A 53,107-nucleotide genomic window follows, 5' to 3' on the forward strand; every position below is an offset into this window, starting at 1 on the left:
TTGCTGCACGGTCCACCACGCACGGGCGGAAAAGGTCGTCACTGGCCTTGATCTTCAGGACGGTCGACAAGCCCGAGCGGTCGCCCTCCGGCGTTCCCGGCCCGGGGCCGCTGTCGGCGCGGGGCGGGGCGGGCCCGCTCCCCGCCGTCCGTGTGCTCGCGCACCTCCGTGCGCCCCCACACGACCTCGGTGGCGGCCCGACGTCGCCGGACGGAGCCGGGGAAGCGGACTCAGCCCCTCCGGTCCGGGGTGCCGGGAACCTCCAGGAACGGTCGGACCATCTCCGGGGTGACCCCGGCCGCGAAGGCCACCGACTCCTCGAGCGAGGCGTCCTGGGCGGTGTAGCCCCCCGCGCCCGCTCCCACCGTGACCTGGAGGTCGGCCAGGGAGGACCCCCGCTGGAAGAGGGTCTGCGTCCAGGTCCAGCCGATCACCGCCGAGCGCTCCACCGTCGCCTGGCTCCTGCTGAGCGAACCCGAGCGGACGCTCACCCGCTCACCGTCGTAGCCGTGGCCGAGGGAGCGGTAGCGGTCCACGCCCAGCGGGATGCCGAGCACGGCGAGCGCCAGGCACGCCACGGCGAGCCACTCCGCCCCCAGGGCGGCGGCGACCGCGGCGAGGAGGGCGAACGGCAGGACGGACCGTGTCAGGCGCCGGAACAGGGCGGCTACCGGGTGGCGCTTCAGGGCGCCCCCGAAGAGGGCCAGCGCCTGGTCGACGACGCCCTCGACCGCGGTGCGGGGCCCGATCGGCAACAGCACCGCACGGTTGGCCGCGTCTCCCAGGCCGGTGACGACGGCGCGCAGCCGCACCGCGCCCCGCGTGCGTTCGAGGGGGTTGTCCAGGAGTTCGTAGCCGCGGATACGGCGCCTCTCCAGTGTGACGCTGCGCCGGGTGAACAGCCCGCGCTCGGCGACCAGGGAGCCGTCGCGTCCGCGGAGTGAGAACCCCCAGTGCGTGAGGGCGTAGGAGACCACGGCGAACACCGGCATCAAGAGCACCAGCACACCCGCGAAGACCAGGGCGACCATCAGGAGAAAACCCCGGTCCGAGGTGGTCAGCCAGTCCACGACGACGTCGTTGGCCCGGTCCCCCGCCGTCTGCTGGACCGTTCCGAAGAGCGTGGCCAGGACCGCGAACGGGGTGAGCAGGTAGCCCAGGCTGAGCGCACCGTACAGGTACCAGGAGCGCGGCATGGCGAAGTAGGTGACGGTGTCGTCGTCCGGAACCGGCGGCGCCTGCCCCTCCGCCGGCCCCGCGGTCTCCGCCGGGCCGGCGCCCGCGCCGGGGGCGGCCCGGTGACCGGCCTCCTGGCCCGCGAGGACAGCCTTGCGGTGCAGCAGGACGCGGCGCAGGCGCTCGGCCTCGTCCGCCGCCACGGCGTCGAGCTTGCCGTCCTCGGTCGCGGTCGCCGATCCCGCTGCCGCCTCGATGTGCACCACCGCCACGCCCAGGAGGCGGTGCAGCAGCGTGCTGGTGACGTCGACGCCGCGGACCCGTTCGAGGGGGATCGTGCGCCGGGAGCGCCTGATCAACCCCTTGCGGATCTCCAGCCGGTCCTCGCCGACCTCGTACCGGGTGGTCCTCCAGGTGACGAACCCTCCCACGAGCAGCACCACGACGGTCGCGCCCGTGGCGCCGAGGACCCACGCGTTGAACCCGCCCAGGAGCAGTCCCGCCGCGATCGGCACCAGGAGGCCCTTGAGCTGGTTGATGGGGCCGACGACCATGCTCCGGGGGCTGGTCCTGCGGACCCGCTCCGGTGCGAGGAGGGACTCCGCCGAGGGCGCCTCCCAGGGCCCTGGCGCTCCGCTCCCGGCCAGGTCCGGCCCTCCGCGTTCCCGCGGGGGTCCCCACCAGTCACGGGAAGCCGCCTGGTGGGGTGCCTGCCCGTCCGTCGGCGCGGAGGGAGGCCCGGCGGGGGACGCCCCCTGCGCGTGGGGCGGCTCGGCGCCGCGGTCGGTCGGGGACCGCACGTCCCCGCTGCGCGTCGACGGCCCCGTTGCCTCCGCGGACGCGAAGCCGTGCTCCTCCGGGGCCGCGGGGCGGTCGGGGACGGTGCTCCCCGCCGCGTGTCCCGTCAGGTGGGGCGCGGAGGTGCTCCCCGGCGCCACCCAACCGCCGCTCGTGTCGGCCCGGTCCGACGGCGGCTCCGGGTCCGGCCTCTGCTCGTGTGCGCCCTCTCCGTGCTCCGTGCCCATCAGGTCGCGTCATCCCTCAGCGCGCCCGCGCGCACGGCCAGGTCCTCGCTCAGGCGGCGCGCCTGCCCGGCGTCCAGACCCTCGATCGTGGACGACCCCGCGTAGGAGGCGGTCTGCACCTCCAGGGTGGCCACGTCGAACACGCGCTCCAACCACCCCTGTGTGTGGTCGACCGTCTGCAACCGGTTGACCGGCACCAGCTGCCAGGTGCGGCTGATCCAGCCCACCCGGGTGTAGATGACGTCCCCGGCCACCTCCCAGCGGTGCACCCGGTACCGCCAGGACGGGACGATCGCCACCTTGAGCAGCGCGTACACGCCGTAGGCGACGGGCAGCAGCCACGCGTTGTCCACGGCCCAACCCGGGATCCAGACCCAGCCGAGCGAGGAGGCGCCCCACGCGACCGCGCTCAACAGCACCAGGGTGAACACCGACCCGAACAGGATCCTCAGGGTCCACACGCCGATCGCCCTGCTGCTCACCCGGCTCTGCGGGGGCCGCAGCCGGGCGGTTTCCCCGCCCCCCGGTTCGGGGCCCGACCGGGCCCGGTCGGGGTCGGGAATGGCGTCGTGCGGCGGGGTGTTCATCACCTGCACGAGTTTAGGCCCTCCGTGTTCGGAGCTCCTTCCCCGCAGGGGCTCCGGGCGGACTGCGGCGGAGCGCGGGAACTCTGTCAGCGTTCTGTCAGCCCAGCTCGTCACACTGGTGAACAGACGTTGAAACGGAGGAACGATGACTGACGCCATCCGCGCGGAGGGTCTGGTCAAGCAGTTCAAGGGCAAACGCGCCCTGGACGGCGTGGACCTGACTGCCAGGACGGGGGCCGTACTGGGTGTTCTGGGCCCCAACGGGTCGGGCAAGACCACGATGGTCCGCATTCTGGCGACCCTGCTCAGACCCGACGGCGGGCACGCCGAGGTGGGCGGCTACGACGTGGTCCGCCAGCCCCACGAGGTGCGTCGGCTGATCGGTCTCACCGGCCAGTACGCCGCTGTGGACGCCGACCTGACCGGTACTCAGAACATGATCCTCATCGCGCGCCTGCTGGGCTTCGACCGGGCCGGCGCCCGGGTCCGCGCCGCGGAGCTGCTCGATCGCTTCGGACTCGCCGACGCCGCCGACCGCCCCGCCAAGACCTACTCGGGCGGCATGCGCCGCCGGCTCGACCTGGCCGCGAGCCTGGTCGGCCGCCCGGCCCTGCTGTACCTGGACGAGCCCACGACCGGGCTGGACCCGCACAGCCGCAACGGCCTGTGGGACGTGGTGCGCGGGCTGGTGGACGACGGCGTGACCGTCCTGCTCACCACCCAGTACCTGGAGGAGGCCGACCAGCTGGCCGACGACCTCATGGTCCTCGACCACGGTCGGATGATCAGCCGGGGCACACCGGAGGAGCTCAAGAACCAGGCCGGCCACCAGGTGCTCGAAGTGCGCACGGTGGACCCCGGTCAGCTGGCCCTGGCGACGAGGATCATCGAGGCCGTCACCAGCACGCCCGCCGCCTCCGACGGGCTGCTCGCCAGCGTCCCGGTCACCAGTGCGGGGGTACTGCCCGAGGTGGTGCGCCGCCTGGACGAACAGGGCGTGGAGGTCGCAGAGCTGTCACTGCGCAAGCCGAGCCTGGACGAGGTCTTCCTCGCCCTGACCGGTCGCACCGCGGACGAGGAGACCACGGACGAGACCACGGACGAGACCGTGGACGAGGGGGCCAGGGCATGAACGCCGTCACAACCCGCACACGGTCCGCGGACCCCGGTGGCCCAGCGGTGGTCCCCGGGCGGATCACACCGCTGGGCACGGTCCAGAACGGTCTCCAGCTGGCCTGGCGCAGCGTCCTGAAGATCAAGGCCAACCCCGAAGAGGTCTTCGGGCTGATGCTGCAACCGGTCATGTTCGTGACCCTGTTCGTCTTCGTCTTCGGACAGGCGATGATGGGCGACTGGCAGGCCTACCGCGACTTCCTGATGCCCGGCATCATCGCCCAGTCGGTCGTCTTCGCCACGCTGGGTACGGGGTTCTCCCTGAGCCAGGACGTGGAGAAGGGCATCTTCGACCGGTTCCGGTCACTGCCCATCGCCCGCTCCGCTCCGCTCACCGGCGCGATCCTGGGCGACCTGGTCCGGTACACGATCACCGTGGTGATGGTGCTCCTGGTCGGCATGCTCATCGGTTTCCGCCCCGAGGGCGGCGTGGGCGGCGTGGTCGCGGCCGCGGCCCTGGTGCTGCTGTTCGCGTTCGCGCTGTGCTGGATGTCGGCGTTCATCGGCATGGTCGTGCGCACGCCGATGGCCGTGCAGGCGTTCGGGATGATCCTCATGTTCCCGCTGACCTTCAGCAGCTCGGCGTTCGTCAGCCCCGACGACATGCCCGGCTGGTTGCAGGTGGTCGCCGCGAACAACCCGGTCACCCACGTCGTGGACGCCATGCGCGCCCTGATGCTCGGCACCGGAGGCGCCGCGGGCCCGGTCCTGTGGACCGTGGTCTGGTCCGCGGTCTTCACCGCGGTCTTCTTCCCGCTGGCCGTGTGGGCGTACCGCCGCCGCACCTGACCGGCACCGGCCCCCTTGGCCACCGCGCCGCCCCGGCCCCCGGGGCGGCGCGGGCGCGTACGGGCCCGCCGTCGGGCGCGCCCGCAGTGAACCGTCACCCGCCGTGGCGCCGGCCGCCGGACCCGCGGTCGGACACGGCCGGTGGCAGCCACTCCCCCGCTCGCGCCAGGATCTCGTCCTTGGCGGTGCTCCGCGCCTCCGCGACCAGCCGCCCGTACTCCGCGCCGCCCAACTCCCGGCGCGTGTGCTCCCGCGCCCGCACCACATAGGGGGTCGTGTTGTCGGGAACGCCGCGCAGCGCCTCGGACCAGCCGAGCACGCGGGCCGCCCGGCGCGGCGACTCCGGGGCCAGCATCATCGCGAAGACGTCCAGGACCTCCGCGCAGACGGGTCCCAGGCCCTGGGAGGCGAGCCGCCACGCCCGCCCGAGGTCGCGCCACGCCTCCTCCGGCGCCCCGGTCCGCCAGTGCAGGACCGCGGACATCACCTCCAGTCCCCCCTCGATGTACACCGGCGAGAACCCGCCCAGGCCGTTCAGCTCCTCCCGCATCCGCTCGACGACCGCGCGGGCCCGCCCCAGTTCCCCGGCCTCCCTGAGCCACTGGGCCTCCGTCAGCCACAGCAGCACCATGTGTTCGTCCTGGACCGGCCCCTCGAAGTCGAACAGCGCCGTCAGGTCCAGGCGGGCCGCCTCCAGGTCTCCGAGGTCGGTCAGGGCCTGGACCCGGCGGACCCGGAACAGCGCCACCATCCCGGTCAGCCCCGACGCCTGCGCGTGCTGTATCCCCTCGGCCAGCAGCTCGCAGCAGCGTTCGAGGTCCTCGAAGCGGTACACGTCCACGACCTGGGCGAGCGCCTGGCAGACGCCCCAGGCGTCGCCGCACGCGCGGAACTCCTCCAGTGCGGCCTCCGCCTTGCCCAGGGACTCCCCTGTGTGGCCGGTGACGGCGTCGAGCAGGGACAGCAGGCAGCGCACCATGGCGCGCATCCACGGATCGGGCTGGTCCAGGGCCGTGACAAGGCGTTCGTAGGCCTCCCCCGGCCGCCCCTGGATCATCGCCCCGTACAGCAGGCAGTGCACGAGCACGGGGTGCCGCTCGATCCGCTCCCCCGCAGCGGTGACGATCTCCTCGATCTCCCGGACGCGCTCCAGTGCCACGTCGTGGTCCACCGCGCCCTCCCCGGCCCGGTGGAACAGGCAGCTGGCGTAGGCCACGGTCCTGCCCTCGGGAATCCGGTCCCCGAGCATGTCCAGGACGGCCTCCGACCACCGGCCGAGCTGGCGCCAGGACCCGCCCAGGGTCCAGTACCACTGGGTGTACTCGACCAGGTCCAGGGCGAGGTCGGCGTCGCGGCGCTCCACCGCCCACCGCACGGCGGCGCCGTGGTCCGCGGACTCCGGGGCCAGGCGCACGAGCAGTTCGGCCTGGCGACGGCCGCGCAGGAGCGGGTCCGCCCCACGCCACAGGTCCCGGATGTGGAGGGCGTGGGCGTCGCGGACACGCACCTCCTCCCCGCTGAGCGCGAGCCGTTCCGCGGCGTAGGCGCGGACGGTCTCCAACTGGCGGTAGCGGGGCGGCTCGTCGTCCCTGGCGGGGTTCTCGGCGATCACGAGGGACTTGTCCACCAGGGAGAAGAGGGCGGTCCACACGTCCCGGCCGTCCACGCGGCCCTCGGTACCGGGATCCGAGGGGTCGGCGCAGACCCGTTCGATCGCCTCCAGGCCGGCGCCGCCCGTGAAGATCGACAGGCGGCGCAGCAGGCGGCGCTCGGGTTCGTCGAGGAGTTCCCAGCTCCAGTCGACGACGGCTCTCAGCGTGCGGTGGCGGGGAAGTGCTCCCCGGCTGCCTCCGGTGAGGAGCCGGAACCGGTCGGTCAGCCGTTCGGCGAGCTGGGCGATGGTCATCGAGCGCAGGCGGGCAGCGGCCAGTTCGAGCGCCAGGGGCATCCCGTCCAGCTCCCTGGCGACACGGACGACATGGGCGACGTTGTCCGGTGTGACGGCGAATCCGGGCCGCGCCGCGGCGGCCCGCTCGGTGAACAGCGCGACCGCGGGGTAGGTGAGGGCCTTCTCGGCGTGGGCGCCCTCGGGCGGCAGCGCCAGGGACGGCACGGGCATCAGCTGTTCGCCGGGGACGCCCAGGGGTTCCCGGGAGGTGGCCAGGACACGCAGGCGGGGACAGCGGGCGAGCAGGGGCTCCACGGCCCTGGCGACGTCCTCGACGAGGTGTTCGCAGTTGTCCAGGACGATGAGCGCGGCGTGGTCGCCGATGTGGGAGACCACGCGTTCGAGCGGGGGGATCGGCACCGGCGCGGACCGCGTCCGGATCATGGCGTGGGCGCGCAGGTCCAGGGCCCCCACCAGGGCGTCGAGAACGTCGGCACCCGACCTGGAGGCGAGCTCGACGAACCAGCAGCCCCGGGCGAGCATCTGCGGCGCGCGTGCGGCCAGGGCGGCGGCGGTCTCGATCGACAGGCGGGTCTTTCCCGCCCCGCCCGGCCCGGTCAGGGTGACCAGGCGCTCCCGTGCGAGCAGGTCGACGGCGGCGCCCACCTCGGTGTCACGCGGCACGAAGCTGGTCAGCGTGACGGGCAGGTGCAGCTGCGGCCGGGCGGCGGGTGCCGGGGACGGGGCGTCGAACTCGCCGCGCAGCAGGCGCAGGTGGGTGTCGCGCAACTGGGGCGAGGGGTCCAGGCCCAGGCCGTCCGCGAGGCGGGCGCGGAAGCGGTCGTAGGCGGTCAGGGCGTCCGCGGTGCGCCCGGCCGCGGCGAGGACCCGCATGAGCAGCTCGACGGGGCGCTCCCGGCTCGGCTCCCTCCTGGCGAGCGCCTCGACCCGGGGCAGGATCTCCGCGTGGTGGCCCAGTTCGGCCCGGGCGGCCAGGTGGTCCTCGGTGGCGGACCGGTGGGTCTCGGCCAGGGCGAGCGCGATGTCCTCGGCGACGCCGTGGGCGGTCAGGTCGGACAGCGCGGGCCCCCGCCACAGGGCGAGCGCCTCGCCCAGGGCCCGCTCGGCGTCGGCGGCCCGCCCCGAGGCGAGGTGGGTCCTGCCCTCCCCCGCCAGGGCCTCGAACCGGTCCGCGTCGACCTGGCCGGGGTCGACGGCCAGCCGGTACCCGGTGCCGTCGCCATCGATGAGGGCGCCCTCGCCCAGGGCGCGGCGCAGCCGGGAGACCAGCGCCTGGAGGGCGTTCCCGGCCGCTGCCGGAGGCGCCCCCGCCCAGATGCCGTCGATGAGCCCCTCGACGGACACGCGCTGCCCCGGGCGGAGCAGGAGGAGGGAGAGCAGGACGCGCAGCCGCGCGCCGCCGATGGTGACGGGCCGTCCGGTCGTGTCGTGCACCAGGAGGGGCCCCAGGATGGAGAACCGCACCGACCCATGATTACCGATCCGCCGGGGGAACGCGCGGGGGCGACGCTCCGGCGGCCCGCTCCCCGGCCCCGTCGGACGGGCGCGGGGCCGTCGGGCCGGGACGGTCGCCCGAACGCCCGCGTGACCACAGTAGGGTTCGCTCAGGAACGTGTCGCCGGTGCCCTGTGGCGGCTCCCGCGCGTTCCCTCCCCGAGTCCGGCTCCGGGTGACCTCCCGACGCCGTACCGGTTCACAGCGAGTTCCGCCTCCACGGCCCGAAAGTCCAGCAGGAGTTCCCATTGTTCCCGGCCCTCCCCTCCCCCCGGCCCACCGGTGCGCGCACGGCACGCACGTCCCCCGCAGCGCTCGCCGGCGTGGTGACGGCGGGGGCCGCACTGGTCCTGACCACGGGTTGCGGCATCCTCGCCCCGGGGCAGAACGGTGACATGCCCGACGACATCAACGTCACCAGCCCGCTCATGCAGGAGGGGCAGCCGCTCCCGGCCGCCTACGCCTGCGAGGGTGCCGCCGACGGCGAGGAGGGCGAGGAGCAGGGAGAGCCGGAGGCGTACTCCCCACCGCTGAGCTGGTCGGGGCTGCCCGACGAAGCGGGCTCGATCGCGCTGGTGGTGGACGATCCGCAGGTCGCCCAGGTGTTCTGGGTGGTCTACGACCTGGACCCGCAACTGGTGGAGCTTCGGCAGAACATCGTTCCGGCCGACGCCAAGCAGGGGCAGAACTCCGACGGCGTCGCCGCGTACGGCGCCCCGTGCCCCGAACCCGAATCGTCGTACGAGTACCGGTTCACCGTGTACGCGCTGGAGAACCCGTTGGACCTGCCGGAGGGCGCGTCGCTGGACGCGGCCCTGGACGCGATCGCCAACCAGGCGGTCGCCCGCGGGTCGCTGGTCACGACCAGCGAGTGAAATAGGTCATAACGGCCGTGTCCTGACGCTCCGAAACCGGGTGGCTCCGCCCCACCGGACCCCCGGGGGATTCGCTCAGGAACCATCCATCGCCCTCTGCACACGGGGCGCGACAGCGCATACAGTGGAACTGTGCCCCTCGCCCCATTTCAGATGACCGATTCCCGTCCACTCGCCGCGCGGCGCACCGACCTGAAACCGCACCGGACCACCTGCACCCCTCGTAGCACGCAGGTCGGACAGACCGGGACGGCAGAGCACCAGGCGGGCGCCGCACATCCCCGGCCGGTTCCAGACACCCCGGTCCCCGGTGCGATCCGGGCGCGGCCGACCTCCCCAAGGTAGTGCGTACACCATGACCGTCACCGTCATCATCATCATCGCCGTCATCGTCGTACTCGCCGTGCTCGTCCTCCTCCTGCTGGGCATGCGCGCGCTGAGCTCCAGCTCCCGCGAGGACGACTACGACGACGAATACGAGTACGACGACACCGAGGACACCGGTCGCGCCCCCGACCGCGCACAGGACCGGGACCTCGACCGCGACGAGGAGGAGCCCGCGCCGCGCGGGCGGTCCCGCCGCTCGCACCAGGACGGTGGCGGCCGGTCCGAACGGCGGCCCAAGGGCCGGCGCAAGCGCGAGGCCGACTGGGACGACGATGACGACGCGGACGGCCTGTCCGACAACGACTTCTGGTCCAGTCTGAGCGAGGACGGCCCGGCCCAGCGCGCCTCGGAGCCACGGGGCCGCCGCGGCGACCGCGAGGACCGGGGCGCCAACGTCACCGCGTACGAGTACGAGGACGACGACTACGACGACGGGTACCAGGACTTCGAGGAGCAGTCGGGGCCGCCCGGGGCGACCACGGTCCTGCCCGCGGCGACGGGGTCCGGTACCGGTCCCTCCGCGGACCTGGCGATGCTGGCGAGCCTGGGGCAGGAGAACATGCCCGAGGCGGACGACCGGTCGGGGCGGTCCGGCAGGCACGGACAGCCCCCCGTCGCCGCCCCGGACCCCCTCAGCCAGGACGAGCGCGCGCTGCCGCCGCGTCCGGAACAGGCCGCGCTGCCCCCGACACAGGGGATCCCACCCACGCAGGGCCTGCCGCTGACGCAGCCCGCCGCGCCCGCAGCCTCCGCCACCCGTGGCGACGACCCGCTCGGTTCCGGCTCCTGGTCGCCCGGCTCCTCCTACTCCCAGCCCCGGACCGACCCCCTGGCCCCCTCCTCGGACACGCACGATCCGCTCGGCGTGTCCGACCCGGCGGGAACCGGTTCCCCGCTCGGCGGCCGTTCCTCCTACGACAGCGGCTCGCTGAACCGGTCGGACTACCCGGGCCCGGCCGTCCCCCCGGCCGTGAGCGACCCGCTCGCACCGGGTTTCCGGCCCCCGGCCCCCCCACAGGGTTCGGACGCGGATTCGCCGATATGGTCCAGCATGGACACCGGCGCGCACCAGCGCTCCGACTTCGGCTACGGCGGCGGCCAGGGCAGCACACCCGCGCCCGGCCCCGGCGGCACGCCCCCGCTCGGAGGCGGCGGCCCCGCGGACCCGTTGGGCGGGGGCTACCCGTCCGCGCCCCGGTCCGAGGGCGGCTACGACACGGGCACGCACACGCGATCCTCGTACGACACCGGCGCCCACTCCCGGGGGGACTACGCGGGCACCGGACGACCGGAGTTCGACACGGGCAACCACACCCGCCCCGCCTACGACACCGACTCCTTCAACCGCTCCGACTACGACACCGGAACCCACACCCGGCCCCAGTACGACACCAGCACCCACCAGCGCCCCTCGTACCCCGACGGCAACACACCCCTGTGGGGTGAGAGCGGTGGCACGTTCGGCTCCCCGAGCACGCCCACCGTTCCCGGCGGGCCGGGAGGCGGACTCGGGTTCCCGGGCGGCCCCGGCTCCCACAGCGGACCGGTGGTACCCGGTCTCCCGGGAGGTTCCGACCGGGAGGCGCCGGTGCCGGGTATGCCGTCCCCGTTCAACAGCGGACCGGTCGGCCGGCCCGGATACCCGGGCGGACACGGCGTCCCGTCCTACCAGGACGGCCCGGACGGCCAGCCGTACCCGGGCGACCGGCAGGGCTACCCCCCCTTGCCGCCCACGGGGGGCTACCCGGCCGACCAGGTGCGCGGCGACGTCCCCCCGGGCTACGGCGGCTACCCGGGCCAGGACGACCGGTTCGGACGCCCGTCGGACCCGAACGGCCCCGGCAGCGGCTACTCCGACATGCTGGGGGGCTCCTACCCGCCACGGCAGCCGCAGCAGCCCGACCACGGTGGCTACCCGCCCCTGGACGGCTGGCAGCAGCAGGACGACGAGGGACGGCCGGGCGGTCCGCAGGCTCCGGGCCCGTACCCTCCCGAGCAGCCCTACGACCAGAGGGGATACGGCAAGGAGCGGTACGAGGGCGGCTACGAGGACGGCCGCTTCCACTGATCTGACGCCGGCCGCACGGCTCTGACCCACGGTGACGGGCACGCGCTGCCCGGCCTCCACCCGCGGCCCACAGCTTCACACCACCGAGGTGACGGGGAACTCCCGCCACCTCGGTGTTTTTTGTGCCCAGGTTTGTCCCGACGCCATGTGAAGTCGCAAAGATGGTCACCCTCAGCACAACAGCACGTCACACTGCGCCACGGAAGTTGACTACAGTTAGTGATTACAGAGGGACCCTTCGGGGTTTCGCCCTGTATACGCGTTCACCCGCGCACCCCCCAACCGGACGCCCTCGTCCTCGTGCGCCTACGCATCACTTGCCTGGTCCAACCCGAACGGAGCAACCATGCGCAACGACGCCCCGGGAGTACAGCCCCACGCCCCGCCCGACGCGGCGCCACCGGGCAGCCACAAGGACCGCAAGGGGGTCGTCGCCGACGTCGGCGCCTCCCTCGTGGTCTTCCTGGTCGCCGTCCCCCTGTCACTCGGGATCGCCGTCGCCTCCGGCGCCCCGCTCATCGCCGGAATCATCGCCGCCGTCGTCGGCGGCATCGTCGCCGGGCTGGTCGGCGGCTCCATGGTGCAGGTCAGCGGCCCGGCCGCCGGGCTGACCATCATCGTCGCGGACCTCGTCGCGACCTACGGGTGGCGGGTGACCTGCCTGATCACCCTGCTCGCCGGGCTGGTCCAGATCGCGCTGGGGGCCGTCCGCATCGCCCGCGCGGCCCTGGCCGTCTCCCCCGCCGTCGTGCACGGCATGCTCGCCGGTGTCGGCGTCACCATCGCCCTCGCCCAGCTGCACGTGGTCCTGGGAGGCGCGCCGCAGAGCTCAGCGCTGGCCAACCTCGCCGACCTGCCCGACCAGGTCGCGCACAACCACTCCGCCGCCGTCGCCGTCGGAGTCATCACCATCGCGATCATGTTCACCTGGAACAAACTGCCGTCCCTGGGGAGGTTGCGCCCGGCCATGGTTCCCGCCGCGCTGGTCGCGGTCGGCACCGCGACCGTCATCGCGACCGTGGGCGGTTGGAAGGTGGAGACCGTCGTGCTCCCCAGTTCCCTCGCCGACGCCTGGAACGGGCCGATGCTCCCCGCGGCCGGACAGTGGCACGGCGTCGCGGTGGCCGTGGCCACGGTCGCCCTGGTCGCCAGCGTCGAGTCGCTCCTCGCCGGAATCGCCGTGGACCGCCTGCACAACGGGCGCCGGATCATGCTCAACCGGGAGCTGTTCGGCCAGGGCGCGGCCAACACCGTGAGCGGCGCCCTGGGCGGGCTGCCCGTGGCGGGCGTGATCGTGCGCAGCACCGCCAACGTCCGGGCCGGTGGGCACACGCCCCGGTCGACCATCCTGCACGGTGTGTGGGTGCTGTTGTTCGTCGCCCTCTTCGCGCACGTGGTCGAGCTGATCCCGATGGCCGCGCTGGCGGCTCTGCTGGTGTTCATCGGCGTGCAGATGGTCTCGGTCGCCCGCCTGCGCGACCTGCGACGCCACCACGAGGCCAGCGTCTACCTGGTGACACTGTTCGGCGTGGTGTTCCTGGGGCTTCTGGAAGGGGTCTTCCTCGGATTCGCTCTGGCCATGATCGTGTCCCTGCGCAGGCTCACCAAACTGACCGTGACCACCGAGGAACGCGACGACCGCGTCCACGTCACCGTGCGCGGCTCCCTCACCTTCCTCGGGGTGCCCCGGCTCGCGCACGTGCTGCGCACCATCCCCGAGGGTGCCCTGGTCGACCTGGACCTGCACGTGGACTTCATGGACCACGCCGCGTTCGAGGCCATCCACGCCTGGCGCGTGGACCACGAGCGCACCGGGGGCGCCGTAGACATCGACGAGGTCCACGAGAACTGGTACGAACGCAGTTCCACCCGGTCCGCCCCCGCGGCCAAGACCGTTCCCAGCGGCCTGGCGCGCTGGTGGGCGCCGTGGGGCATGCGGGGGGACTCCGAGGAGGCCCACCGCGAGGTGAACGCGCTGGGCCTGCTCACGGCCGGTGCCCGCGAGTACCACTCCAGCGCCGCCGACCGGATGCGGTCGCTCATGGGTCGGCTGTCGCACGGGCAGCACCCGACAGCGCTGTTCATCACCTGCGCCGACTCACGGGTGGTGCCGAACCTGATCACGGCGAGCGGCCCCGGCGACCTGTTCACCGTCCGCAACGTCGGCAACTTCGTGCCTTCCCGGGGGACCCCCGGGGACATGTCGGTCAGCGCGGCGGTGGAGTACGCGGTGAACGTCCTTCGGGTGCCCTCGATCGTGGTGTGCGGCCACTCGCACTGCGGCGCCATGAAGGCACTTCTGGAGAAGGCCCACCTGGAGCCGGGGGACGCGGAGACCTCGCACATGTGCCGTTGGCTGGCGAACGGGCAGGGGAGCCTGGTGCGGGCGGGTGAGGGCGCCGGGGCCCTGGCGGGGCTGCCCGCCGCCGAGGCGCTGCGGCGGCTGGCCCAGGCCAACGTGGAGGAGCAGCTCGGCAACCTCATGGGCTACCCGGTGGTGCGCGAACGGGTGGAGTCGGGCGACCTGGAGCTGTCGGGGATGTACTACGACCTGGAGACGGCGAGGGTGCACCTGCTGGACGCCGTGACGGGGGACTTCGCCCCCGTCGAGGGCGTCCAGGACGTGAGCGGCCCCGTCCCGCACCCGGGGGCGGACGCGGGTCAGCTGCTGGATTCGTCTCCGGGCGCGTCGTCACGCTCGTCCTGTTGAACGCCCGAGGCCTGGTAGGAGGCGAGCATGACGATCGCCACGATGGCCAGGACCGGTAGTCCGAAGAGGACCACCCAGAAGACGGTGGAGTCGAACAAGAGTCACCCATTCCCGTGAACGCGGATGCCCGTTGGGCCGTCGACCCCGGTCGTCGGCCCACGGGCGCACACGCTCCGGCACTCGGCCCGGGGTATGGAGCGCAAGGGCCAATCTATCGGTGCGCGTGGGCGATGGGCCATCACCGGCAGGCTGTATGCCTGTACCCATAGGACTTCCCGCGCCCCACCGCTCCCACACACCGCGTGCGCCGCGTACCGACCGGCAGGGCGATCGGGGCGGTGCGCCGCACGAGGCCCGGCACGGGCCCGGAGAAGGGTGCACGAACAGGTCGGTGCGGGGAAACGGGTCTGCTGCTGCGGTCCGGCTGATCCACCGTCCGGAACAGAACCGGAACACGGCCGGCTCCCCCGCGCTGCGGCGCAGTTCAGGAAGCTGTGGAGGGGGGAGTCGGCCGGTAAGCCGGATTCTGTCGGCCCCCGAGGGGGCCTGACGGTCATCCATCTGGGACCGCCGTTGCCGGCGACCTCGGTGCGGTCTACCCGCGGACTCGGGCGGGCCGCCCTCGAACATCCGCGCGGGAGCCCGGAGGCTCCCTTTTTGACCTTGCTCCGGGTGGGGTTTACCAAGCCGTCCGGATCGCTCCGGCCGCTGGTGGTCTCTTACACCACCGTTTCACCCTTACCACCGCGAGCGGTGGCGGTCTGTTTTCTGTGGCACTGTCCCGCGGGTCACCCCGGGTCGGTGTTACCGACCACCCTGCCCTGTGGAGTCCGGACTTTCCTCGAACCCGCGCACCTGGCGCGGTCCGCGACCGTCTGGCCGACTCCCCTCGCCCCGCATTCTACGCCCGTTCCGGGCGTCCCCGGCCCTCCCCGGACTCCGGCTCAGACCAGGTGGGCGGTGTCGTTGAGGGAGCGCACGACCATCGGCCCGTCGGAGAAGACGTCCACCTCGGTCAGGCAGGCCGTGTCCAGGTGCATCCGGTACAGCGCGGCCAGCGGGGCGAGCATGGCCTGCTGCACCGTCAGTTTGATGGGGGTCACGTGCGTGACCAGCAGGACGGTACGCCCCCGGTGGCGTTCGACGAGCGCGTCCCGGGCCGCCCCGACCCGGCGGGCGACCGCGGCGAAGCTCTCCCCGCCCGGCGGCCCCACCTCGGGGTCGGCCAGCCAGAGGTCCACGGCCTCGGGCCCGCGCTCGCGGGCCTCCGCGAACGTCAACCCCTCCCAGTCGCCGAAGTCGGTCTCCACGAACCCCCCGTCGACCTCGACCGGCAGCCCGAGGGCCTCCGCCGCGCGGGCCGCCGTGTCCCTGGCCCGCAGCAGCGGCGAGGACACCACCGCGTCGATCGGCCGCGCGGCCAGGCGCCGTGCGGCCGCCCTGGCCTGCGCGTGGCCGTCCCGCGTGAGGGGGATGTCGCCCCGGCCCGCGAAACGCCGCTCCACCGACAGGGGCGTCTGCCCGTGGCGGAGGAGGACGAGACGGGTCGGAGCGGTGTCGGGGGCACCCCAGCCGGTGCTCACTGCCCGGCCTGGCCGCCCAGCCCGGACTCCTCGGTGCGCACCAGGATGCGGCGGCAGTCGTCGCAGCGCACGACCTCGTCGGCGGCGTGCGCGCGGATGTCGTTGAGTTCGACGGTGCTCAGGGCGAGCTTGCAGCCACCGCAGCGGCCGTAGCGCAGCGGTGCCGCGCCCACACCGTCGTACTGACCGCGCAGCTTGTCGTAGAGCGCCAGCAGGTCGGCGGGGATCTCCCCGGCCACACGCTCGCGGTCCTGGGTGACGCGGGTGCGGTCCCACTGGATCTCGGCCGCCGCGGTGTCGCGGCGGGCGACCACCTCGGTGTGCTTGGCGATGGCCTCCTCGCGCTCGGCAGCCAGACGGGTCACTGTGGCGTCGAGTGCCTCCGCGCGCTCCATCACCTCCAGGACGACCTCCTCCAGCTCCGCCTGACGGCGGCCCAGCGAGGCGATCTCGGACTGGAGGTTCTGCAGCTCCTTGCCGTTGGTGATCTGCCCCGACTCCAGGCGCTTGGAGTCCCTGTCGGCGCGGCTCCGTACCTGGTCCACGTCGCTCTCGGCCTTGCGCTGCTGGCGCTGGACGTCGGAGACCTTCGTCTGTGCGGCGGCCAGGTCGGTCTCGAGCTGGTCGGCGCGTTCCTTGAGCTCTACGGCCTCGGCGATCTCCGGCAGGGTGCGGGCCCGGTGGGCCAGGAGCTGGAGTTCGGAGTCCAGGTCCTGGAGGTTGAGCAGTCTGGCCTGTTCGGCGGGTTCGGCTTTCACTTGTACACGTCTCCTGGGATGGCTGGGGAAGGCGAGAACGCCGCCCGCGCCCTACTCTGTGCGGCTCTGTGCAATTGGTGTCGGGGCCGCCCCTGCGGGGCGGTGTGCTCTCAGACGCGCGGAAAGGCCTGTGACCAGGCGTCCGTCACCGTCGTCGAGACGCGTGTCTCCACGTTAGTCCCCTCGGGGCGTCCGGCGCGCCCGAGTGCGTCCACGAGGTGGGCCGCCCCGTCCGCGAGCCAGGGCCACTCACTGGCGAAGTGGGCGGTGTCGACGAGGGCGGGGCCGCCCGGGTCCCCGACGAACTCCGAGGCGGGGTGGTGGCGCAGGTCCGAGGTGACGAACACGTCGACCCCGGCGGCGCGGGCTGCGCCGAGCAGGGAGTCCCCCGCTCCCCCGGACACGGCGACGGTGGTCACGATGCGGTCCAGGTCACCTGCGACGCGGATCCCGGCGGCGGTGGCGGGCAGCGCCCCGGCCACCTGGGCTGCGAAGTCGCGCAGGATCGCCGGGTGTTCGAGGACGCCGATCCGGCCGATACCGCGGCGGCCCTCCGGGTCGGTGGTGTCGGGGTCCAGGGGGCGCAGCGGCCCGGTGAGTCCGACGGCGCGGGCGAGCGCGTCGGAGACCCCCGGCGCGGCGGTGTCGGCGTTGGTGTGCGCCGTGTACAGGGCGGTGCCGGAGCGGATCAGCCGGTGGACGATCCGCCCCTTGGGGGTGTCGGCGGCCACGCTGGTGACCCCGCGCAGCATCAGCGGATGGTGGGTGATGATCAGGTCGGCGCCCCAGGTGAGGGCCTCGTCGACGACCGCGTCGACCGGGTCGACGGCGAACAGCACCTTCGCGACCTCCTGCGCGGGGTCGCCGGCCACCAGTCCGACCGCGTCCCAGGAGGCCGCCCAGCGGGGCGGATAGACCTCCTCGAAGGCGGCGGTCACGTCGGAGAGGCTGGGGTACGGGGTCGAGGAGCTCACGGCCATGAGACTAGCGCTCTCCGGGAACCCCGGCGAAGCGGTCGCCGCAATGACCGAGACGGACGCCGAGGGCGCGCAGGCGGTCGGCCACCGGGGGAGGTGCGTCGAGGTCGAACTCCGCCCCCGGGGCCAGCACGGCCAGCGCGTACTGACAGGCCAGGTCGAGGGAGTCGGTACTGATCCTGACCAGGCACGTGTCCGGTCCGAGGGGTTCGATCCAGCCGGGGAACGGACCGTACAGGCGGGCACGGAGCTCCTCGGCGGGCAGCCGGACGGTGATCCGCGTGGTGTGCAGGTAGGTCGCCGAGGCGAAGGTCCGGACGAGGTGGGCCGCCGGGTCGGGCGCGGGCAGTCGCCGGGGGGTGAACCTCCCGTGGGTGGCCCGGGGCCCGCTGATGCGGTCGGTCCGGAAGGTGCGCCAGTCGTCGCGGTCGGTGTCGTGCGCGATCAGGTACCAGTACCCGCCGTGGGAGACCAGGTGGTGGGGCTCGACCCGGCGCGCGCGAAGGGTTCCCGACCGGTCCCGGTAGTCGAAGTCGGTGACCACGCGGTCGCGGCGGTGGGCGGCGAGCATGCCGAGCACGGAGGGGTCCGCGCCGGCGGGGGCTGCCGGGTGGGCCACCGTCGAGGTGGTGTCCCGGACGGCGGCCAGGCGCGGGCGCAGCCGTGCGGGCAGCACGCGTTCGAGCTTGGCCAGGGCCCGCAGCGCGCTCTCCTGGACGCCGGTGACGGTGACCAGGCCCAGGGCGATGGCGACGGCCTCGTCGTCGTCCAGGAGCAGGGGTGGAAGGTCGCGCCCGGAGGCGAGGCGGTAGCCGCCCGCGACACCGGGGGTGCCCTCTACCTGGTAGTCGAGGTCGCGGAGGCGTTCGACGTCGCGGCGCAGGGTGCGGGCGCTGACGCCGAGGCGTTCGGTGAGTTCGGCCCCGCTCCACTCCCGCCTGGCCTGCAGCAGGGACAGCAGGCGCAGCAGCCGTTGGGGCATCCCCTTGCGCACCGATTCGCTCATGGATCCATGGTGCCGGACATCGCGGTCACGTTGTGGCCGCATGGGTTCCTACGGTGGCCCTGTGAACGAGACGAGGAGTACGGACATGTCGCAGATCCCGAACGCGGGAAATGACGGAAACCGGGCGGCGCCCGGGGACGGGGGCGGCCCCGACCGCCCGCCGAACCCGGACCCCACCGGTGCGGCGGAGGCCTTGGCGGCCCTCGTGGCCGGGCCGGTGCACGCCCCCGGAACGGAGGGGTACGAGGCGGCCCGCACGGGGATGCAGCTGCTGGACCGCCACCTCCCCGCCGCCGTGGTGGAGGCGGCGGACGCGCAGGACGTGCGCACGGCGGTGGCCTGGGCTGCCGGACGCGGGCTGCGGGTCGCGGCCCAGCTGACCGGGCACGGGCTCGGCTCCGGGGTGGGCGGTGGGGAGGCGGGGGCCGGCTCCGGAGGTGGTCCCGGGCGGCGGGGCCAGGACGCCGGGCGAAGGGGCGGGGCCCCGGCCCCCGCGGGGATCCTGGTCGTCACCGGCCGCCTGGGCGGTGTGCGGGTCGACCCCGACCGGGGCACCGCCTGGGTCGGCGCGGGTTCCACCTGGCAGGACGTCATCGACGCCGCCGCCCCGCACGGGCTGGCCCCGCTGTCGGGCAGCGCCCCGGGCGTGGGCGCTGTGTCGTACACGATGGGCGGAGGGGTGGGGCTCCTCGCCCGCCGGTACGGGTTCGCCGCCGACCACGTGCTGCGGTTCGACCTGGTGACGGCCGACGGGCTGCTTCGCGAAGTGACGGAGGCCGCCGAACCCGAGCTGTTCTGGGCCGTGCGCGGCGGTGGCGGTGCGTTCGGCGTGGTCACGGGGATGGAGATCGGCCTGTTCCCGGTCTCGCGGCTCTACGGGGGCAGCCTGTACTTCGACGCGACCGCCGAACCGGGCGTCCTGGACGCGTGGCGGCGGTGGGCGCAGACGACCCCGGAGGAGCTGACGTCGGGGGCGTCGATGCTGGTGTACCCGGACTTCCCCAGCGTCCCGGAGGCGATGCGGGGACGCCTGGTGGTCCAGGTGTCGGTGGCCTGGTCGGGCTCACCCGACGAGGGGCCCTCCCTGGTGGAGCCCCTGCGCTCGGCCGGCCCGGTACTGGCCGACACCCTGGGGGAGCTTCCGTACACCGAGTCGGGCGCCGTCTTCGACGAGCACGACGACCCGGCCGGGTACCGGGGGCGCAGCGTCCTGGTGGACGGACTGGACGCGGAAGCCCTGGCCGGGCTCACCCGGCTGGCGGCGGAGGCCCCGTTCATGTGCGTGGTCGGGTTGCGGCACCTGGGCGGCGCCCTGGGGCGGGAGCCCGTCAGGGCGAACGCGGTCGGGCACCGGGACGCCGCCTTCGCCCTGACGGTGCTGACGTTCACCGACGGGGAGGATGCCGGGGAGAGGGAGCGCCTGCGCGAGGAGGCGGCGGGGTTGGTCTCCGGCAGGGCGTTGGGGCGCTCGTTCACCCTGGGCTTCGGACCGATGGACGCGGCCGGGGTGCGCGAGGTGTTCGACCCCGGGGACCACGCGAGGCTGATCCGGGTGAAGGCCGAGTTCGACCCCGGCGAGGTGTTCCACTCCAACCGTCCGATCCCGCCGCGCGGGTAAACTTGTCCGTCGATGAGCAACAGTGAGCAGCGGCGCCCCGTGTCCCCGGTCGGAGCCCACGTCCCGGTGGCGGGCGGCATGGCCGACAAGGGGCTGGCCTACGCCGAGGAGATCGGCGCCGAGACGGTCCAGGTGTTCGTGTCCAACCCGCGCGGGTGGGCGACCAACGGCGGCGACCCCGGGCAGGACGCACGGATGCGCGAGCGCGCCGACCTGCCGGTGTTCGTGCACGCCCCGTACCTGATCAACCTGGGCACCCCCGGCGACGAGACCGCCGAGAAGTCGGTGGTATCGCTGGAACACGCGCTGCGCCGCGCCGCGCAGATCGGCGCCCTGGGCGTGGTGGTGCACACCGGCTCGGCGGTCTCCGGCGGACGCGAGGCGGGCCTGGCCCGCACCCGCGAGCGGCTGATGCCGCTGCTGGAGAGGGTCGGCGGGGACCTCCCCCCTGTCCTGCTGGAGCCGATGGCGGGCCAGGGCCAGGTGCTGTGCGCCACCGTCGACGACCTGGCGGCCTACTTCGAGGCGCTGGAGTGGCACCCGCACGTGGGCGTGTGCCTGGACACGGCCCACCTCTTCGCGGCCGGACACGACATCTCGACGGTGGAGGGCATGCGTGCGGCCCTGGACCGCTTCGGTGAGGTGGTCGGCGCCGAGCGGTTGAAGGTGGTGCACGGCAACGACTCCAAGGCGCCCTGCGGGAGCAACAAGGACAGGCACGAGAACATCGGCGCCGGGTTCATCGGGGCGGAGCCGTTCGGTGAACTGTTCCGGCACCCGGTGAGCGCGGGCGTCCCGATCATCCTGGAGACGCCGGGCCCCGCCGGGCCGCACGCCGACGACGTGGCCGCGCTGAAGAAGCTGCGCGACCAGGGCTGACCCTCCTGCTGCCGTCAGCCGCCCCCGGGGCTGTCCGGGGCGGGCTCCTCGGGCCCGGTGTCCCCGGGAGGGGCATGCTCCCCGGCCCCGGGGAGGTTGGGGAACAGGTTCGTCTGGAGTTCGACGTTCTCGGTGTCCGGGTGGCTCTCGGGGGTGCGCCCCTGGTACCGCGTCGCGAACGTCCTGAGGAAGTCCGTGAGGGCCCCGCCGAACTCGCGGCTCTCCTGCGGGGTCATCCGCATGGTGGTGATCGAGTCGAAGGCCGCGTCCTTCCAGCGCCGCACGTCCGCCGTCTGCACGGGGTCCCAGACCATGGCGCTCCAGTCCCGGAACCGGGCCTCCCGCTGCTGGTAGTAGCGGCCGAGGACCGTCTCCGCGACCGTTCGGGTCTCGGGGTCGCCGAGGAACTCGTGGCCGCGCATGCTCCAGCCCCCGGGCCGGATCCGCCACCAGCGCTCGCGTCCGCCGGACTGTCCGGGATCCGCCTCGATGAACTCGTACCGGGAGAGCTGGCGCAGGTGGTAGCTGGTCGATCCGCTGCTCTCCCCCAGCCGCCTGCCGAGGATGGTGGCGGTGGCCGGGCCGTGGAACGTGAGCTCGTCGAGGAGGCGTGCCCGCAGCGGGTGGGCCAGTCCTCGCAGGGCCTGCGCATCGATCTGCATCGACGGCGGGGGGCCGGAGGGGGCCTGGGGGCTCGCGTCCCTGTCGCTTTCCGTCATGGCTCCACCGTACGACAGACGTTCCTTTGCAAACAGGTCTTTGCAGAGTTGGCCCGGCGTCACGGGAGCGGCCCCGGTGCTCCGTCGGCCGTACGAGGGCCGGGAGTCCCGTGGCCGGTGGGTCACCGGCCGCCTGCCGCCTCGGTGCCCAGCCTCGCGAGGGCTTCGTCGGACAGTCGGGCGCCCTCCGCGATCGCCTTCCAAAAGACGACGACCGCGCCCACCATGACCAGGCCTCCGACCAGACAGGGCAGCACCAGGTCGATCCGGCCGAGGAGCCCGCCCAGGAGCGCGCCGAGCGGGGCCAGGCCCCAGCCGACGGTGCGAAAGACCGCCGAGACCCGACCCCTCAGGTGGTCGGGGACCACGGTCTGGAAGAACAGCGAACCGGCGATGTTCGAGGTCGTCATGCAAAACCCCAGCAGCGCCCAGGCCGCCCCGGCGATCCAGACCTGGGGGAACAGGCCCATCAGGACCAGGCACACGCCCATCCCCGCGTATCCGCCCGCCATGACGGCCCTGCGGCCGACCGCGGCGACGAGCCGCGCGACGACCAGCGAACCGGCCACGCCGCCGATCGCGACGGTGGCCAGGAAGACCCCGTAGAGCACCGCGCCGACCCCCAGTTCCCGCTGGACGTACAGCACCATCACGGAGGTGGCCGTCTGCATGCCCGCCATCGTCGCGGCGTTGTTGAACATCAGACCGCGCATCGGGCGATGCCCGAGGACGTAGCCGAACCCCTCCCGGAGGGGGCGCAGGAGGCCCTGGGCGGGGTCGGCACCCCCGCCGGGCCCCGCCGCGTCCGCGTCCGCGACGGGGGTGCGGCGCAGCAGGACGACCACCGTCGCGGCGAGGACGCCGCACAGGGCGTAGGAGAGGGCGACGCCCGCCACCGGCAGCACTGCGGCGACCGCGAAGAGCACGCCCGCCACCGGTGTGGCCACGCAGTCCTGCGCGATCAGCCGCGAGCCCTCCAGTCGGCTGTTGGCCCGGTCGAGGAGCCGACCGGGCACGACCCTGCTCACCGTGATCCGGGTGGCCGGGTCGGTGACGGTCTCGCAGCAGACGACCAGGAACAGAGCCGCGTACAGGAGCCCCGTCGTGGCGTTGCCCGAGGCGATCACCGCCGCGAGCAGAGCGACCACGGCGGCGGCGATCCCGTTGGACACGACCATGGCCCGGACCCGGTCCACCCGGTCCAGCAGCACTCCCGCGAGGGGCGCGACCAGCAGCCAGGGCAGGAAGCGGGCGGCCGCCAGGGCCGAGACCGCCAGCGGGTCGTGGGTGAGGGTCGCGGCGACCAGGGGCAGGGCGGTGGTGAGCATGCCGTCACCGAGGTTGGTGAGGGTGCCGGCGGCCCAGAGCCGGTGGAAGGCCCCTCCGAGCGGTACGGGTCGGGCGACGGGGGACGCGGGGGGCGGAGTGGCCATGTCGGGCTCCTGTGCTTCGGGGTGCCTCCACCGTAAGACAAAGATTTCTTTGCAAAGAGATTCATGCAAAGAAATCTTTGTGGCTACGGTGCGCACACGTCCGCCCCGCCCGGCACGCCCCCGCACCGTCGGCGACGCCCAGGTCGAGGCCGTGGCGCGCGCCACCTCGGAGGACGAGCCCGCCAACGCCACGCACTGGTCGGGTCGGGCCATGGCCACCCGCACCGGACGCGTACCGGTCGGGTGCGGCGAGTGGGGCCAGGCACTCGGGGCGGCGGCACTGGCCAGGAGCGCCGCCGCCCAACGCGGCGGTCAGGCAGAGCCGCGGCGTCCAGGCTTACTGGGCACGGCAGGTCCTGAGGTAGCTGAGGAACGATGCCTGCAGCCCAGTCACGTGCGTTTCGTGCATGAGTGCGCTGGTGACGGATCCGCCGCGTGAGGTGAGGCGGTGAAGGAACGTGGCCGTGTTCTTCGCGAGAGTCTGGTAGACCGCCATGTCTCCGAGGATCTCTCGCTCGTTGAAGGTCACGTGAAGCTTGGTGGCGGGCAGGGTGTCACCCATTGCTTGAAGACGAGCGAAGACCTGACTGTCTTCATCGACAATGCCGGGGCTGCCCGCGCCGATGCTCTCGAAGAAGGTGCTGTTGGTGAGCCAGGCGTAGAGACTGAAGAGTCCGCCGTAGGAATAGCCGAAGAGGCCGTGACCGCTCGGGGCTGTGCCGTAGTCGCGTTCGATCCGCGGGTGGAGGTCGTCGGTAAGGAAGTTCAGGAACATGTCCCCGCGGCTGTCGCCCAATTCAGCGAGGTAGGCGTCGGCTTGCTCGCGAGTCATCGTGCCCGTTTCGACCCCCATCTCCACCGCATCGACGTACTCCTTCGCGATGGGTTCGCCGGGGGGCACGAGGTCGCGGTTGCGCAACCGCTCCCAGTGCTCTGCTTCCTCGCCTGCGTAACCCACGCTGACTTGGACGTAGGGCTGAATCGACTGCATGGGGTCCAGTTGCGTGATGATGAGTGGTGCGGTCATGCCCACGGCCCAGTTGCCGTCGAGCACGTACACGACAGGCGCTTGCGCCGCGGCAGGGTCGTAGCTCGGTGGCGTGGTGACCCAGACGCCGTAGTCGTGCCCGCCGCTGGAGCGCGTCTCGAAGTAGTCGGTGTGGGCGAGGCAGCCCTGCCACATGGTGCTCATCTGAGGTCCTTGACGATCTGGCCGGCCTGGATTACGAGGACGGCGTTGGTGGGGTCGGAGAACAGTTCTGGGTCTTCGAGCGGGTTGCCGTTCCAGAGAACGAGGTCTGCCTGCGCGCCGGGAGCGATGACACCCACCTGGCCGGACAGACCGAGGATGTCGGCGTTGGTCCGGGTCGCCGCCACGAGCGCTTCCATCGGCGTCTCCAGGGCTGCGCGCAGGCTGAGTTCTTTGCCGCGACGGTCCTGGGCCGGACCGATGAGATCGGAACCCAGCCCGATCCGTACCCCTGCGTGCTTGGCGACAGCGAGCGCCTTCGTCATCTGCTCGCGCGCGCCCTTGACTCGGTCGCGGGTCGACTCGGCCAGACCGGCTCCGGCGGTGTCGTGCAGCAGTTGCTCGACGACGGCGAACGTGGGCACGAGGGCAACCCCGCGAGCGGCCATCAGGGTCGCTGTGGGTTCGTCGAGGCCAGTGCCGTGCTCGACACAGCGCACCCCGGCCTCGACCGCGTTTCGTATGCCCTCGTTGTTGTGGGCGTGAACTGTCACATAGGTGTTCCGTGCCGCAGCCTCTTGAACCGCCACAGCGATCTCTTCGACGGTGAACTGGGTGTCGGTCAGCCGATCATGTGCGCCCACCACTCCGCCGGTCACGCAGAGCTTCAGGAAGGAGGCTCCGCGACGGAAGGCTTCGCGGACGTTGTGTCGCAGCTCGTCCGCGTTGCCCGCCATCATGGAGAGGGCGCACAGGCCCGCGATGTGGTGGCTGCTCCACAGCTCGGTGGGTTCCCATTCGGCTCCGTAGTAGCCGTGCCCGCCGATCTGGCACTGAACAGGTCCGCACGACACAACGCGCGGCCCTCTGACCTTGCCCTTCGCGATCGCGGTGACGACACCGCCGTCGATCCCGCCGGTGTCGCGAACGGTGGTGAAGCCGGCGTCGAGCGTCGCGCCGGCCGTGGCGAAGATGTCCGCCGCGATCTCGGCGGCGCTTATCTGGAACGAGAAGTGCGGCTGGATCGGGCTCGACAGGCCCAGGTGGACGTGAGCGTCGATCAGGCCGGGCGTCATCGTCAACCCCTCGGCGTCGAGACGCTCGCCGTGCGCGCTGGAGGCACCGAGTCGGGTGATGCGGCCGTTCTCGATAGTGATGTCGAGGTTGCCGGGATCGCGCCCCGATCCGTCGATGACCGCCGCGCCGACCACATGAGCAGGTCCCATAGCCGATCCTCCACCGTTGCGAGCTGACTGCGACCATGTTCGAAGCGACACGGAACCGCCGATCCTTCTTTTCCAATGGATAAACTGTGGGAGTGATCCTGTCAACTTCGGAACGCAAGGGCAGCGCGCGCGAGCGACTCCTGGCACGGCTTCTCGACGCCTTCGGCGAGGCCCTTCCCCCGCCGGAGATGTCGCTCCGTGAGATCGCCGCCCGGATCCAGACCAGCCACGCCCTGTTGCGATACCACTTCGGGTCACTCTCGGGCGTCTTGGCCACCATGCTCAAGGCGCAGCGGTCCCGTGACAACGAGGCACTCCTGGAGGCCGCCCAGCAGAGCACCTTCGACGATTTCGTCGTGGCGATCTGGCGTACCTACACCCGGCCGGAGCAGCTGTCGCGTGCCCGCGGCTTCTTCTACGTCGTCGGACTGGCCGCGTACGGCCCCGAGGACTTCCATGAGTTCGTGGAGTCGATCGGCGACCTGACCGTGATGCTGTCCGCACTCGCGGAACGCGAAGGGCTCGACCCGAAGGAAGCGCGGGATGTGGCCACCGTCACCGTTGCCGCGATTCGCGGCCTCCTCCTGCAGGAGGTCCTGGCTCCCGGAACCCGCTCGGAGGACGCGGTCACCTTGATCCTGCGCATGAGGGAGGGCCGATCCGTTCCGCGATCACGTCCGAAGCGTTGAGCAGGCCCGTGACCCTGCCTGTGACGGGGATGTCCTCACGGCGACCGCCGAGGAGCGCGCGACTTGAGCTCTCGAACCTGTCTCGTGCCGGGTTCACTGGAGGCTCTGGCATGTACTGAGTCTGGTGGAGCTGAGTTTCTGGATCCTCAGGCCACGGTGCCCGGTCTCCTCCTCTCGCACTCCACGGGTGTCAGCCAGCCGGTCGCCGAGTGCCGACGCTGCCGGTTGTGGGAGATCTCCAGGTACTCGAAGATCGCGTTCGCCAGCTCCAGCCGGGTCCGCCACCTGCGCCGATCCAGTGGTTCGACCTGCGTACGCGACCAGGACGACTCGATCACCGCGTTGTCGCAGCAGTCTCCGATCGAGCCCGTGGAGGGCACCAGCCCGGACTCCTCGGCCCGGCGGGTGAAGGCCCAGGACCCGAATCACACCGCTCCTCGTCCACGAGGTCGTCATGGGCGACAATGGACGCGTGCCCGGACGCGGGCGGGTCGAGGAGAGGGGATGTCACCGGATGGAACCGGTCTCCATGGTCATCGGAGCGACGATCGCGCTCGGCGGTTTCCTCTTCGGCCGCCTGACGGCCCAGCGGCAGTCGAGGAGCACACTCGAACAGCAGCGCAGACAGGAGCAGGCGCGCGTCCTGAACAGCCCCCAGAACCCCCAGCCCCTCTGCGGCTGCGGACACCACCTGGTCTTCCACGACCAGGAGACCAAGAGGTGCCAGACCCAGGTGGTCATCCCCGGCCGCTGGACGGGGCAGGCCAGCTCCACCTACCGGCAGTGCATGTGCCAGGGATACCGGGGCCCGCTCCCCCTCGACGAGTACTACGCCCCCGACTACCTCAACGGAACCGACGGCTGACCCGCGGACCGTCCCGAACCCGAACGGGACCGTTCACGGCCACCCCGGACCGGCCCTTCCTCCAACAGTCGGCCCTCCCCCGCCGCCGCAACATGACCTTCCGTGAGCTCCCACGGCCCCGACCGCAAAGGCACCGGCTCACAGCGGCAGCTGCGTCCCCGGGATCTTGGCGAACCCTCCCCTTCCCACTGCCGGGCACCGGACCCACGGCGCCCCCGGCCCGGCCCCGACCGTTCCCGCGGCAGCGGGGCGCGACCATCGCCGCGGTGCGGGAACCTGGGACAGGGATGCTCCGGGATGACAATGTCCTCCCCCGGCACGAGAATGTCCCCGCACCGAACAGCCAGAGAGTGGACGTTAATACAGTGACGACCCCTGCACCCACGATCGACCAGCGCATCGCCGACGAACTCGGCGTGGGCGCGCACCAGGTCACCGCCACCGTCGAACTCCTCGACGGCGGATCGACGGTGCCCTTCATCGCGCGCTACCGCAAGGAGGCCACCGGAGCGCTGGACGACGTCCAGCTGCGCGCCCTTGAGGAACGCCTGCGCTACCTGCGGGAGCTGGCCGAGCGCCGGTCCGCGATCCTGGAGTCGATCCGCAGCCAGGGCAAACTGGACGACGAGCTGGAGGCCCGCGTCAACGCGGCCGACTCCAAGGCCCGTCTGGAGGACATCTACCTCCCCTACAAGCCCAAACGCCGGACCAAGGCGCAGATCGCGCGCGAGGCCGGGCTCGAACCCCTGGCCGAGGGGCTGCTGAACGACCCCCGCCAGGACCCCCAGGAGGCCGCCGCCGCCTTCGTCGACCCGGACCGGGAGGTGGCCGACGTCAAGGCCGCGCTGGACGGCGCCCGCGCCATCCTGGTCGAGCGCTTCGCCGAGGACGCCGACCTCACCGGGGTCCTGCGCGAACGGCTGTGGGAGAAGGGCCGCCTGGGGTCGGCCGTGCGCGAGGGCAAGGAGGAGGCAGGGGCCAAGTTCGCCGACTACTTCGACTTCGCCGAGCCCCTCACCAGACTGCCCTCCCACCGCGTCCTGGCCATGTACCGGGGCGAGAAGGAGGAGGTCCTCACCCTCACCCTGGAGCCGGAGGACGCCCCCGCCCCGAACGCCGACGGCACCACGCCCCGGAGCACCTACGAGAACGCCATCGCCCACCACTTCGAGATCGTGGACCGCGGCCGACCCGGCGACCGGTGGCTCCAGGAGACGGTCCGCTGGGCGTGGCGCACCCGCATCCTGGTACGCCTGGACATCGACGTGCGGATGCGGCTGTGGCAGCAGGCCGAGGACGACGGCGTCAACGTGTTCGCCGCCAACCTGCGCGACCTCCTCCTGGCCGCCCCGGCGGGAAGCCGGGCCACACTGGGTCTGGACCCCGGTCTGCGCACCGGTGTGAAGGTCGCGGTCACCGACGCCACCGGCAAGGTCGTCGCCACCGACACCATCTTCCCGCACGCACCGCGCCACAACTGGGACGCCTCCATCGCCAGCCTGGCCACACTGTGCGCCGCCCACGGCGTCGAGCTCGTCGCCATCGGCAACGGCACCGCCTCCCGCGAGACCGACAAGCTCGCCGCCGACCTGCTCCGGCTCCACCCGGAGCTGAAGCTCACCAAGGTGATGGTGTCGGAGGCCGGCGCTTCGGTGTACTCGGCCTCCGCCTACGCCTCCGAGGAGCTGCCGGACCTGGACGTGTCGCTGCGCGGCGCCGCCTCCATCGCCCGCCGCCTCCAGGACCCGCTGGCGGAGCTGGTCAAGATCGACCCCAAGTCGATCGGGGTGGGCCAGTACCAGCACGACCTGGCCGAGGCCAAACTGTCGCGCTCGCTGGACGCCGTGGTCGAGGACTGCGTCAACGGCGTGGGCGTGGACGTCAACACCGCGTCGGTGCCGTTGCTCACCCGGGTGTCGGGTGTGACCTCCACCCTGGCGCGCAACATCGTCTCCCACCGGGACGCCAACGGCCCGTTCCGGAGCAGGAACGCACTGCGCTCGGTGCCGCGGCTGGGCCCCAAGGCGTTCGAGCAGTGCGCGGGCTTCCTGCGGGTGCCCGGTGGCGACGACCCGCTGGACACCTCGGCCGTGCACCCGGAGGCCTACCCGGTGGTGCGGCGCATCCTGGACCGCGTGGGCACGGACCTGCCGACGCTGGTCGGCAACAAGGGTGTGCTGTCCACGGTGCGTCCCGAGGAGTTCGTGGACGACACGTTCGGCCTGCCGACCGTCACCGACATCCTCGCCGAGCTGGAGAAGCCGGGCCGCGACCCGCGTCCGGCCTTCACCACCGCCACCTTCAAGGAGGGCGTGGAGAAGCTGTCTGACCTGGAGCAGGGCATGGTCCTGGAGGGTGTGGTCACCAACGTCGCCGCGTTCGGCGCGTTCGTGGACGTGGGCGTGCACCAGGACGGACTGGTCCACGTGTCCGCGCTGTCGAACAAGTTCGTCGAGGACCCGCGCGAGGTGGTCAAGCCGGGCGACATCGTGAAGGTGAAGGTGCAGGACGTCGACATCCCGCGCAAGCGCATCTCGCTGACCATGCGTCTGGACGACGAGGCACCGGCCCCCGGGGGCCGCGAGGAACGGGGTGGCCGCGGTGGCGGCGACCGCCGTCGCGGTGGCGGCGGGAACGGCAACCGCGGAGGCGGCCCGAAGGCGGCCGACGGCGGCCGGCAGGGCGGCGGCAACGGAGGCGGGCGCGGCCAGAACAACCGCAACGCCCCCGCCTCCCAGGGGGCGATGGCCGAGGCGCTGCGGCGCGCAGGCCTGGGCAAGTGACCACGGGGGCGCCGCGGGCCTGAGAGCGCCGTCTCCCGGCGCGACCCCGCCCGCGCCGGGAGACGGTCGGCGGGGGCGGGGCGGCCCCGGCCGTGAGAGGGCGGGGACCGCGGAGTCCCCCCGCGTGTCCCCGTGTCCGCGACGGCCCCGTGCTCCGACGCGGCGGGACCGGCCCTCCCGAGCCTGGTCCGGTGCGCCGCAGGATATTCCGGATCATGGCATCCCGGAACTCTCTCGCGAGGGATGGGATAATTTACCGCCTTATCCTGACTCTTTACTCCGCCTCCGACGTGGCGATGGCCGTGACTTAAGTGTTTTCCGGCTCCAGGAGAAGGAGAACAACCGTGCGGACGACCCGGCGGGCTCCGGCGTCGTCGGAGCTGCGGATTCGATCATGTGGACCGGGGCGTCGGCCCGGGCGCTGCGAGCAGGCCGCCGACGGAGAACCGCAGGGCCCCGGCCAGGCACTCAGGGTGAGAAGGCCGTCTGGTCGGAGTCCTCGACGGCGTCCGCCAGGGGGCGAAATCTGACCCGGTCCGGATCCACCCCGTCGATCACCGCCGCGTGGGCGGTCAACGGCCGCAGGGCCTGGTACAGGCACAACAGGGCCCACAACTCCTGGCGTGCGCCCTGGGCCGTACGGGAGCGCAGCACCCCGCCGGGTACACGCAGGTCCGCCCTCACCAGACGGAAGAGGGTCTCCACCCGCCAGCGGTCCACGTGGAGACGGACCAGCTCCATGGCGGGTGCGGCCCGGGGATCGTGCAAAGTCGTCACCAGGGCGAAGACCTCGCTGGTGCCGTCGTCGTCGGTGACGCTGTACTCGACCACCCGTACCGTGACGCGCTCTCCGCGGCCCTCACCGCACAGCTGGGACAGGTAGGTGCCGTCCTCCAGGCGCCTGAGCACCGGCAGGGCGAAGGAGCCCGGGACCCGCCAGGCGAGCTGGGCGCCGGTGCCCGCGGCGGCGGTGTAGAGCTCGTAGGAGGCCAGGCCCCGGCCGGCCAGGACGACCATGTCCGGTCCGAGCCTGTCCAGCAGCCCGGCGAACAGGGTGTCCTCGTCCGCGTCGGTGGAGTCGAAGGCGGCACCGAGCAGGGCGAGGCTGCCGCACTCGGCCAGGGCCACCAGGCGCGCCCGGGGCGGGACGCCGCCGCCGGGGGTGGCGAAGGCGGCCGTGTTGCCCTCGCTGGCGGGCAGGTCGAAGACGGTGCAGTCCACGGCGACCCTGCGCAGGCCCCGCCACAGCGCCTCGGGGCGGTCGTCGGCCGCGGTCGGCTCCACGGTGCGCTCGAACAGCAGGCGGAGCGGTTCGGGGCCCAACCGCTCACGGGCGCGTGAGATGGCGCCGCCGGTCGGGATGGTGTGGTCCCGCCACCCACCCCGCGCCCAGCACAGCCCGGCCAGGAGGAAGCGCAGGACCTGTTCGTAGCCCTTGCCGAACTCCAGCCACATGGCCATCGTCAGATAGACCATCAGATGCGCGGGCAGGGCGCGGTCCCGCACCTGCCTACGACCGGTCGCGTCCAGGACCTCGTGGACCGCCGCCTCGGGAAAGGCCGTGGCCAGCAGGCCGATCGCCACATGGTCTGTCAGCCGGTCGCTGGTGACCGGGTCTTGCTGCGTCACCCGACGATGGTCCCACAGCCGACGGCCGTCAGTCCTTAAGTCACGGCCACCGCCCGATGTGGTGTCCCCTCCGAAGCGAGTACGACTGGTAGGCGGGGAATTTCCCGTTCTCCGCGCGGAGGGAGGAAGCGGTCCCGTGGCGGAGGAGGACTCCCGCGAGGGCAGCCCGCAGCGCCAGGCGGCAACTCCACGAGGAATTCGACGCGGCCGAGGACGAGCTCCTCCAGCGAAGGGCGGAACCGGATCGGCACCGCGCTGTCGAACAGCAGGAAGGGGAACCCTATGGGCAACACAGCGAAAATCATTGTGGCTGCCATAGCCGGTTACATCCTGGGCAGACGTAGGAAATTCAAGCTCGCGCTGACAGTGGCTGCCTACCTCGGCGCGAAGAAGTTGAAGCTCTCCCCCCAGAAGGTGTTCGGCGACCTCCGCAAGGAGGTGGCGGAACTTCCGATCGTGGGTGAGCTGACCGAGCAGTCCAGGGACCAGCTGCTCACCGCTGCCAAGTCGGCGGTCACCACGCTCGTGACGAAGTGGGCCGGAGACCTGGCCGAGAACCTCACCGACCGGACCGAGCAGCTCCGGGCCCGGGCCGAGGACAGCGCACCCGAGGGCTCGGAGGAGCCCGAGGAGGAAGAGTCGGAGGACTCCGACGAGGTCGCCGAAGCGGACGAGGCCGAGGAGCCCGAAGAGCCCGAAGAGGCCGAGGAAGCCGAGGAGCCCGCGAAGCCGGCCCGCCAGAGCACCGGCCGCTCACGCGCCACCACCAAGCGCAAGCGCTCCTCCGGGGTGAAGCGGGGTGAGGAGAGTGAGTGACCAGGACAAGGGTCCCCTCGCCAAACTGCGTGAGCTCGCAGACCGCAACGAGGGCACCGCCCGGCTCATGGACGCCGCACAGGACTACCTCTCGACCAAGGCGAGCAACGTGGTGAGCGGAGCCACGAGCGGCATCGGCAACACGGTGGAGCGTCTGACCGGGGAAGGCCCCGTGAGCGACGCGGTCGCCGGGGGCGCCAAGGGGGCGCTCCAGGGCGACGGCGTCCTCAAGGGCGCCATCTCGTCCGGGGCCAAGGGCCTGAAGGACAAGGCGAGCAAGGCTCTGGGCGGTGGAGGAGGGGGTTCCAGCTCGGGTGGCAAGGCCACCACGATCGTCGAGGACCTCGACGTCGGTGTTCCCCTCAGGGTCGCCTACAACCAGTGGACCCGGTTCCCCGACTTCGGCGACTTCGCCAAGGGCGTGCAGAACGTCGAGGAGGAGGACGAGACCACCACCAAGTGGCGGGCGAAGATCCTCTGGTCCAGCAGGAGTTGGAAGGGGACCGTCACCGAACAGATCCAGGACTACCGGATCGCCTGGACGTCGGAGGGCTCCAAGGGCACCACCAAGGGCGCGGTCACGTTCCATCCGCTCGGCGAGAACCTCACCCGGGTCCTCCTCGTCACGGAGTACTACCCGCAGGGCTTCTTCGAGAAGACCGCCAACCTGTGGCGGGCCCAGGGCCGGCGGCTGCGGCTCGACTTCAAGCTGTACCGGCGCCGGCTGATGATGCTGGCCCAGGAAGAGGGTGAGGAGCTGGAGGGCTGGCGGGGCGAGATCCGCGACAGCGAGGTCGTCGTGTCCCACGAGGACGCGGTGGCCGAGGAGGAACGCGACGAGGAGGAGTCGGAGGAGTACGACGAGAACGGGGACGGGGACGAAGCCGAGGAGTACGACGAGGGCGAAGGTGAGGAAGAGGGCGAGGACGAGGCGGAGGAGTACGACGAGGAAGAGGAAGAGGGCGGGGACGAGCGGTGACCGTCCCCGTGCGCGTTCCCGCCGGGGAAACCCGCGGCGGCAGGGGCGGTGACCGCCGCCGCGGCGACGGGAACAGTCGCCGGCGCGGCGGCCGTGGCAACGGCAGCGGTAACGCCCCCGCCCAGAGAGCGAGGGCCGACGTGCTGCGCCGCGCCGGTCCGGGCATGTAGGGGCCGAAGGCCGGCGTCCCGCCGCACGGTGTCCGTCGGAGTCCGAGCCGTTGCGGCCGCCCGGCCGGCTCGGACACACCGGGGCGGGCGTACCCGCCCGGGGGTCGCCGACGTTGTGCACCGGACGACACGCGCGGGCGTCGGGCGCGGTCACCAGACAGGACGCAACGGGGGCAGGTCCCCGCCGGCAAGGCCCCGGATGAGGCCGGCGAGTTCTGCACGCAGGACGGAGAGCCCACCCGGCCCCATCCGCTCCCCGACCCGCGCCTCCAGCTCATGAAGGACGCGTCCCGCCACGGCGAGGTGTTCGTCGGCCCGGTCGGTGAGGACCACCAGGCGGCGGCGTCCGCCTTCCGTGTGCTCGACGCGCCGCACGTAGCCGTGCTCCTCCAGGTAGGCGACGATCTGCCCGGCGGCCTGCTTCGTCACGCCCAGGCGTTCGGCCAGTTCGGAACTGGTCGCCCCTCCGTGCCGCAGCACCTGGAAGGCGAGCCCGTGGATCGGCCGGAGCTCGTCGTAGCCTTCCGAGTCGACCTCGCGTACGAACTCGGCGAGCACCAGTTGGAAGGCCATTCCCAGAAGGAAGGTCAGTTCTGCGCGCTCCAGCGGGTCGTCCATGCACCCATCTTGACACACACGAGTAAAGTTACTTTACTGAGGCGAGTAAAGCCACTTTACACAGGAGGACCGATGGTCATCATCACCGAGACCGGTGCCCGTACCACCTCAACCCCAGCCGGCGTCATGGCCGCCCTGGCCGGCCCCAGCCAGGGCAGCCACCACCTGAGCACGTGGCGCGTGCGGATGGCGGCGGACGCCGCCTCGCCCGAGCACGTGATCGACCGGGACCAGGTGTGGATGCCCGTCTCCGGAAAATTCGGCGTCAGCGTCGACGGCGAGGAGTCCGAGATGGCGCCCGGCCAGGCGGCCCTCATCCCCGCCGGAGCGGTACGCCGGGTACACACCGGCGAGGAGCACGGCGAGGCGCTCGTGTGCATGGTCCCCGGAGGTCGGGCCACGGTGGTGGGCCGAAAGGGGTCTGTTCCCCTGCCCTGGGCCGAGTGACTCCGGGACCGCTCAGCCGTTCGGGCGCCGCGCCCGGTCCGTCAGGGCGCGCAGCAGGTCCTCGGCCACCGGCAGCGTCCGCAGTTCCTCCGGGCCCGGAAGGCGGTCGTCGGTCGGACCCCCGAGTTCGAGGACCTCGTTGTGCAGGCGCTCCATGGTGACGTCGAGCCGGTTGGCGGTCTCCGCCGCCTCCCTGAGCTCGTCGAGCAGGTCCCGGGGCACGTCCCTGGCGTACTTGTAGTAGATCTTGTGCTCCAGGCTGGCCCAGAAGTCCATGGCGATCGTGCGGATCTGGATCTCCACGGGGACCTGCTCGGTGCGGTCGGACATCCGCACCGGCGTCTCGACCAGCAGGTGCAGGCTCCGGTACCCGTTCGGTTTGGGCGCCCCGACGTAGTCCTTGACCTCCGTCACACGAATGTCCTCGTGCCCGGACAGCATGTCCCGGATCGTGTACACGTCCGACACGAAGCTGCAGGTGATGCGGATCCCGGCGATGTCGAGGATGGTGGCCCGGATGTCCCCCAGATCCAGGGAGCAGCCCCTGCGGCGCGCCTTCTCCATGATGCTGGTGGGCGACTTCAGCCGCGAGCTGACGTGCTCGATCGGGTTGTGGTCGTGGACGTAGCGGAACTCCTCGTTGAGGATGTTCACCTTCGCCATCGTGGTGTCGATGGCGAACTTGTACGACATCAGGAAGCGGGCGACGTCGTCGCGTGCCTCCGACAACGCCTTGGACGCGTCGTCGTCCCCCATCAGCCACCCCCGTGTCCCCGTCGACTCATGCTAGCGCCCGCAACAGGGCGACGCGGGGGCGGCCGGGCCCGCTACCTGGGCGCGAAGGAGACCTCCGACCAGAGCGCACGCACGGGGGCGTCCGCGGTGCGCAGCGCGTCCTCGACGTCCCACACCCGGACCGCGGTGGCGTCGGCGGTCACCGCGGGCCACCCCGGGTCCCCCGTGGCGGCGAAGTCGCGCCAGGCCGCCACCATGCGCGCGGACAGGGCCTCGTGGGCCCCGGTCGGTTTGCCGCCGAGGAGGAACAGCGCGAAGTCCGTGTCCAGGTTGCCGAACGCGAACGGCAGGTCCAGGGCGTGGCACGCCCCCAGACGGCCCTCCATGGCGGGGCTCTCGAAGGCCAGCCGGAAGAGGTGGGAGCGCCCCCCGCCGAAGGCGTGCGCCCGGGCGAAGCGCACCGTGTACTCGTTGAACAGGGCGTCGCCCTGGATGGCGGCGTACAACTGGCGCAGGGAGGCACCGGGGTGGGCGGAGCGGTAGGCGGCGACCGCGCCCTCTCCGAGCCCGAGACCGGCCGCGGTCACGGCGAGGGCCGCCTCGTCGTCGATCTCCACGGACTGGCCCAGCTCGGTGAACAGGCGGTACTCGTGGGCGTTGTGCCCGGTGAGCAGGTCCACCCCGGCGGCCTCACCGCTCGCGACGGCCTCCAACGGGGGCCGGGGCAGCTCTGGGCCCCCGACGACGGGGGCGAAGCAGGTGAAGGCCTTGGCGCGCACACCGCCGGAGGACCGTGACGAAGAGGAGGCCAGGACCGTGTCGACGGCCTCCAGCACCGCCTCCGGCGGTAGCTCGGCGAGGGCGTCGGCGGTCAGGGGGACCCCCGCCGCGGCGGCCACGCGTTCGGAGACGGACCGGGCGGTGTCCACGGTGACCATGTCTGCGGGAACACTGTGCGCGACCGCCCGGCGGAAGAGCCCCTGGGCCACGGGGGACGCCATCAGGCACACCACGGATCCGGCACCGGCCGACTCCCCCGCGACCGTGACGTTGTCCGGGTCGCCGCCGAAGGCCGCGATGTTGTCCCGCACCCAGCGCAGTGCCGCCGCCTGGTCGAGCAGCCCCCGGTTGTCGGGGCGGCCCGGCACGTGTCCGAAGCCCTCGAAACCGACCCGGTAGTTGACACCGACGACCACGAGCCCGCTCTCGGCCAGGCGGGTGCCGTCGTAGGTGGCCTCGGAGGAGGCGCCGACGATGTACGCGCCGCCGTGGATCCACACGAGGACCGGCGCGCGGTCGCCCTCACGCGCGGCCGACCACACACTGAGCGAGAGGCAGTCCAGGGGCGTGTCCGCGTCCCAGGGCGCGGCACCGAGGAGTTGGGCGCCCTGCGGGGGCGGCGGGCCGAAGGCGGTGCAGTCGCGGACGCCGTCCCAGGAGGGTGCGGGCGCGGGGGCCGAGAAGCGGAGGTCGCCGAACGGGGCCGCGGCGTAGGGGATGCTGCGGTGGACGGTGACCCCGCCGCTCTCGGATCGTTGGGACGTGGCGCCCCGGACCCGTCCGGCCGTCGTCTTCGCTGTGTGTTCGGCGTCCACGTGCGTCCTTCCCTCGGTTCACGACACCCCCACCTAACAACGTTAGGTAGGGGTGCGCAAGACCCCGGGGCGGCCCTCCGCCGCCGGACCTCGCTCCGCCGCACCCGGCCCGCGCGTCCAGCGACACCCGGCGGGCCGAACATCCCGCGCGAACGGCAGCCGGTAACATACCACCCGGTCGGTATGAACACGCGAACGAAGGGTACCCATGCGCGCCATCCAGATCACCGAGTTCGGCGGACCCGAGGTCCTCAGGGCCACCGAACTGCCCGACCCCGTACCGAACCCCGGCGAGGTGCTCGTCGACGTCACCCGCTCGGGCATCAACTACGCCGACACGCACCAGGCGGAGAACAGCTACCTGTCGCCCGCGACCCTCCCGCTGGTTCCCGGCATGGAGATCGCCGGGCTCACCCCGGACGGCCACCGGGTCGTCGCCCTGACCAACAGCGGCGGTTACGCCGAGCGGGCCACCGCCGCCCCCGGCATGAGCTTCGAGATCCCCGACGAGGTGTCCGACGACGACGCCCTCGCCCTGGTCGTCCAGGGCGCCACCGCGTGGGTGCTGCTCAGCAAGACCGCGCGGATGGACCCCGGCGAGTCGGTCGTCGTACACGCGGCCGCCGGAGGCGTGGGCACGCTCGCCGTCCAGCTCGCCAAGCGGTTCGGCGCGGGGCGCGTCATCGCGGTGGCGGGCAGCGAGAGGAAGCGCGACCTGGCGCGGGAGCTGGGCGCGGACGCCGTCGTGGACTCCGCGGCGCCCGACATGACCGAGGCCCTGATCGAGGCCAACGGCGGCCGCCGGGTGGACATCGTGCTGGACATGGTCGGCGGCCGGGTGACCGACGAGAGTGTGCGGGCCCTCGCGCCGTTCGGCCGCCTGGCGTTCTACGGGATGGCCTCGCGCGAACTGCCCAGCCCGGTCCAGCCGGCCAACCTGATGCGGTTCTCCACCACGGTGGGCGGCATGTGGCTGCCCCACACGTGGCTGCTGCCGGGCGAGGTGATGGGGACGGCGATGGCGGAGCTCTTCTCGCTGGTGGCCGGGGGACACCTGAGGCCGGTACTCGGCGAGACCTACCCGCTCGCGGAGGCGTACCGCGCGCACGAGGCACTGCGGTCCAGGGGCACGATCGGCAAGCTCACCCTCGATCCCCGCGCCTGAGCATCCGGCGCCGGCCGCCGGCCTCCGATGGAAGCGAAACGCCACCTTTATGACGTAGATTCCGACGATGCGCCGGGGCGGGCACGGACGGCCCGCACCGGAGGCCGGGTCGGCCCGTGCCCGGGTGGCGGCGCCGGGGACGCCCCCGGGGCCCACCCCGCGTCCGCGGCCGGCGCACGGCGGTCGCCTCCCCCGGCCGGCCTACGCGGACGGGGACCGGTAGACGAGGTCGGCGTACTCGCGGTGGCGCTGGATCCACCCCTTGACGTAGGGGCACAGCGGCAGGACGGACAGTCCGCGCGAGCGGACGTCGTCCAGCGCGGCGCGGGTCAGGGCCCCGGCCAGCCCCCGCCCCTCGAAGGCGGGGTCGATCTCCGTGTGGGTGAAGGTGATCATGTCGTCGGTGAGGATGTACTCGGCGTGCCCGGCGACCTCGCCGTCGGCGGTGATCTCGTAACGGCGCTGGTCCCGCCGGTCGACGACGTCGGCTGTCATGGGGAGTCCTCATCCTGTCGGTCGGAGGCGGGGGGCGTGGCCCGCGCCGCCATTGTCCCGCTTCGGCGACGCGCGCGCCTCTTGCGGCACGCACCTTCGGGGACGTAGAGTCTCCGTTGCATACCGACCAGTCGGTTTAAGGAGAACGTGATGACTTCCCGGTTCAGCGGCCGGACCGCCATCGTCACCGGCGCGAGCCGCGGCATCGGCCTGGCCATCGCCCGGCGGCTCGTCGACGAGGGCGCGCGCGTGTGCGTCACCGCCCGCAAGCCCGAACCCCTCCGGGAGGCCGTCGAGGAGCTGGGCGGCCCCGGACACGCCATCGGCGTACCGGGGCGGGCGGACGACCCGCAGCACCAGGACGAGGCGATCGCCGCGACGCTGGAGGCCTTCGGCAGCGTCGACCTGTTCGTCAACAACACCGGCATCAACCCGGTGTACGGGCGGATGGTGGACCTGGACCTGGACGCGGCCCGCAAGATCGTCGAGGTCAACGCCCTGTCCGCGATCTCGTGGGTGCAGAAGGCGTACAAGGCCTGGATGTCCGAGCACGGGGGGGCGATCGTCAACGTCTCCTCCGTCGCCGGACTCAAACCGGCCCCCGGTATCGGCTTCTACGGGGCCACAAAGGCGATGCTCATCCACATCACCGAGGAGCTCGCCGTCGAACTGGGCCCGGGTATCCGCGTGAACGGGGTCGCCCCGGCCGTGGTCAAGACCAGGTTCGCCGCCGCCCTGTACGAGGGCCGCGAGGAGAAGGTCGCCGCCGAGTACCCGCTCGGCCGTCTGGGCGTACCCGAGGACGTGGCGGGCGCGGTCGCGTTCCTGCTCTCCGAGGACGCCGCGTGGATCACCGGCCGCACGCTCGTCCTCGACGGCGGCGTCACCCTGACCGGAGGCGTCTGACATGGATCTGACCGACAGCGGGGTGGTCGTCACCGGCGCCGGCAACGGCATCGGCGCGGCGATCGCCCGTCGACTGGCCGGGGCCGGTGCCCGCGTGGTGGTCAACGACCTCGACGCGGGGGCCGCCGAGGCCGTGGCCGCCGAGATCGGCGGGCTCGCGGTTCCGGGCGACGCCGCGAGCGAGGCGGGTGTCACCGCGCTCATCGCCGAGGCCGGCGCCCACCTGGGCGCCATCGACCTGTACGCGGCCAACGCGGGGGTGGGCGTGGGCGGCGGCCCGGAGGCCTCCGAGCAGGACTGGGACCTCGCCTGGCAGGTCAACGTGATGGCGCACGTCCGCGCCGCACGGGAGCTGGTGCCCGGTTGGCTGGAACGGGGCAGCGGCCGTTTCCTGTCCACCGTGTCCGCGGCCGGCCTGCTCACGATGCTGGGCAGCGCGCCGTACTCGGTGACCAAGCACGCCGCCCTGTCCTTCGGCGAGTGGCTGTCCGCCACCTACGGGGACCGCGGGATCACCGTCCAGTGCATCTGCCCGCTCGGGGTGCGCACGAACCTGCTGGAGTCCAGCGGGGACACCGGCAGGGCCATCCTGGCGGCCGACGCGATCACCCCGGAGGAGGTCGCGGACGCGGTGATGGCCGGTCTGGCCGACGGACGGTTCCTGATCCTGCCGCACCCCCAGGTCGCCGACTACTACGCGGCCAGGGCCGAGGACACCGACCGCTGGCTGACGGGGATGCGCCGCCTCCAGGCCAAGGTTTTCGAGGGGAACACATGAGTGAGGGACACCCGGAACTTCCCGGGCTCGACCTGGACCGGTTGCGCGCACACCTGGACGGCGGCCTGCCCGGGCTGCTCTCCGGGCCGCTGCGCGGGAGGGTGGTCGCGGGAGGCAAGTCCAACCTGACGTACGTGGTCTCCGACGGGACCGGCGACTGGGTCGTGCGCCGCCCCCCGCTCGGACACGTGCTGGCGACCGCCCACGACATGTCCCGGGAGTACCGGGTGATGACCGGGCTCCGGGACACCTCCGTCCCGGTCCCCCGCACACACCTGCTGTGCGAGGACCCCGACGTGCTGGGAGCGCCGTTCTACGTCATGGAGTACGTGGAGGGCACGCCCTTCCGCACCCGGGACGAGATCGCGCCCCTGGGCCCGGACACCGCGCGCAGGGTGGCGGAGGAGCTGATCGCGACCCTGGGCGAGCTGCACGCGGTGGTGCCCGAGGAGGTCGGGCTGGGCGGCTTCGGGCGCCCGGAGGGCTTCCTGGAGCGCCAGGTGCGCCGGTGGCGCAAGCAGCTGGACGCCTCACGCAGCCGGGACATCCCGGGGATCGACGAACTGCACGGGAAGCTCGCCGCGACCCTGCCCGAGCAGTCGGCGCCCGCGATCGTGCACGGGGACTACAGGCTGGACAACGTCCTGGTCACACCGGAGGGCCGCATCAACGCGGTGCTGGACTGGGAGATGGCCACGCTCGGCGACCCCCTCGTGGACCTGGGTCTGATGCTCGTCTACCAGCAGCAGCCCGTGGGGGTCGACAAGGTCCCCGCGACGTCCGCGGAGGGGTTCCCCCCGCCGGAGGAACTGGTGGCGATGTACGCCGCCACGACCGGCCGTGACGTCTCCCGGCTCGGCTGGTACGTGGCGCTGGGCTGCTTCAAGCTCGCCGTCATCGCGGAGGGCATCCACTTCCGGCACAGCAGGGGACTGACCGTCGGCACGGGCTTCGACCGGATCGGCGACGTGGTCGCCCCCCTGGTGGAGCGCGCCCACACCATGCTCAAGGAGGACTGATGGACTTCGCCTACGACGAGGAGACCGAGGAGCTTCGCCAGAAGCTGCTGGCCTTCATGGACGAGCACGTCTACCCGGCCGAGGCGGTGATGGAGGAACAGCTCGCCGCGCGCGACGACCCCTGGTCGACCGCGCCGGTCGTGCGCGAACTCCGGGCCGAGGCGCGCAAGCGGGGGCTGTGGAACCTGTTCCTGGCCGGACACCCGGAGCACGGCGGGCTGAGCAACCTCCGGTACGCGCCGCTGGCCGAGATCACCGGCCGCAGCCCGAGGCTGGCGCCCGCCGCGCTCAACTGCGCGGCGCCCGACACCGGGAACATGGAGGTGCTGACGATGTTCGGCACCCCCGAGCAGAAGAAGCGGTGGCTGGAGCCCCTGCTGGCCGCGGACATCCGCTCGGCGTTCGCGATGACCGAGCCCGCCGTGGCCTCCTCCGACGCCACCAACATCACCACCAGCATCGTCCGCGAGGGTGACGAGTACGTCGTCAACGGGCGCAAGTGGTTCATCACCGGTGCGCTCAACCCCGAGTGCGCCGTATTCATCGTGATGGGCAAGACCGACCCCGACGCGGACCGGCACCGCCAGCAGAGCATGGTGCTGGTGCCGCGCGACACCCCCGGGCTGACGGTCCGGCGCGGCATGTCGGTGTACGGCTTCGACGACAGCGACCACGGCGGCCACGCGGAGGTGCTGTTCGAGGACGTGCGGGTACCCGCCGAGAACCTCGTCGGCGGCGAGGGCGAGGGGTTCGCCATCGCCCAGGCCCGGCTGGGCCCCGGCCGCATCCACCACTGCATGCGGCTCATCGGCATGGCGGAGCGGGCCCTGGAGCTCACCTGCCGGCGCGTACTGGACAGGGTGGCGTTCGGGCGGCCCCTGGCCGAGCAGGGCGTGGTCCGGGAGTGGATCGCCGAGGCCCGCGTGTCCATCGAGCAGCTGCGTCTGCTGGTGCTCAAGACCGCTTACCTGATGGACACGGTCGGCAACCGCGGCGCGCACACGGAGATCCAGGCGATCAAGATCGCCACCCCGCGCACGGTGGAGTGGATCATGGACAAGGCGATCCAGGCGCACGGCGCCGCCGGTGTCAGCCAGGACCTGCCGCTGGCCGGGTGGCTGGCGGGCGTGCGGTCCCTGCGGCTGGCCGACGGCCCCGACGAGGTGCACCTGCGCTCCCTCGGCCGGGCCGAGCTGCGCAAGTACCGCTAGGTCGTGTTCCCGGGCCCCTCCGGGCCCGCGTCACACGCCGGGCGGGGAGGGGCCGGGGAGGCGTTCCCCGGCCCCTCCCGGCGGTTCAGGCCCCGGTGCGCAGCCCCGCCACGAGCAGATCGGCGAAGTGGCGGCCGACGTCCTCGCCGGTGAGCGGCCCTCCCGGGTGGTACCAGGTGCTCAGGTGGTGGACCGAGCCGAAGAAGTAGTTGACCACCAGGTCCGCCGAGACGTCGGCGCGGAAGACGCCCTCGCTCTGGCCCCGGGCCACCATGTCGCGGAAGACCTCGTGGTATCCGCGCCGTTCGGCGCGCACGGCGCGCTGCTTCTCCTCGCTGAGCTGGTGCATGGAGCGGAAGAAGATGACGGTGTCGTCCAGGTTGGCGACGCTGGTGACGATGACGTCGGCGGCCGCCGCGTGGACGCGTTCGACCACCGGTGCCTCGCGTTCGGCGATGCGGACCAGGTGCTCGGTCTGCATGCGCAGGACCCGGGCGTAGATCTCGTAGAGCAGGTCGTCCTTGGACCCGAAGTAGTGGTACATCGCGCCCTTGGTGACGCCCGCGGCGAGGACGACCTCCTGGACGGACGTCCCCTCGTAGCCCCGTTCGGCGAACAGCCTCGTCGCCGCCCCGAGCAGCCGTTCGGGAACGGACCTGCCCCCCGTAGCCGGGTCGACCGCCTGTTGTGCTCGCGCCATGTCCTGCCTCACCTCGTGCCCCCGCCGTCCTGAGGACGCCCGTCGGGACAGCATACCGACCGGCTGGTACCTCGCGCGCACACCGAGTGGCCGCATGTCCGGCAGCGGGGGCTCAGACCGCGACCACGTCCACCACGCGGCCGTCGGGGTCGGTGAGGGTGTGGCGGCCGGGCTCCAGCGGCGGCATGGCGAGCCGGGCGTCCACGGTGAAACCGAGGCGGACCGCGCCCGTGGAGCGCTCGGCCGTCGCCGGATAGATCTCGAACACCACGCCCTCGGCCAGCACCGCGGCGTGGTGCGGGGCTCCCCCGCCGTGCTGTTCACGGACGAAGCCCAGACCGAGCGCGGCGTAGAACGCACGGCACTCCTCGGTGCGGCCGGTGTAGATCACCACGAGGGTGGCCCTGGGGGTGGCCACCATCCCCGCCGGCCGTGCCGGGCCGGGCGCGCCGGCGCCCGGGGGCGGCGCCGCGGACGGCCCCCCTTCGAGGAACTCCCGCGCGCGGGCGTACTTGGCGCGCAGCCGTTGGGCCTGCTCGGCCGGCAGCGCCGCCAGACGGCCCTCGTCGGAGTTGTGGCGGTTGTCGGCGAGCTTGACCAGCCGCCCCAGGGGGTCGGCCGCGGCCCGGCGCACCATGTCCCCGTAGGACTCCCCCGGCCTGCGGCTCACCGACTCCACCGCGCGCACGACCGCCTCCGGGCACCCCCTGCCGCGCAGGTCGTCGGCGGTGATCGGGGTGTCCTCCAGGACGTCGTGCAGCACCCCCGCCATCTGGGCGTGCAACCCGTGGGGGGCGAGCAGGTCGCGGACCGCGAACACGTGCTCGCTGTAGGGGCGTCCCGCCCTGTCGACCTGCCCGGCGTGGGCGGACCATGCCAGGCGCGAGGCCTGGTCCAGCGTCATCTCCACGGTGTACGCCCCCTGTCCCGTCGGCCTTGCCACCGACCTGACGGTACCCCCGCGAGGGCCCCCCGGCCAGACCCGCCCGCGCTGCCCGCCCGCGCTGCCCGCCCGGCGGGACGGGGGCCGGGCGGGCACGCGGGTGCCTGCCGGGAGCGGGGCCCTCAGGGCGCGGTGTAGTTCTGCGCGTACTCGGCGGTCGGCGGGACGGGGGTGATGACGTCGACGAGGACCCCGGAGGGGTCGGCGACGATGAAGTGCCTCTGCCCGAAGTCCTCGGTGCGGATCTTTAGCTCGGGGCGCAACCCGCCGCGCACGACGAGGCGCTCCCACTCGGCGTCCACGTCCGCCACCTCGAAGTTGAGCAGCAGCCCCTGGACGGGTTTGCGGTAGCCCGCGGGGAGGGTGGGGTGGCGGTGGTCGAGCAGCGCCAGTTCCCGGTCGGGCGGTCCGGGTCGGCGCAGGCTGACGTACCAGTCGGCCGCGAAGGCCTCCTCGAAGCCGAACAGGTCCACGTAGAAGTCCCGCGACTCCCGGATCCGGGTGGTGCCGATGACCGGGTAGAAACCGTTGAGCTCCATGACTCCCCTTTTCGCATACCGTCAGTATGTGAAGTAAGCTATTCACGTACCGTCGGTATGTCAAACAGGTGGGGGGCACATGTCCGCGGAGACCGGGAGCCGGGCCCGACAGCGCGAGCGCACCAGGAGGGCCCTTCTGCGCGAGGGCCGCAGGCTGTTCACCGAACACGGGTACGGCGGTGTGGGCCTGAGCGGGATCGTGGAGGCCGCCGAGGTCACCAAGGGGGCCCTCTACCACCACTTCGAGGGCAAGCCGGGCCTTTTCCACGCCGTCCTGGAGGAGGTCCAGGGGGAGGTCGCCTGCGCCGTGGCGGAAGCCGCCGACGCGCACGAGGACCCGTGGGACCAGCTGAGAGCCGGGTGCCGGGCCTTCCTCCGCGCCAGTACCGCACCGGATGTGCGGCGGATCATGCTGGTGGACGGGCCCGCCGTGCTCGGTTGGAGCGCCTGGCGGTCCCTGGACGAGGCCGGGTCGGCACACCACCTGCGGGAGGCGCTCACCGGCCTCGTCGAGGCGGGGGTCCTGCGGCCCCAGCCGGTGGCGCCCCTGGCCCACCTGCTGTCCGGGGCCATGAACGAGGCCGCCCTGTGGCTGGCCGGCAGCGGGGGCCCCGAGAGCCTGGACGACGTCTGGACCGCTCTCTCGGGGATCCTGGAGTCTCTGCGCGCCAGGTGATCCCGGCGGCGGCCGGGGTCTCGGACCGCTTCCGGACGCTATCGTGGCCCCCATGGCGCAGAGCACCGGAACGGCGGCGGACACGGACGGGGACGAGGGGTTCCGCGACGACTTCGTCGGCCGGTTCTCGGAGTACTGGCAGTCGCAGGGCCGCCCCAGGACCGAGGGGCGCATCGTGGGCTACCTGCTCGTGGCCGACCGCGACGCGGTGAGCGCCGAGGAGATCGCCGACGGCGCCCGGGTCAGCCGGGGGTCGGTGTCCCAGTCGGTGCGCCGCCTGCGGGAGATGGGCTTCGTCGCCCTGGTCGGGGAGCCGAACCGGCGCTCACGGCTGGTCACCATGGACGAGGACGTGTGGGGCGGGTTCCTGCGCAACGAGCGCACCTACCTGCGCCGGCAGAGGGAGCTCGCCGCGACCGCGCTGGACCGGCTGCCCTCGCTGAGCCCGCCCGCGCGCAACCGCCTGCGCAACATGCACGACTACATGAGCTGGCTGGACGACTACCACGACACCCTCCTGTCCCACTGGGAGGAGTACAAGGCCCAGCGGGGCCAGGAGCCGCCCAAGGACCGCCCCGCCTGAGGGGCGCCGCCTCAGAAACGCTCGTGCGGGATGACCAGCGGCGTCCGCGTGCGCGGGTCGGGCACCACGTCGCACGGCAGCCCGAACACCTCCTCCACCAGGGCCGCGGTCACGACCTGCCCGGGTGCGCCGTCCGCGACCACGCTCCCCCTGTTCATGAGGACCAGGCGGGTCGCGAACCGGGCCGCCTGGGCCAGGTCGTGCAGGACGGCGACGATCGTGCGCCCCTGGCGGTGCAGGTCGGCGAACAGCTCCAGCAGGTCGTACTGGTGCGCGATGTCCAGGAACGTGGTGGGCTCGTCCAGCAGCAGGACGTCGGTGTCCTGGGCCAGGACCATCGCCACCCACGCGCGCTGCCGCTGGCCGCCGGAGAGCGAACCGACCTGGGTGTCGGCCCGGTCGGCCAGCCCGGTGAGCTCCAGCGCCCGGGAGATCGCCGTCTCGTCCTCGGGGCTCCACTGGCGAACCAGCGTGTGGTGGGGGAAGCGCCCGCGGGCGGCCAGGGCACGCACGGTGATGCCCTCGGGCGCGACCGGGCTCTGCGGCAGGAGCGCCATCTGGCGGGCGACCGCCTTGGCGCGCTGGCCCCGGATGTCGCTGCCGTTGAGGAGCACCCGGCCCGACATCGGCTTGTTGACGCGGCCCAACGCCTTGAGCAGGGTCGACTTGCCGCACCCGTTGGGTCCGACGATGACGGTGAACTCCCCCTCGGCCACACCGAGGTCCAGGTCGCGCACGACCGGTTCGGCCCCGTACCCCAGGGTGAGGCCCTCAGCAGACAGCACCGGACTCACAGCACGCCCTTTCGCCATTCACGAACCAGAAGGTAGCCCAGGTACACGCCCCCGAGCCCCATGGTGAAGATCCCGACCGGCAGCCCGTCGCCGACCGGCGACTGCTGCACGGCCAGGTCGGCCGCCACCAGCAGGAGCGCACCGACCAGGGCGGACAGCGCCAGGTTGGGGCCGGGGGCCCCGCTGAGCCTGCGGGCGATCTGCGGGGCGGTCAGGGACACGAACGCGATCGGGCCGGCGACGCTCACGGCGGCGGCGGAGAGCACCACCGACAGGACGACGGCGCCGATCCGGGTCCGGGAGGCGCTCGCGCCGAGGGAGTCGGCCATCTCGTCGCCCATCTCGTTGACGGTGACGGGCCCCGCCAGTGCCACCACGAAGGGCAGCGCCAGGAGCAGCACCCCCCAGATGGTCGCGGCGTGCTCCCAGGCCCGGGCGCCCAGGCTGCCGTTGATGTAGGCGGACAGGACGCCGGCCTGGTCCCGGGCCATCACGGACACCACGAAGTGGGTGAACGCCTGCGCCATCGCGGCCACGCCGATCCCGGCGACGATGAGGCGCCCCGGGTGGCGCAGCCCGGTGCCGGTGGCCGAGGCGACGACCACCATGGCCAGGGCGGAGCCCGCGAGGGCGCCCAGCGGCACCGGGACGACGCCGGGAAGGACGAGGGCCGCGAAGGCGGCTCCCGCCCCTGCCCCCGCACCGAGTCCGATGACGTCGGGGCTGCCCAGGGGGTTGCGGGTGACGGACTGGAAGAGCGATCCCGCCAGGCCCAGCGCGGCTCCGGTGCCGACGGCGACGGCCAGCCGGGGACCGCGCAGGCGTTCGAGGACGAACGTCTCGGTCGCCTCCCCGGCGCCCGCGAGGACGGCGGGAAGGCGGGTGAGGGGGATGCCGAGCCGTCCCAGGGCGAGGGTCGCCGCCGCGGCGGCGACCAGGAGCACCAGGAGGAGCACCGCCCACAGGACGGAGCGCGGGTGCACGGGGAGCGCGACCGGCCCGAGCGCGAGCACGGGCGGGGTGGCGCGGCGCGGCGGCGGCGGCCGACGCGTCCGGGTGGCGGTCCGGGTCATGGGGCGCTCCGCATCTTCCGGACCGCGTACAGCAGGACCGGGGCTCCGACGAACGCCGTGACCACGCCGACCATCAGCTCGGTGGGCCGGACGATCGTGCGGCCGACGACGTCGGCGACCAGCAGCAGGGTGGGGCCGACCAGCAGGGCGAACGGTACCTGGACGCGGAAGTCCACGCCGACCAGGGCCCGCACCACGTGGGGGACGGCCAGGCCGACGAAGGCGATGGGGCCGGCCGCCGCCGTGGCTCCGGCGGCGAGCACAGTGCCCGCGACCAGCCCCGCGGAGCGGGTCCACAGGGTGTTCGCGCCGGTGGCGATCGCCGCCTCCTCCCCCAGGGCCAGGGCGTTGAGGCCCCCTGCGACGAGGAACGCCAGCAGGACGCCGACACCGATGACGGGCAGCACGGAGAGGATGACGTCGTAGCCGCGACCGCCCAGGGAGCCGACCACCCAGTAGCGGTAACTGTCGAAGGTGTCGGGCATGCTCAGTGCCACCGCCTGGACGTAGGCGGTGAGCACGGCGGAGACCACCGCCCCGGCCAGGACGAGGCGGACCAGGCCGCCGTCGCCGCCCCGGCTTCCCACGGTGTAGGCGGCCAGTCCGGCCACGAGCGCGCCGGGCAGCGCCCACCAGACCGTGCCCGTGACGGAGGTGGGGCCGAACAGGGCGGTGGCGGTGACCACCCCGGCGGCGGCGCCCGCGTTGACGCCCAGGAGCCCGGGGTCCGCGAGGGGGTTGCGCGTGATGCCCTGCATGAGGGTGCCCGCCAGGGCGAGGGCGGCCCCGGCGACGATGCCGAGGAGGGTGCGCGGGTAGCGGCTCTCCACCACGGTGGTGGTGAAGGGGTCGGCCCCGCCCGTGAGCACCTGCCACACCTCCAGGGGTGAGGTGGGTCTGCTGCCCATGACGAGGCTGAGGAGGGCCGCCCCGGCCAGGGCCGCGACGCCCGCGCCGAGCATGAGCGCGGCGCGGGCGGGGCCCGTGCGGGACGGCGCCGTGAGTGTCTTCACGTTCGCCTTGCCGGTGGGGGTCAGCTGTCGGTGTTGGCCGCGGCCTCTTCGATCAGGGGCACGTAGCGCTCGATGACCCAGGGGACGGTGAGCGGGTTGATGATCGAGGACGCGGTGACGAAGGAGGTGTCCTCGGCGGCGACCACGGCCCCGCTCTCGATGGCGGGAATGGCCGCGTAGAGCTCCTGGTCCTCGATCTCGGCGCGCGTCTCCTCGTCGGTGTAGAACGTGAAGATCAGGTCGCTGTCGGCGAGCTGGTCGGCGTTCTCCAGACCGATGATGGCGGAGTCGGTGCCCTCGGTCTCGGGAAAGGTCTCGACGACGGGGTCCACGGTCAGGCCCAGCCCGCGCACCATCGCGACGCGCTGCTCGTCGGGGAGGAAGACGCCGAGCGTGCCGGGGCCGTCGGTGTAGACGTAGGAGAAGCTGAGGTCGGCGAACTGCTCGTTGGCCGCCGCGGCCTCGGTGAACTGCCCCTCGATGTCCTCGATGAGGCCCTGTGCCTCGTCGGGGCGGCCCAGCGCCTCGCCGATGATCTCGATCTGCTGGTCCCAGTCGGTGCTCCACGGGAGCTCGGGGTAGGCGACCGTCGGGGCGATGTCGCTCAGGATGTCGTACTGCTCCTGGGTGACGCCGGACCAGGGGGCGAGGATGACGTCCGGAGCGAGCTCGATGATCGCCTCGAAGTCGATGTCGTCGGCTCCGGCGAACTGCGCGGGCAGCTCCTCGCCGGACTCGGTGACGGCCTCGTGGATCCAGGGGAGGTACCCGGTGTCGTCGCTGCCCCACTCGTAGCTCTCGACACCGACCGGCACGACGCCCAGGGCGATGGCGGTCTCGGCGGAGCCCTGGCCCAGGGTGACCACGCGCTCGGGCTGCTCGGTGATCTCGGCGGTGCCGAGGGCGCTCTCGATGCTGGCCGGGAACGCGCCGTCCGCCGTGCCGCCGCCGCTCTCGTCGGTGTTCTCCCCGGTGTCGCCGCAGGCCGCGAGGCCGAGGGCGAGGAGGGCGGTGAGTCCGATGCCGCTGGCGCGGTGGAAGGTGGAGGCCATGCTCACACTGCTTTCTTCGTCATGGGGGTGGCCGCGTCGTACCCGGCGGGCCTGTTCCGCGCAGGGGCCATCGGCCCCGAGGGGAAGCATGAAGGACAGAACGGGAGAACCCCGACAGAACCAAGGTTAGTCTAACCTCACTTCGAGGGGATTTCAAAAATTCTGAATCCTCGGGGCTGGCTCCGTCCCAGGTCACGAAAGGCCGCTCGGCGCCCCCGGCCCCGGCTCGCTGCCGCGGGCGGGCCGGGGGTGCCGGGCGGTCAGGCCCCCGACAGGTGGACGCGGGCCTCCCAGGGGCGCAGCGGCGCGAACAGCCCCTCCCCCTCCGGGTAGTTGCCGATCAGCCGTTCGGGGGCGCGTCCGGCGACCCCGGGGTCCAGGTCCGGCGTCACTGTCTCGGCGCTCCAGTTCACCAGGACCGTCAGCACCTTGTCGTCCAGGGTCCGGGTGTAGGCGTACACGGCGGGGTCCTCCTCGGCCAGGGGCTCGAACCGGCCGTGCACGATCACCGGGTGCTCCTTGCGCAGCGCGATCAGGCGCCGGTAGTAGTGGAACACCGAGCCCTGGTCGGCGACGGCGGCCTCCGCGTTGATCTCGACGTGGTTGGGGTTGACCCCGATCCACGGCGTACCGGTGGTGAACCCGGCGTTGGGCGAGGCGTCCCACTGCATGGGCGTGCGCGCGTTGTCCCGGCTCATCCGGGCGATGGCCGCCATGGCGGTGTCCGGGTCCGCCTCAGCGGACTCCACCGCGACGCGGTGGTGGTTGAGGGTCTCCACGTCCCGGTAGTCCCCGATGTCGGTGAGGTGGGCGTTGGTCATCCCCAGCTCCTCGCCCTGGTAGACGTACGGCGTCCCCTTCATCATGTGCAGGGTCGTGGCCAGTGCCGTCGCCGACTCCACGCGGAACCGCTCGTCACCGAATCGCGACACCGCCCGGGGCTGGTCGTGGTTGTTCCAGTACAGGCTGTTCCACCCGATCCCGCCAAGGCCCTTCTGCCAGCGGTTGAGGGAGCGCTTGAGCGCGCGCAGGTCCAGGGGCCGCGGGTCGAACTTCCCCCCGGGCCCGTGGTCGAGGTCCACGTGCTCGAACTGGAACACCATGTCGAGCTCGCGGTTGGCGGGGTTGGTGTGCACGCGGGCCTGTTCCACACCCACCCCGGGCATCTCGCCGACGGTGAGCACGTCCCGCCCCGCGAAGACCTCCCGGTGCATCTCGTGCAGGAACTCGTGGAGGCGGGGACCGTTCACGGCGTACTCGGCGAAGGACCCGTGGTCGCCGGTGACCGGACCGTCGGGCATCCTCCGGGTCTTGGAGACGAAGTTGATGACGTCCATGCGGAACCCGTCGGCGCCCCGGTCCAGCCACCAGCGCGCCACGTCGTGGACGGCCTCGCGCACCCGGGGGTTCTCCCAGTTCAGGTCCGGTTGGCGCCGGGTGAACAGGTGCAGGTAGTACTCTCCGGTGGCCTCGTCCCGGGTCCAGGCGGGCCCCGAGAACACCGAACCCCAGTTGTTGGGCGGCCCGCCCTCGCGCCCGGGCCTCCAGAAGTAGAAGTCGCGTTTGTCGGGATCACCGGCGCGGGAGGCGGTGAACCAGGGGTGCTCGTCGCTGGTGTGGTTGACGACCAGGTCCATCACCAGGCGCATTCCGCGCTCGTGCAGTCCGTCGCGCAGCCGGTCCCAGTCCTCCAGCGTGCCGAACCGGGGGTGGATGTCGCGGTAGTCGCTGATGTCGTACCCGTTGTCGTCCCACGGCGAGGGGTAGACGGGCGAGAGCCACACGACGTCGACGCCGAGCAGTTTCAGGTAGTCGAGCTTGTCGATGACACCGGGCAGGTCGCCCACCCCGTCGCCGTCGCTGTCGTTGAAGCTGCTCGGATAGATCTGGTAGACGACGCTGGACTTCCACCAGTCGGTGCTCTGCTCCAGGGACATAGGGGTCCTCTCCTCCACGGCGGCGTGTGAGCCAAGTTACTGGAGTGGCCCGGAGTGTGACAGTTCTACGCCCTCCCGGCCCCGGTCTCCCGAGCGGGTCGGCCCCGGGCCCGTGGTCCCGGCGGCCCCCTTCTCGGCGGGCACGTGTCCACAGGTGGCCGAAGACAGGTTGGCGCGCCCTCGGACCCGGGCATACGGCAGGGGACACGCGACGAAAGGGACCCCATGTGCCTCCACGGAACCGGTGAGACCGTCCGCGCCCGGAACGGCCTGACGGGCTCTTCCCCGGCCGGTCCGCCGACCGCCCCGCCCGCCCCCCGCCCGTGGCCCCGGGGCTTTCGCCGGGTGGCCGACCTGAGCCATGTGATCTCGCCGGCCATGCCCGGGTGGGACGACGTGAAACCGCTCAGGGAGACGGTCTCCGCGGCACCCCCCGAGGGGGAGTTCGGCTTCTACCTCCAGCAGTGGACCTTCGGAGAGCACACGGGCACACACCTGGACGCGCCCGGGCACGTGATCGGCGGCGGCCGCCTGGTCCCCGACATCCGGCCGGAGGAGCTGGTCGCCCCCGCGGCGGTCATCGACGTCAGGGCCCGTGCCGCCGAGGACCCGGACACGACCGTGACGGTCGACGACGTCCTGGCGTTCGAGCGGGTGCACGGCGAGATCCCGGCCGGGGCGGCGGTGCTGATGAACTCGGGGTGGAGCACCCGGTGGGAGCGGGGGGACGAGGCGGTGCGCGGGGTGGCGGCCGACGGCTCGTGGCACTTCCCCGGGTTCGGCCCGGAGGTGTGCGAGTTCCTGGTCGCCCGGAGGCGGATCGCCGGGGTGGGCGTCGACACGCTGAGCACCGACCCGGGGTCCTCGACGGACTTCGCCGCGCACGAGGTGGTGGGGCGTGCCGACCGCTGGGGGCTGGAGGCGCTGACCGGCCTGGACCGGCTGCCGCCGAGCGGTGCGCTGCTCAGCATCGGGGTCCTGCCGGGGCTGGACGCCTCCGGCGGTCCGAGCCGTGTGCTGGCCCTGTGGTGAGGGCGGCCGTGGCCCGCCGCCCGTGCGCCCACCTTCCCGGACGGTCTCCGACCGGGAGGGGTGTGCCGTGCGGCGCCGGGGCCGTGTGTCCCGCGGTGCCCGTGCTCCTTCGTGCGCACCGCGGTGGGCCCGGTGCGCCGCGGGTCAGGCCGAGCGGTCGCGGCGCTGCCTGTTCTTCCCGGTACGGATGCGCGGCACGATCGTGGGGTTCACGTTGTCGATCACCGTCTCCCGACTGATGATCACCTGCCCCACATCCTCACGAGAAGGCACCTCATACATCA

The 53,107-nt window shown here is 72.6% G+C and carries 47 protein-coding genes, 1 other RNA gene and 1 pseudogene; 21 read left to right on the forward strand and 28 right to left on the reverse strand.

The window, feature by feature from the left end; genetic code table 11:
• Window positions 1-230 precede the first annotated feature (230 nt).
• Both ACFWTE_RS15385 and ACFWTE_RS15390 read right to left on the reverse strand, forming a co-directional pair.
• Window positions 231-2,201, reverse strand: coding sequence for a PH domain-containing protein (locus ACFWTE_RS15385; protein WP_378780040.1), 1,971 nt, complete (start codon window positions 2,199-2,201; stop codon window positions 231-233).
• A complete protein-coding gene (locus ACFWTE_RS15390; RefSeq protein WP_378780090.1) occupies window positions 2,201-2,788 on the reverse strand; it encodes a PH domain-containing protein in 588 nt (195 codons plus the stop codon). The genes ACFWTE_RS15385 and ACFWTE_RS15390 overlap by 1 nt, the downstream gene beginning before the upstream one ends.
• Window positions 2,789-2,933: 145 nt before the next feature.
• Here ACFWTE_RS15390 and ACFWTE_RS15395 point away from each other — a divergent pair, with 145 nt between their 5' ends.
• Both ACFWTE_RS15395 and ACFWTE_RS15400 read left to right on the forward strand, forming a co-directional pair.
• Window positions 2,934-3,920: an ATP-binding cassette domain-containing protein gene (locus tag ACFWTE_RS15395; RefSeq protein WP_378780041.1), complete on the forward strand. Its 987-nt coding sequence runs from the start codon at window positions 2,934-2,936 to the stop codon at window positions 3,918-3,920.
• Window positions 3,917-4,750 carry an ABC transporter permease gene (locus tag ACFWTE_RS15400; protein ID WP_378780042.1) on the forward strand — a complete coding sequence of 278 codons (834 nt, stop codon included), beginning with the start codon at window positions 3,917-3,919 and terminating at the stop codon, window positions 4,748-4,750. The genes ACFWTE_RS15395 and ACFWTE_RS15400 overlap by 4 nt, the downstream gene beginning before the upstream one ends.
• Before the next feature lie 94 nt (window positions 4,751-4,844).
• Here the strand turns inward: ACFWTE_RS15400 and ACFWTE_RS15405 are convergent, their stop codons facing one another.
• The gene (locus ACFWTE_RS15405) at window positions 4,845-8,123 is read right to left on the reverse strand and encodes an ATP-binding protein (protein ID WP_378780043.1); all 3,279 of its coding nucleotides are present in this window, start codon (window positions 8,121-8,123) and stop codon (window positions 4,845-4,847) included.
• Window positions 8,124-8,401: 278 nt separating this feature from the next.
• Here ACFWTE_RS15405 and ACFWTE_RS15410 point away from each other — a divergent pair, with 278 nt between their 5' ends.
• The 3 genes from ACFWTE_RS15410 to ACFWTE_RS15420 all read left to right on the forward strand — a co-directional run bounded on the left by ACFWTE_RS15410 (window position 8,402) and on the right by ACFWTE_RS15420 (window position 14,193).
• Window positions 8,402-9,028 (forward strand): YbhB/YbcL family Raf kinase inhibitor-like protein, encoded by a 627-nt coding sequence (locus ACFWTE_RS15410; protein ID WP_378780044.1) that lies wholly within the window; start codon window positions 8,402-8,404, stop codon window positions 9,026-9,028.
• 355 nt (window positions 9,029-9,383) lie between these two features.
• Window positions 9,384-11,483, forward strand: a complete 2,100-nt coding sequence (locus ACFWTE_RS15415; protein WP_378780045.1) for a hypothetical protein — start codon at window positions 9,384-9,386, stop codon at window positions 11,481-11,483.
• Window positions 11,484-11,829: 346 nt separating this feature from the next.
• Window positions 11,830-14,193, forward strand: coding sequence for a SulP family inorganic anion transporter (locus ACFWTE_RS15420; protein ID WP_378780046.1), 2,364 nt, complete (start codon window positions 11,830-11,832; stop codon window positions 14,191-14,193).
• Here the strand turns inward: ACFWTE_RS15420 and ACFWTE_RS15425 are convergent.
• The 6 genes from ACFWTE_RS15425 to ACFWTE_RS15450 all read right to left on the reverse strand — a co-directional run bounded on the left by ACFWTE_RS15425 (window position 14,145) and on the right by ACFWTE_RS15450 (window position 18,517).
• The gene (locus ACFWTE_RS15425) at window positions 14,145-14,291 is read right to left on the reverse strand and encodes a hypothetical protein (RefSeq protein WP_330090977.1); all 147 of its coding nucleotides are present in this window, start codon (window positions 14,289-14,291) and stop codon (window positions 14,145-14,147) included. The two genes, ACFWTE_RS15420 and ACFWTE_RS15425, sit on opposite strands and share 49 nt — an antisense overlap.
• 401 nt (window positions 14,292-14,692) lie before the next feature.
• Window positions 14,693-15,080: RNase P RNA component class A (gene rnpB, locus ACFWTE_RS15430), an RNA gene on the reverse strand.
• Between the two features lie 57 nt (window positions 15,081-15,137).
• Window positions 15,138-15,776: a histidine phosphatase family protein gene (locus ACFWTE_RS15435; protein WP_378780047.1), complete on the reverse strand. Its 639-nt coding sequence runs from the start codon at window positions 15,774-15,776 to the stop codon at window positions 15,138-15,140.
• Window positions 15,773-16,534, reverse strand: a complete 762-nt coding sequence (locus ACFWTE_RS15440; RefSeq protein ID WP_378780048.1) for a zinc ribbon domain-containing protein — start codon at window positions 16,532-16,534, stop codon at window positions 15,773-15,775. The genes ACFWTE_RS15435 and ACFWTE_RS15440 overlap by 4 nt, the downstream gene beginning before the upstream one ends.
• A 110-nt stretch (window positions 16,535-16,644) precedes the next feature.
• Window positions 16,645-17,514 carry a Nif3-like dinuclear metal center hexameric protein gene (locus tag ACFWTE_RS15445; protein WP_378780050.1) on the reverse strand — a complete coding sequence of 290 codons (870 nt, stop codon included), beginning with the start codon at window positions 17,512-17,514 and terminating at the stop codon, window positions 16,645-16,647.
• Window positions 17,515-17,518: 4 nt separating this feature from the next.
• Window positions 17,519-18,517: a helix-turn-helix transcriptional regulator gene (locus ACFWTE_RS15450; RefSeq protein WP_378780051.1), complete on the reverse strand. Its 999-nt coding sequence runs from the start codon at window positions 18,515-18,517 to the stop codon at window positions 17,519-17,521.
• A gap of 85 nt (window positions 18,518-18,602) precedes the next feature.
• Between ACFWTE_RS15450 and ACFWTE_RS15455 the strand changes: the two genes are divergently transcribed.
• Window positions 18,603-20,135 (forward strand): FAD-binding oxidoreductase, encoded by a 1,533-nt coding sequence (locus ACFWTE_RS15455; RefSeq protein WP_378780052.1) that lies wholly within the window; start codon window positions 18,603-18,605, stop codon window positions 20,133-20,135.
• A gap of 12 nt (window positions 20,136-20,147) precedes the next feature.
• Window positions 20,148-21,014, forward strand: coding sequence for a deoxyribonuclease IV (locus tag ACFWTE_RS15460; RefSeq protein ID WP_378780053.1), 867 nt, complete (start codon window positions 20,148-20,150; stop codon window positions 21,012-21,014).
• 14 nt (window positions 21,015-21,028) lie between these two features.
• Here the strand turns inward: ACFWTE_RS15460 and ACFWTE_RS15465 are convergent, their stop codons facing one another.
• From ACFWTE_RS15465 to ACFWTE_RS15480, 4 genes are all read right to left on the reverse strand, one after another.
• A complete protein-coding gene (locus tag ACFWTE_RS15465; protein ID WP_378780055.1) occupies window positions 21,029-21,733 on the reverse strand; it encodes a winged helix-turn-helix domain-containing protein in 705 nt (234 codons plus the stop codon).
• 122 nt (window positions 21,734-21,855) lie between these two features.
• A complete protein-coding gene (locus ACFWTE_RS15470; protein WP_378780056.1) occupies window positions 21,856-23,166 on the reverse strand; it encodes an MFS transporter in 1,311 nt (436 codons plus the stop codon).
• 337 nt (window positions 23,167-23,503) lie between these two features.
• Window positions 23,504-24,358, reverse strand: coding sequence for an alpha/beta hydrolase (locus ACFWTE_RS15475; protein WP_378780057.1), 855 nt, complete (start codon window positions 24,356-24,358; stop codon window positions 23,504-23,506).
• Entirely contained in the window at window positions 24,355-25,581 is a 1,227-nt protein-coding gene (locus ACFWTE_RS15480; RefSeq protein WP_378780059.1) for an amidohydrolase family protein, read from the reverse strand. Before ACFWTE_RS15480 ends, ACFWTE_RS15475 begins: the two co-directional genes overlap by 4 nt.
• Before the next feature lie 92 nt (window positions 25,582-25,673).
• Between ACFWTE_RS15480 and ACFWTE_RS15485 the strand changes: the two genes are divergently transcribed.
• On the forward strand, window positions 25,674-26,270 hold the full coding sequence (locus ACFWTE_RS15485) for a TetR/AcrR family transcriptional regulator (RefSeq protein WP_378780060.1): 597 nt from the start codon (window positions 25,674-25,676) through the stop codon (window positions 26,268-26,270).
• A 146-nt stretch (window positions 26,271-26,416) separates the two neighbouring features.
• Here the strand turns inward: ACFWTE_RS15485 and ACFWTE_RS15490 are convergent, their stop codons facing one another.
• A complete protein-coding gene (locus tag ACFWTE_RS15490) occupies window positions 26,417-26,650 on the reverse strand; it encodes an integrase core domain-containing protein (protein ID WP_378780061.1) in 234 nt (77 codons plus the stop codon).
• 134 nt (window positions 26,651-26,784) lie between these two features.
• Here ACFWTE_RS15490 and ACFWTE_RS15495 point away from each other — a divergent pair, with 134 nt between their 5' ends.
• Together ACFWTE_RS15495 and ACFWTE_RS15500 are read left to right on the forward strand one after the other, a co-directional pair.
• Window positions 26,785-27,135, forward strand: coding sequence for a hypothetical protein (locus tag ACFWTE_RS15495; RefSeq protein WP_378780062.1), 351 nt, complete (start codon window positions 26,785-26,787; stop codon window positions 27,133-27,135).
• A 365-nt stretch (window positions 27,136-27,500) separates the two neighbouring features.
• A complete protein-coding gene (locus tag ACFWTE_RS15500) occupies window positions 27,501-29,918 on the forward strand; it encodes a Tex family protein (protein WP_378780063.1) in 2,418 nt (805 codons plus the stop codon).
• A 468-nt stretch (window positions 29,919-30,386) separates the two neighbouring features.
• Here ACFWTE_RS15500 and ACFWTE_RS15505 read toward each other — a convergent pair whose 3' ends face one another.
• Window positions 30,387-31,547, reverse strand: coding sequence for an IS4 family transposase (locus ACFWTE_RS15505; protein ID WP_378780064.1), 1,161 nt, complete (start codon window positions 31,545-31,547; stop codon window positions 30,387-30,389).
• A 282-nt stretch (window positions 31,548-31,829) separates the two neighbouring features.
• On the opposite strand from ACFWTE_RS15505, the gene ACFWTE_RS15510 reads away from it, so the two are divergent.
• Both ACFWTE_RS15510 and ACFWTE_RS15515 read left to right on the forward strand, forming a co-directional pair.
• Window positions 31,830-32,363: a hypothetical protein gene (locus ACFWTE_RS15510; RefSeq protein WP_378780065.1), complete on the forward strand. Its 534-nt coding sequence runs from the start codon at window positions 31,830-31,832 to the stop codon at window positions 32,361-32,363.
• The gene (locus ACFWTE_RS15515) at window positions 32,356-33,342 is read left to right on the forward strand and encodes an SRPBCC family protein (protein WP_378780066.1); all 987 of its coding nucleotides are present in this window, start codon (window positions 32,356-32,358) and stop codon (window positions 33,340-33,342) included. Before ACFWTE_RS15510 ends, ACFWTE_RS15515 begins: the two co-directional genes overlap by 8 nt.
• 320 nt (window positions 33,343-33,662) lie before the next feature.
• Here ACFWTE_RS15515 and ACFWTE_RS15520 read toward each other — a convergent pair whose 3' ends face one another.
• On the reverse strand, window positions 33,663-34,130 hold the full coding sequence (locus tag ACFWTE_RS15520) for a MarR family winged helix-turn-helix transcriptional regulator (protein WP_378780067.1): 468 nt from the start codon (window positions 34,128-34,130) through the stop codon (window positions 33,663-33,665).
• 72 nt (window positions 34,131-34,202) lie between these two features.
• Between ACFWTE_RS15520 and ACFWTE_RS15525 the strand changes: the two genes are divergently transcribed.
• Window positions 34,203-34,577, forward strand: a complete 375-nt coding sequence (locus ACFWTE_RS15525) for a cupin domain-containing protein (RefSeq protein ID WP_378780068.1) — start codon at window positions 34,203-34,205, stop codon at window positions 34,575-34,577.
• A 12-nt stretch (window positions 34,578-34,589) separates the two neighbouring features.
• Here the strand turns inward: ACFWTE_RS15525 and ACFWTE_RS15530 are convergent, their stop codons facing one another.
• Window positions 34,590-35,333, reverse strand: a complete 744-nt coding sequence (locus ACFWTE_RS15530) for a GTP pyrophosphokinase family protein (RefSeq protein WP_378780069.1) — start codon at window positions 35,331-35,333, stop codon at window positions 34,590-34,592.
• A 71-nt stretch (window positions 35,334-35,404) separates the two neighbouring features.
• Window positions 35,405-36,907 carry a carboxylesterase/lipase family protein gene (locus ACFWTE_RS15535; protein WP_378780070.1) on the reverse strand — a complete coding sequence of 501 codons (1,503 nt, stop codon included), beginning with the start codon at window positions 36,905-36,907 and terminating at the stop codon, window positions 35,405-35,407.
• A 208-nt stretch (window positions 36,908-37,115) separates the two neighbouring features.
• Between ACFWTE_RS15535 and ACFWTE_RS15540 the strand changes: the two genes are divergently transcribed.
• The gene (locus ACFWTE_RS15540) at window positions 37,116-38,072 is read left to right on the forward strand and encodes a zinc-binding alcohol dehydrogenase family protein (RefSeq protein ID WP_378780071.1); all 957 of its coding nucleotides are present in this window, start codon (window positions 37,116-37,118) and stop codon (window positions 38,070-38,072) included.
• Between the two features lie 201 nt (window positions 38,073-38,273).
• On the opposite strand, the gene ACFWTE_RS15545 is transcribed toward ACFWTE_RS15540, so the two are convergent.
• Window positions 38,274-38,567, reverse strand: a complete 294-nt coding sequence (locus tag ACFWTE_RS15545; RefSeq protein WP_378780072.1) for a GNAT family N-acetyltransferase — start codon at window positions 38,565-38,567, stop codon at window positions 38,274-38,276.
• A 150-nt stretch (window positions 38,568-38,717) separates the two neighbouring features.
• On the opposite strand from ACFWTE_RS15545, the gene ACFWTE_RS15550 reads away from it, so the two are divergent.
• From ACFWTE_RS15550 to ACFWTE_RS15565, 4 genes are read left to right on the forward strand one after another with little or no spacing between them, the layout of a single operon-like run.
• On the forward strand, window positions 38,718-39,473 hold the full coding sequence (locus ACFWTE_RS15550; RefSeq protein WP_378780074.1) for an SDR family oxidoreductase: 756 nt from the start codon (window positions 38,718-38,720) through the stop codon (window positions 39,471-39,473).
• Between the two features lies 1 nt (window position 39,474).
• Complete coding sequence (locus ACFWTE_RS15555; RefSeq protein ID WP_378780075.1) at window positions 39,475-40,251, forward strand: SDR family oxidoreductase; 777 nt, start codon at window positions 39,475-39,477, stop codon at window positions 40,249-40,251.
• A complete protein-coding gene (locus ACFWTE_RS15560) occupies window positions 40,248-41,270 on the forward strand; it encodes a phosphotransferase family protein (protein ID WP_378780077.1) in 1,023 nt (340 codons plus the stop codon). The genes ACFWTE_RS15555 and ACFWTE_RS15560 overlap by 4 nt, the downstream gene beginning before the upstream one ends.
• Entirely contained in the window at window positions 41,270-42,481 is a 1,212-nt protein-coding gene (locus ACFWTE_RS15565; protein ID WP_378780078.1) for an acyl-CoA dehydrogenase family protein, read from the forward strand. The genes ACFWTE_RS15560 and ACFWTE_RS15565 overlap by 1 nt, the downstream gene beginning before the upstream one ends.
• A gap of 85 nt (window positions 42,482-42,566) precedes the next feature.
• Here the strand turns inward: ACFWTE_RS15565 and ACFWTE_RS15570 are convergent, their stop codons facing one another.
• The 3 genes from ACFWTE_RS15570 to ACFWTE_RS15580 all read right to left on the reverse strand — a co-directional run bounded on the left by ACFWTE_RS15570 (window position 42,567) and on the right by ACFWTE_RS15580 (window position 44,663).
• Entirely contained in the window at window positions 42,567-43,181 is a 615-nt protein-coding gene (locus ACFWTE_RS15570; protein ID WP_378780080.1) for a TetR/AcrR family transcriptional regulator, read from the reverse strand.
• Between the two features lie 112 nt (window positions 43,182-43,293).
• Window positions 43,294-44,124, reverse strand: coding sequence for a metal-dependent phosphohydrolase (locus ACFWTE_RS15575; protein ID WP_378780081.1), 831 nt, complete (start codon window positions 44,122-44,124; stop codon window positions 43,294-43,296).
• A 122-nt stretch (window positions 44,125-44,246) separates the two neighbouring features.
• Window positions 44,247-44,663: a VOC family protein gene (locus tag ACFWTE_RS15580; protein ID WP_378780082.1), complete on the reverse strand. Its 417-nt coding sequence runs from the start codon at window positions 44,661-44,663 to the stop codon at window positions 44,247-44,249.
• Between the two features lie 79 nt (window positions 44,664-44,742).
• On the opposite strand from ACFWTE_RS15580, the gene ACFWTE_RS15585 reads away from it, so the two are divergent.
• A complete protein-coding gene (locus tag ACFWTE_RS15585) occupies window positions 44,743-45,339 on the forward strand; it encodes a TetR/AcrR family transcriptional regulator (protein WP_378780084.1) in 597 nt (198 codons plus the stop codon).
• A gap of 52 nt (window positions 45,340-45,391) precedes the next feature.
• Complete coding sequence (locus ACFWTE_RS15590) at window positions 45,392-45,922, forward strand: GbsR/MarR family transcriptional regulator (protein WP_378780085.1); 531 nt, start codon at window positions 45,392-45,394, stop codon at window positions 45,920-45,922.
• Window positions 45,923-45,933: 11 nt separating this feature from the next.
• Here the strand turns inward: ACFWTE_RS15590 and ACFWTE_RS15595 are convergent, their stop codons facing one another.
• The 5 genes from ACFWTE_RS15595 to ACFWTE_RS15615 all read right to left on the reverse strand — a co-directional run bounded on the left by ACFWTE_RS15595 (window position 45,934) and on the right by ACFWTE_RS15615 (window position 51,791).
• A complete protein-coding gene (locus ACFWTE_RS15595; RefSeq protein ID WP_378780086.1) occupies window positions 45,934-46,716 on the reverse strand; it encodes an ABC transporter ATP-binding protein in 783 nt (260 codons plus the stop codon).
• Window positions 46,713-47,789, reverse strand: a complete 1,077-nt coding sequence (locus ACFWTE_RS15600) for a FecCD family ABC transporter permease (protein ID WP_378780087.1) — start codon at window positions 47,787-47,789, stop codon at window positions 46,713-46,715. The genes ACFWTE_RS15595 and ACFWTE_RS15600 overlap by 4 nt, the downstream gene beginning before the upstream one ends.
• Complete coding sequence (locus tag ACFWTE_RS15605; RefSeq protein ID WP_378780091.1) at window positions 47,786-48,751, reverse strand: FecCD family ABC transporter permease; 966 nt, start codon at window positions 48,749-48,751, stop codon at window positions 47,786-47,788. Before ACFWTE_RS15605 ends, ACFWTE_RS15600 begins: the two co-directional genes overlap by 4 nt.
• A gap of 71 nt (window positions 48,752-48,822) precedes the next feature.
• A complete protein-coding gene (locus ACFWTE_RS15610; protein ID WP_378780092.1) occupies window positions 48,823-49,854 on the reverse strand; it encodes an iron-siderophore ABC transporter substrate-binding protein in 1,032 nt (343 codons plus the stop codon).
• Window positions 49,855-50,114: 260 nt separating this feature from the next.
• Entirely contained in the window at window positions 50,115-51,791 is a 1,677-nt protein-coding gene (locus tag ACFWTE_RS15615; RefSeq protein WP_378780088.1) for an alpha-glucosidase, read from the reverse strand.
• Between the two features lie 225 nt (window positions 51,792-52,016).
• Here ACFWTE_RS15615 and ACFWTE_RS15620 point away from each other — a divergent pair, with 225 nt between their 5' ends.
• Window positions 52,017-52,823, forward strand: a complete 807-nt coding sequence (locus ACFWTE_RS15620; protein WP_378780089.1) for a cyclase family protein — start codon at window positions 52,017-52,019, stop codon at window positions 52,821-52,823.
• Between the two features lie 144 nt (window positions 52,824-52,967).
• On the opposite strand, the pseudogene ACFWTE_RS15625 reads toward ACFWTE_RS15620, so the two are convergent.
• Window positions 52,968-53,107, reverse strand: a pseudogene (locus tag ACFWTE_RS15625) (ATP-dependent Clp protease ATP-binding subunit ClpX); the annotation flags it as partial.

It is taken from the genome of Nocardiopsis sp. NPDC058631 (assembly GCF_042716955.1).
In the GTDB taxonomy this organism is placed as follows: domain Bacteria; phylum Actinomycetota; class Actinomycetes; order Streptosporangiales; family Streptosporangiaceae; genus Nocardiopsis.

Bases quoted from the DNA above. Each gene is read 5' to 3' on its own strand.
- ACFWTE_RS15525 (WP_378780068.1), top strand. From the start codon at position 34,203: ATGGTCATCATCACCGAGACCGGTGCCCGTACCACCTCAACCCCAGCC.
- ACFWTE_RS15570 (WP_378780080.1), bottom strand. From the start codon at position 43,181: ATGGCGCGAGCACAACAGGCGGTCGACCCGGCTACGGGGGGCAGGTCC.
- ACFWTE_RS15415 (WP_378780045.1), top strand. From the start codon at position 9,384: ATGACCGTCACCGTCATCATCATCATCGCCGTCATCGTCGTACTCGCC.
- ACFWTE_RS15530 (WP_378780069.1), bottom strand. From the start codon at position 35,333: ATGGGGGACGACGACGCGTCCAAGGCGTTGTCGGAGGCACGCGACGAC.
- ACFWTE_RS15545 (WP_378780072.1), bottom strand. From the start codon at position 38,567: ATGACAGCCGACGTCGTCGACCGGCGGGACCAGCGCCGTTACGAGATC.
- ACFWTE_RS15470 (WP_378780056.1), bottom strand. From the start codon at position 23,166: ATGGCCACTCCGCCCCCCGCGTCCCCCGTCGCCCGACCCGTACCGCTC.
- ACFWTE_RS15420 (WP_378780046.1), top strand. From the start codon at position 11,830: ATGCGCAACGACGCCCCGGGAGTACAGCCCCACGCCCCGCCCGACGCG.
- ACFWTE_RS15600 (WP_378780087.1), bottom strand. From the start codon at position 47,789: ATGACCCGGACCGCCACCCGGACGCGTCGGCCGCCGCCGCCGCGCCGC.
- ACFWTE_RS15565 (WP_378780078.1), top strand. From the start codon at position 41,270: ATGGACTTCGCCTACGACGAGGAGACCGAGGAGCTTCGCCAGAAGCTG.
- ACFWTE_RS15510 (WP_378780065.1), top strand. From the start codon at position 31,830: ATGGGCAACACAGCGAAAATCATTGTGGCTGCCATAGCCGGTTACATC.
- ACFWTE_RS15475 (WP_378780057.1), bottom strand. From the start codon at position 24,358: ATGAGCACCATGTGGCAGGGCTGCCTCGCCCACACCGACTACTTCGAG.
- ACFWTE_RS15605 (WP_378780091.1), bottom strand. From the start codon at position 48,751: ATGCTCGGCGCGGGCGTCGCGGCCCTGGCCGGGGCGGCCCTCCTCAGC.
- ACFWTE_RS15615 (WP_378780088.1), bottom strand. From the start codon at position 51,791: ATGTCCCTGGAGCAGAGCACCGACTGGTGGAAGTCCAGCGTCGTCTAC.
- ACFWTE_RS15550 (WP_378780074.1), top strand. From the start codon at position 38,718: ATGACTTCCCGGTTCAGCGGCCGGACCGCCATCGTCACCGGCGCGAGC.
- ACFWTE_RS15455 (WP_378780052.1), top strand. From the start codon at position 18,603: ATGTCGCAGATCCCGAACGCGGGAAATGACGGAAACCGGGCGGCGCCC.
- ACFWTE_RS15555 (WP_378780075.1), top strand. From the start codon at position 39,475: ATGGATCTGACCGACAGCGGGGTGGTCGTCACCGGCGCCGGCAACGGC.
- ACFWTE_RS15390 (WP_378780090.1), bottom strand. From the start codon at position 2,788: ATGAACACCCCGCCGCACGACGCCATTCCCGACCCCGACCGGGCCCGG.
- ACFWTE_RS15460 (WP_378780053.1), top strand. From the start codon at position 20,148: ATGAGCAACAGTGAGCAGCGGCGCCCCGTGTCCCCGGTCGGAGCCCAC.
- ACFWTE_RS15610 (WP_378780092.1), bottom strand. From the start codon at position 49,854: ATGGCCTCCACCTTCCACCGCGCCAGCGGCATCGGACTCACCGCCCTC.
- ACFWTE_RS15465 (WP_378780055.1), bottom strand. From the start codon at position 21,733: ATGACGGAAAGCGACAGGGACGCGAGCCCCCAGGCCCCCTCCGGCCCC.
- ACFWTE_RS15400 (WP_378780042.1), top strand. From the start codon at position 3,917: ATGAACGCCGTCACAACCCGCACACGGTCCGCGGACCCCGGTGGCCCA.
- ACFWTE_RS15520 (WP_378780067.1), bottom strand. From the start codon at position 34,130: ATGGACGACCCGCTGGAGCGCGCAGAACTGACCTTCCTTCTGGGAATG.
- ACFWTE_RS15395 (WP_378780041.1), top strand. From the start codon at position 2,934: ATGACTGACGCCATCCGCGCGGAGGGTCTGGTCAAGCAGTTCAAGGGC.
- ACFWTE_RS15580 (WP_378780082.1), bottom strand. From the start codon at position 44,663: ATGGAGCTCAACGGTTTCTACCCGGTCATCGGCACCACCCGGATCCGG.
- ACFWTE_RS15585 (WP_378780084.1), top strand. From the start codon at position 44,743: ATGTCCGCGGAGACCGGGAGCCGGGCCCGACAGCGCGAGCGCACCAGG.
- ACFWTE_RS15620 (WP_378780089.1), top strand. From the start codon at position 52,017: ATGTGCCTCCACGGAACCGGTGAGACCGTCCGCGCCCGGAACGGCCTG.
- ACFWTE_RS15450 (WP_378780051.1), bottom strand. From the start codon at position 18,517: ATGAGCGAATCGGTGCGCAAGGGGATGCCCCAACGGCTGCTGCGCCTG.
- ACFWTE_RS15560 (WP_378780077.1), top strand. From the start codon at position 40,248: ATGAGTGAGGGACACCCGGAACTTCCCGGGCTCGACCTGGACCGGTTG.
- ACFWTE_RS15445 (WP_378780050.1), bottom strand. From the start codon at position 17,514: ATGGCCGTGAGCTCCTCGACCCCGTACCCCAGCCTCTCCGACGTGACC.
- ACFWTE_RS15385 (WP_378780040.1), bottom strand. From the start codon at position 2,201: ATGGGCACGGAGCACGGAGAGGGCGCACACGAGCAGAGGCCGGACCCG.
- ACFWTE_RS15540 (WP_378780071.1), top strand. From the start codon at position 37,116: ATGCGCGCCATCCAGATCACCGAGTTCGGCGGACCCGAGGTCCTCAGG.
- ACFWTE_RS15480 (WP_378780059.1), bottom strand. From the start codon at position 25,581: ATGGGACCTGCTCATGTGGTCGGCGCGGCGGTCATCGACGGATCGGGG.
- ACFWTE_RS15495 (WP_378780062.1), top strand. From the start codon at position 26,785: ATGGAACCGGTCTCCATGGTCATCGGAGCGACGATCGCGCTCGGCGGT.
- ACFWTE_RS15590 (WP_378780085.1), top strand. From the start codon at position 45,392: ATGGCGCAGAGCACCGGAACGGCGGCGGACACGGACGGGGACGAGGGG.